The organism is Yoonia sp. SDW83-1 (assembly GCF_046762885.1).
GTDB lineage: Bacteria > Pseudomonadota > Alphaproteobacteria > Rhodobacterales > Rhodobacteraceae > Yoonia.
This window is the reverse complement of the sequence record NZ_JBKQXO010000008.1, coordinates 172871-226617: the sequence shown is the minus strand read 5'-3', so window position 1 is coordinate 226617 and position 53747 is coordinate 172871. Positions and strand designations below refer to the sequence as shown.

68 protein-coding genes (2 of these 68 running past the window's edge) are annotated in these 53747 nt (G+C 58.8%); 42 read left to right on the top strand and 26 right to left on the bottom strand.

Annotation, left to right across the window (positions count from 1 at the left end; all coding sequences use genetic code 11):
* Nucleotides 1–231, top strand: the 3' end of a protein-coding gene (locus ACFWW4_RS12635) for a hypothetical protein (RefSeq protein ID WP_411891179.1). It extends 927 nt beyond the left edge of the window; 231 of the gene's 1158 nt are visible here — the last part of the coding sequence; its start codon lies beyond the left edge, outside the window; the stop codon is at nt 229–231.
* A gap of 14 nt (nt 232–245) precedes the next feature.
* Here the strand turns inward: ACFWW4_RS12635 and ACFWW4_RS12630 are convergent, their stop codons facing one another.
* Together ACFWW4_RS12630 and ACFWW4_RS12625 are read right to left on the bottom strand one after the other, a co-directional pair.
* Nucleotides 246–584, bottom strand: coding sequence for a hypothetical protein (locus tag ACFWW4_RS12630; protein ID WP_411891178.1), 339 nt, complete (start codon nt 582–584; stop codon nt 246–248).
* Nucleotides 581–1279 (bottom strand): DUF599 domain-containing protein, encoded by a 699-nt coding sequence (locus ACFWW4_RS12625; protein WP_411891177.1) that lies wholly within the window; start codon nt 1277–1279, stop codon nt 581–583. The genes ACFWW4_RS12630 and ACFWW4_RS12625 overlap by 4 nt, the downstream gene beginning before the upstream one ends.
* Nucleotides 1280–1370: 91 nt before the next feature.
* Between ACFWW4_RS12625 and ACFWW4_RS12620 the strand changes: the two genes are divergently transcribed.
* From ACFWW4_RS12620 to ACFWW4_RS12595, 6 genes are all read left to right on the top strand, one after another.
* Nucleotides 1371–2804, top strand: a complete 1434-nt coding sequence (locus tag ACFWW4_RS12620; RefSeq protein ID WP_411891176.1) for an FAD-linked oxidase C-terminal domain-containing protein — start codon at nt 1371–1373, stop codon at nt 2802–2804.
* 9 nt (nt 2805–2813) lie between these two features.
* Entirely contained in the window at nt 2814–3959 is a 1146-nt protein-coding gene (locus ACFWW4_RS12615; RefSeq protein WP_411891175.1) for an FAD-binding protein, read from the top strand.
* An 8-nt stretch (nt 3960–3967) separates the two neighbouring features.
* The gene (locus tag ACFWW4_RS12610; protein ID WP_411891174.1) at nt 3968–4312 is read left to right on the top strand and encodes a hypothetical protein; all 345 of its coding nucleotides are present in this window, start codon (nt 3968–3970) and stop codon (nt 4310–4312) included.
* A gap of 10 nt (nt 4313–4322) precedes the next feature.
* On the top strand, nt 4323–5723 hold the full coding sequence (glcF, locus tag ACFWW4_RS12605; protein WP_411891173.1) for a glycolate oxidase subunit GlcF: 1401 nt from the start codon (nt 4323–4325) through the stop codon (nt 5721–5723).
* A gap of 57 nt (nt 5724–5780) precedes the next feature.
* Nucleotides 5781–6593 carry a trypsin-like serine peptidase gene (locus ACFWW4_RS12600; RefSeq protein WP_411891172.1) on the top strand — a complete coding sequence of 271 codons (813 nt, stop codon included), beginning with the start codon at nt 5781–5783 and terminating at the stop codon, nt 6591–6593.
* Nucleotides 6594–6741: 148 nt separating this feature from the next.
* Nucleotides 6742–7209, top strand: a complete 468-nt coding sequence (locus ACFWW4_RS12595) for an Hsp20 family protein (RefSeq protein ID WP_411891171.1) — start codon at nt 6742–6744, stop codon at nt 7207–7209.
* 50 nt (nt 7210–7259) lie between these two features.
* On the opposite strand, the gene ACFWW4_RS12590 is transcribed toward ACFWW4_RS12595, so the two are convergent.
* Nucleotides 7260–7619: a hypothetical protein gene (locus ACFWW4_RS12590; protein ID WP_411891170.1), complete on the bottom strand. Its 360-nt coding sequence runs from the start codon at nt 7617–7619 to the stop codon at nt 7260–7262.
* A gap of 11 nt (nt 7620–7630) precedes the next feature.
* Nucleotides 7631–10447: a DNA polymerase I gene (gene polA / locus ACFWW4_RS12585; protein ID WP_411891169.1), complete on the bottom strand. Its 2817-nt coding sequence runs from the start codon at nt 10445–10447 to the stop codon at nt 7631–7633.
* 36 nt (nt 10448–10483) lie between these two features.
* On the opposite strand from polA, the gene ACFWW4_RS12580 reads away from it, so the two are divergent.
* The gene (locus ACFWW4_RS12580) at nt 10484–10945 is read left to right on the top strand and encodes a hypothetical protein (RefSeq protein ID WP_411891168.1); all 462 of its coding nucleotides are present in this window, start codon (nt 10484–10486) and stop codon (nt 10943–10945) included.
* Here the strand turns inward: ACFWW4_RS12580 and ACFWW4_RS12575 are convergent.
* Nucleotides 10942–11439 (bottom strand): hypothetical protein, encoded by a 498-nt coding sequence (locus tag ACFWW4_RS12575; RefSeq protein ID WP_411891167.1) that lies wholly within the window; start codon nt 11437–11439, stop codon nt 10942–10944. The genes ACFWW4_RS12580 and ACFWW4_RS12575 overlap by 4 nt on opposite strands.
* Entirely contained in the window at nt 11440–11619 is a 180-nt protein-coding gene (locus ACFWW4_RS12570) for a zinc-finger domain-containing protein (protein ID WP_393931805.1), read from the bottom strand. It abuts the gene before it with no gap.
* 87 nt (nt 11620–11706) lie between these two features.
* On the opposite strand from ACFWW4_RS12570, the gene ACFWW4_RS12565 reads away from it, so the two are divergent.
* Nucleotides 11707–12639, top strand: a complete 933-nt coding sequence (locus ACFWW4_RS12565; RefSeq protein WP_411891166.1) for an ABC transporter ATP-binding protein — start codon at nt 11707–11709, stop codon at nt 12637–12639.
* Between the two features lie 58 nt (nt 12640–12697).
* On the opposite strand, the gene ACFWW4_RS12560 is transcribed toward ACFWW4_RS12565, so the two are convergent.
* Nucleotides 12698–13060 (bottom strand): HIT domain-containing protein, encoded by a 363-nt coding sequence (locus tag ACFWW4_RS12560; protein WP_411891165.1) that lies wholly within the window; start codon nt 13058–13060, stop codon nt 12698–12700.
* A gap of 8 nt (nt 13061–13068) precedes the next feature.
* Nucleotides 13069–14646, bottom strand: a complete 1578-nt coding sequence (locus ACFWW4_RS12555; RefSeq protein ID WP_411891164.1) for a DUF5928 domain-containing protein — start codon at nt 14644–14646, stop codon at nt 13069–13071.
* 121 nt (nt 14647–14767) lie between these two features.
* On the opposite strand from ACFWW4_RS12555, the gene ACFWW4_RS12550 reads away from it, so the two are divergent.
* Both ACFWW4_RS12550 and ACFWW4_RS12545 read left to right on the top strand, forming a co-directional pair.
* The gene (locus ACFWW4_RS12550) at nt 14768–15586 is read left to right on the top strand and encodes a sulfotransferase family protein (protein WP_411891163.1); all 819 of its coding nucleotides are present in this window, start codon (nt 14768–14770) and stop codon (nt 15584–15586) included.
* A 325-nt stretch (nt 15587–15911) separates the two neighbouring features.
* Nucleotides 15912–16631 carry a hypothetical protein gene (locus tag ACFWW4_RS12545; RefSeq protein ID WP_411891162.1) on the top strand — a complete coding sequence of 240 codons (720 nt, stop codon included), beginning with the start codon at nt 15912–15914 and terminating at the stop codon, nt 16629–16631.
* On the opposite strand, the gene ACFWW4_RS12540 is transcribed toward ACFWW4_RS12545, so the two are convergent.
* Nucleotides 16597–17586, bottom strand: coding sequence for an adenosine kinase (locus ACFWW4_RS12540; protein ID WP_411891161.1), 990 nt, complete (start codon nt 17584–17586; stop codon nt 16597–16599). The two genes, ACFWW4_RS12545 and ACFWW4_RS12540, sit on opposite strands and share 35 nt — an antisense overlap.
* Entirely contained in the window at nt 17583–18227 is a 645-nt protein-coding gene (nth, locus tag ACFWW4_RS12535; RefSeq protein WP_411891160.1) for an endonuclease III, read from the bottom strand. The genes ACFWW4_RS12540 and nth overlap by 4 nt, the downstream gene beginning before the upstream one ends.
* 95 nt (nt 18228–18322) lie before the next feature.
* Between nth and ACFWW4_RS12530 the strand changes: the two genes are divergently transcribed.
* From ACFWW4_RS12530 to ACFWW4_RS12520, 3 genes are all read left to right on the top strand, one after another.
* Nucleotides 18323–19165 (top strand): bifunctional helix-turn-helix domain-containing protein/methylated-DNA--[protein]-cysteine S-methyltransferase, encoded by an 843-nt coding sequence (locus ACFWW4_RS12530; protein WP_411891159.1) that lies wholly within the window; start codon nt 18323–18325, stop codon nt 19163–19165.
* 121 nt (nt 19166–19286) lie between these two features.
* Nucleotides 19287–19943 (top strand): OmpA family protein, encoded by a 657-nt coding sequence (locus ACFWW4_RS12525; protein ID WP_393931787.1) that lies wholly within the window; start codon nt 19287–19289, stop codon nt 19941–19943.
* Between the two features lie 104 nt (nt 19944–20047).
* Complete coding sequence (locus tag ACFWW4_RS12520; RefSeq protein ID WP_411891158.1) at nt 20048–20815, top strand: FadR/GntR family transcriptional regulator; 768 nt, start codon at nt 20048–20050, stop codon at nt 20813–20815.
* On the opposite strand, the gene ACFWW4_RS12515 is transcribed toward ACFWW4_RS12520, so the two are convergent.
* From ACFWW4_RS12515 to ACFWW4_RS12490, 6 genes are all read right to left on the bottom strand, one after another.
* Nucleotides 20812–21543 carry a CPBP family intramembrane glutamic endopeptidase gene (locus ACFWW4_RS12515; RefSeq protein ID WP_411891157.1) on the bottom strand — a complete coding sequence of 244 codons (732 nt, stop codon included), beginning with the start codon at nt 21541–21543 and terminating at the stop codon, nt 20812–20814. The two genes, ACFWW4_RS12520 and ACFWW4_RS12515, sit on opposite strands and share 4 nt — an antisense overlap.
* Nucleotides 21544–21673: 130 nt before the next feature.
* Complete coding sequence (locus ACFWW4_RS12510; RefSeq protein WP_411891156.1) at nt 21674–22231, bottom strand: F0F1 ATP synthase subunit B; 558 nt, start codon at nt 22229–22231, stop codon at nt 21674–21676.
* Between the two features lie 3 nt (nt 22232–22234).
* Nucleotides 22235–22780, bottom strand: a complete 546-nt coding sequence (locus ACFWW4_RS12505; protein ID WP_411891155.1) for a F0F1 ATP synthase subunit B' — start codon at nt 22778–22780, stop codon at nt 22235–22237.
* A 79-nt stretch (nt 22781–22859) separates the two neighbouring features.
* Entirely contained in the window at nt 22860–23084 is a 225-nt protein-coding gene (locus tag ACFWW4_RS12500; protein WP_008233394.1) for a F0F1 ATP synthase subunit C, read from the bottom strand.
* A 58-nt stretch (nt 23085–23142) separates the two neighbouring features.
* Nucleotides 23143–23895 carry a F0F1 ATP synthase subunit A gene (locus tag ACFWW4_RS12495; RefSeq protein ID WP_393931775.1) on the bottom strand — a complete coding sequence of 251 codons (753 nt, stop codon included), beginning with the start codon at nt 23893–23895 and terminating at the stop codon, nt 23143–23145.
* Nucleotides 23885–24220, bottom strand: coding sequence for an AtpZ/AtpI family protein (locus ACFWW4_RS12490; protein ID WP_411891154.1), 336 nt, complete (start codon nt 24218–24220; stop codon nt 23885–23887). The genes ACFWW4_RS12495 and ACFWW4_RS12490 overlap by 11 nt, the downstream gene beginning before the upstream one ends.
* Nucleotides 24221–24417: 197 nt before the next feature.
* Between ACFWW4_RS12490 and ACFWW4_RS12485 the strand changes: the two genes are divergently transcribed.
* The 3 genes from ACFWW4_RS12485 to ACFWW4_RS12475 all read left to right on the top strand — a co-directional run bounded on the left by ACFWW4_RS12485 (nt 24418) and on the right by ACFWW4_RS12475 (nt 26732).
* On the top strand, nt 24418–24738 hold the full coding sequence (locus ACFWW4_RS12485) for an ArsR/SmtB family transcription factor (protein WP_411891186.1): 321 nt from the start codon (nt 24418–24420) through the stop codon (nt 24736–24738).
* A gap of 208 nt (nt 24739–24946) precedes the next feature.
* Nucleotides 24947–25483 carry an AAA family ATPase gene (locus tag ACFWW4_RS12480; protein ID WP_411891153.1) on the top strand — a complete coding sequence of 179 codons (537 nt, stop codon included), beginning with the start codon at nt 24947–24949 and terminating at the stop codon, nt 25481–25483.
* 166 nt (nt 25484–25649) lie between these two features.
* On the top strand, nt 25650–26732 hold the full coding sequence (locus ACFWW4_RS12475; protein ID WP_411891152.1) for a phosphotransferase: 1083 nt from the start codon (nt 25650–25652) through the stop codon (nt 26730–26732).
* Nucleotides 26733–26818: 86 nt separating this feature from the next.
* On the opposite strand, the gene ACFWW4_RS12470 is transcribed toward ACFWW4_RS12475, so the two are convergent.
* The gene (locus ACFWW4_RS12470; protein ID WP_411891151.1) at nt 26819–27694 is read right to left on the bottom strand and encodes a DMT family transporter; all 876 of its coding nucleotides are present in this window, start codon (nt 27692–27694) and stop codon (nt 26819–26821) included.
* Entirely contained in the window at nt 27694–28572 is an 879-nt protein-coding gene (locus ACFWW4_RS12465; protein ID WP_393931872.1) for a LysR family transcriptional regulator, read from the bottom strand. The genes ACFWW4_RS12470 and ACFWW4_RS12465 overlap by 1 nt, the downstream gene beginning before the upstream one ends.
* Before the next feature lie 113 nt (nt 28573–28685).
* Between ACFWW4_RS12465 and ACFWW4_RS12460 the strand changes: the two genes are divergently transcribed.
* The 17 genes from ACFWW4_RS12460 (at nt 28686) to rimM (ending at nt 38904) form a co-directional block, all read left to right on the top strand.
* Nucleotides 28686–29228: an FMN-dependent NADH-azoreductase gene (locus ACFWW4_RS12460; protein ID WP_411891150.1), complete on the top strand. Its 543-nt coding sequence runs from the start codon at nt 28686–28688 to the stop codon at nt 29226–29228.
* Nucleotides 29229–29830: 602 nt separating this feature from the next.
* Entirely contained in the window at nt 29831–30754 is a 924-nt protein-coding gene (locus tag ACFWW4_RS12455) for an alpha/beta hydrolase (protein ID WP_411891149.1), read from the top strand.
* A 9-nt stretch (nt 30755–30763) separates the two neighbouring features.
* The gene (locus ACFWW4_RS12450; protein ID WP_411891148.1) at nt 30764–31120 is read left to right on the top strand and encodes a hypothetical protein; all 357 of its coding nucleotides are present in this window, start codon (nt 30764–30766) and stop codon (nt 31118–31120) included.
* A gap of 23 nt (nt 31121–31143) precedes the next feature.
* Nucleotides 31144–31638, top strand: a complete 495-nt coding sequence (locus ACFWW4_RS12445) for a hypothetical protein (protein ID WP_411891147.1) — start codon at nt 31144–31146, stop codon at nt 31636–31638.
* A gap of 6 nt (nt 31639–31644) precedes the next feature.
* Nucleotides 31645–32142, top strand: a complete 498-nt coding sequence (locus ACFWW4_RS12440) for a hypothetical protein (protein ID WP_411891146.1) — start codon at nt 31645–31647, stop codon at nt 32140–32142.
* A gap of 154 nt (nt 32143–32296) precedes the next feature.
* Complete coding sequence (ffh, locus tag ACFWW4_RS12435) at nt 32297–33787, top strand: signal recognition particle protein (protein ID WP_411891145.1); 1491 nt, start codon at nt 32297–32299, stop codon at nt 33785–33787.
* 3 nt (nt 33788–33790) lie between these two features.
* On the top strand, nt 33791–34339 hold the full coding sequence (locus ACFWW4_RS12430; RefSeq protein WP_411891144.1) for a GNAT family N-acetyltransferase: 549 nt from the start codon (nt 33791–33793) through the stop codon (nt 34337–34339).
* Nucleotides 34336–34845, top strand: coding sequence for a GNAT family N-acetyltransferase (locus tag ACFWW4_RS12425; RefSeq protein ID WP_411891143.1), 510 nt, complete (start codon nt 34336–34338; stop codon nt 34843–34845). The genes ACFWW4_RS12430 and ACFWW4_RS12425 overlap by 4 nt, the downstream gene beginning before the upstream one ends.
* The gene (locus ACFWW4_RS12420) at nt 34842–35351 is read left to right on the top strand and encodes a GNAT family N-acetyltransferase (protein WP_411891142.1); all 510 of its coding nucleotides are present in this window, start codon (nt 34842–34844) and stop codon (nt 35349–35351) included. Before ACFWW4_RS12425 ends, ACFWW4_RS12420 begins: the two co-directional genes overlap by 4 nt.
* Nucleotides 35348–35866 (top strand): GNAT family N-acetyltransferase, encoded by a 519-nt coding sequence (locus ACFWW4_RS12415; protein ID WP_411891141.1) that lies wholly within the window; start codon nt 35348–35350, stop codon nt 35864–35866. The genes ACFWW4_RS12420 and ACFWW4_RS12415 overlap by 4 nt, the downstream gene beginning before the upstream one ends.
* Nucleotides 35863–36375: a GNAT family N-acetyltransferase gene (locus ACFWW4_RS12410; protein ID WP_393931725.1), complete on the top strand. Its 513-nt coding sequence runs from the start codon at nt 35863–35865 to the stop codon at nt 36373–36375. Before ACFWW4_RS12415 ends, ACFWW4_RS12410 begins: the two co-directional genes overlap by 4 nt.
* Nucleotides 36372–36872, top strand: coding sequence for a GNAT family N-acetyltransferase (locus ACFWW4_RS12405; protein WP_411891140.1), 501 nt, complete (start codon nt 36372–36374; stop codon nt 36870–36872). The genes ACFWW4_RS12410 and ACFWW4_RS12405 overlap by 4 nt, the downstream gene beginning before the upstream one ends.
* Nucleotides 36869–37435, top strand: a complete 567-nt coding sequence (locus ACFWW4_RS12400) for a GNAT family N-acetyltransferase (RefSeq protein WP_411891139.1) — start codon at nt 36869–36871, stop codon at nt 37433–37435. The genes ACFWW4_RS12405 and ACFWW4_RS12400 overlap by 4 nt, the downstream gene beginning before the upstream one ends.
* Nucleotides 37428–37724, top strand: coding sequence for a chorismate mutase (locus ACFWW4_RS12395; protein ID WP_411891138.1), 297 nt, complete (start codon nt 37428–37430; stop codon nt 37722–37724). Before ACFWW4_RS12400 ends, ACFWW4_RS12395 begins: the two co-directional genes overlap by 8 nt.
* 40 nt (nt 37725–37764) lie before the next feature.
* On the top strand, nt 37765–38184 hold the full coding sequence (rpsP, locus tag ACFWW4_RS12390; protein ID WP_393931717.1) for a 30S ribosomal protein S16: 420 nt from the start codon (nt 37765–37767) through the stop codon (nt 38182–38184).
* Nucleotides 38185–38249: 65 nt separating this feature from the next.
* Complete coding sequence (locus tag ACFWW4_RS12385; RefSeq protein ID WP_411891137.1) at nt 38250–38402, top strand: hypothetical protein; 153 nt, start codon at nt 38250–38252, stop codon at nt 38400–38402.
* Complete coding sequence (gene rimM, locus ACFWW4_RS12380; RefSeq protein ID WP_411891136.1) at nt 38395–38904, top strand: ribosome maturation factor RimM; 510 nt, start codon at nt 38395–38397, stop codon at nt 38902–38904. Before ACFWW4_RS12385 ends, rimM begins: the two co-directional genes overlap by 8 nt.
* A gap of 55 nt (nt 38905–38959) precedes the next feature.
* On the opposite strand, the gene ACFWW4_RS12375 is transcribed toward rimM, so the two are convergent.
* Nucleotides 38960–40762, bottom strand: coding sequence for a substrate-binding domain-containing protein (locus ACFWW4_RS12375; protein WP_411891135.1), 1803 nt, complete (start codon nt 40760–40762; stop codon nt 38960–38962).
* Between the two features lie 396 nt (nt 40763–41158).
* Here ACFWW4_RS12375 and trmD point away from each other — a divergent pair, with 396 nt between their 5' ends.
* The gene (trmD, locus tag ACFWW4_RS12370; RefSeq protein ID WP_411891134.1) at nt 41159–41962 is read left to right on the top strand and encodes a tRNA (guanosine(37)-N1)-methyltransferase TrmD; all 804 of its coding nucleotides are present in this window, start codon (nt 41159–41161) and stop codon (nt 41960–41962) included.
* Here trmD and ACFWW4_RS12365 read toward each other — a convergent pair.
* Nucleotides 41938–42576 (bottom strand): VPLPA-CTERM sorting domain-containing protein, encoded by a 639-nt coding sequence (locus ACFWW4_RS12365; protein WP_411891133.1) that lies wholly within the window; start codon nt 42574–42576, stop codon nt 41938–41940. The genes trmD and ACFWW4_RS12365 overlap by 25 nt on opposite strands.
* Before the next feature lie 200 nt (nt 42577–42776).
* Here ACFWW4_RS12365 and ACFWW4_RS12360 point away from each other — a divergent pair, with 200 nt between their 5' ends.
* The 3 genes from ACFWW4_RS12360 (at nt 42777) to rpmE (ending at nt 44263) form a co-directional block, all read left to right on the top strand.
* Nucleotides 42777–43358, top strand: a complete 582-nt coding sequence (locus ACFWW4_RS12360; RefSeq protein WP_411891132.1) for a YceI family protein — start codon at nt 42777–42779, stop codon at nt 43356–43358.
* A 288-nt stretch (nt 43359–43646) separates the two neighbouring features.
* Nucleotides 43647–44030 (top strand): 50S ribosomal protein L19, encoded by a 384-nt coding sequence (rplS, locus tag ACFWW4_RS12355; RefSeq protein ID WP_411891131.1) that lies wholly within the window; start codon nt 43647–43649, stop codon nt 44028–44030.
* A gap of 11 nt (nt 44031–44041) precedes the next feature.
* Nucleotides 44042–44263: a 50S ribosomal protein L31 gene (gene rpmE / locus ACFWW4_RS12350; protein WP_320238226.1), complete on the top strand. Its 222-nt coding sequence runs from the start codon at nt 44042–44044 to the stop codon at nt 44261–44263.
* An 82-nt stretch (nt 44264–44345) separates the two neighbouring features.
* On the opposite strand, the gene ACFWW4_RS12345 is transcribed toward rpmE, so the two are convergent.
* The gene (locus tag ACFWW4_RS12345) at nt 44346–44738 is read right to left on the bottom strand and encodes a four-helix bundle copper-binding protein (protein ID WP_411891130.1); all 393 of its coding nucleotides are present in this window, start codon (nt 44736–44738) and stop codon (nt 44346–44348) included.
* A 190-nt stretch (nt 44739–44928) separates the two neighbouring features.
* Here ACFWW4_RS12345 and ACFWW4_RS12340 point away from each other — a divergent pair, with 190 nt between their 5' ends.
* Nucleotides 44929–45603 carry a lysophospholipid acyltransferase family protein gene (locus tag ACFWW4_RS12340; protein WP_411891129.1) on the top strand — a complete coding sequence of 225 codons (675 nt, stop codon included), beginning with the start codon at nt 44929–44931 and terminating at the stop codon, nt 45601–45603.
* 56 nt (nt 45604–45659) lie between these two features.
* Here ACFWW4_RS12340 and ACFWW4_RS12335 read toward each other — a convergent pair whose 3' ends face one another.
* Nucleotides 45660–46943 (bottom strand): DEAD/DEAH box helicase, encoded by a 1284-nt coding sequence (locus ACFWW4_RS12335; RefSeq protein ID WP_411891128.1) that lies wholly within the window; start codon nt 46941–46943, stop codon nt 45660–45662.
* Nucleotides 46944–47320: 377 nt separating this feature from the next.
* Between ACFWW4_RS12335 and ACFWW4_RS12330 the strand changes: the two genes are divergently transcribed.
* The 3 genes from ACFWW4_RS12330 to ACFWW4_RS12320 all read left to right on the top strand — a co-directional run bounded on the left by ACFWW4_RS12330 (nt 47321) and on the right by ACFWW4_RS12320 (nt 50430).
* Nucleotides 47321–47833, top strand: coding sequence for a DUF4329 domain-containing protein (locus ACFWW4_RS12330; protein ID WP_411891127.1), 513 nt, complete (start codon nt 47321–47323; stop codon nt 47831–47833).
* Nucleotides 47834–47943: 110 nt separating this feature from the next.
* Nucleotides 47944–48753 (top strand): division plane positioning ATPase MipZ, encoded by an 810-nt coding sequence (locus ACFWW4_RS12325; RefSeq protein ID WP_411891126.1) that lies wholly within the window; start codon nt 47944–47946, stop codon nt 48751–48753.
* A 57-nt stretch (nt 48754–48810) separates the two neighbouring features.
* Nucleotides 48811–50430 (top strand): FMN-binding glutamate synthase family protein, encoded by a 1620-nt coding sequence (locus ACFWW4_RS12320; protein WP_411891125.1) that lies wholly within the window; start codon nt 48811–48813, stop codon nt 50428–50430.
* Between the two features lie 51 nt (nt 50431–50481).
* Here ACFWW4_RS12320 and ACFWW4_RS12315 read toward each other — a convergent pair whose 3' ends face one another.
* The 4 genes from ACFWW4_RS12315 to ACFWW4_RS12300 form a co-directional block, all read right to left on the bottom strand.
* On the bottom strand, nt 50482–51447 hold the full coding sequence (locus tag ACFWW4_RS12315) for a DMT family transporter (protein ID WP_393931690.1): 966 nt from the start codon (nt 51445–51447) through the stop codon (nt 50482–50484).
* A 107-nt stretch (nt 51448–51554) separates the two neighbouring features.
* Nucleotides 51555–52223 (bottom strand): VPLPA-CTERM sorting domain-containing protein, encoded by a 669-nt coding sequence (locus ACFWW4_RS12310; RefSeq protein ID WP_411891124.1) that lies wholly within the window; start codon nt 52221–52223, stop codon nt 51555–51557.
* 188 nt (nt 52224–52411) lie between these two features.
* A complete protein-coding gene (gene leuB, locus ACFWW4_RS12305) occupies nt 52412–53518 on the bottom strand; it encodes a 3-isopropylmalate dehydrogenase (protein WP_411891123.1) in 1107 nt (368 codons plus the stop codon).
* A gap of 204 nt (nt 53519–53722) precedes the next feature.
* On the bottom strand, nt 53723–53747 hold the final stretch of the coding sequence (locus tag ACFWW4_RS12300) for a hypothetical protein (protein WP_411891122.1). The gene runs 320 nt beyond the window's last position; only the last 25 of its 345 coding nucleotides appear in the window; its start codon lies off the right edge, out of view; the stop codon is at nt 53723–53725.

The following is a 53747-nucleotide window of genomic DNA, read 5'->3' as shown; positions in this document are numbered from 1 at the left end:
TTTCTGGACAGCGCCAATATCGACCGTCAAAGCGAAATCGAGGCTGTGCTGACCCTGCTGACAAAGCGCCATCAAGAGGTCGAGGCGATGCCGACATGGCCGATTGACCGCAACCTCTGGCGCAAGTTCACCTTTCGCAACGTATTTCTATTGGCGCCAATTCTGGTCGATTTCACACTGGGTGCGACGAACTGGAAATCGGTCCTGTCAGCCTTCATGGGGTTGAGCTGAAAGGAAAAACCGGCCTATTCCGTCAGCTTGACCTCGTAAAGGTTATCCGACCACCCATCGACATTGCAGCGGGCACGGACAAAGACTGATGTGGCCCCACCAGGGATCTGAACGCCACCCAGCGACCGGGTAAAGGGCTGTTCTTCAACATGCGGGTGAAAAAGTTCGCGAAACCCAAGGCTGTTGCCATCGGCATCCAGAACCTCCCAGCCATCAGCGTAATGGTCCCATCCGGTATCCGGATGCGACAAGGTCACATTGACCCGATCACCACTAATGGTCACGTCTTCGATCACCGGTCCATCGGCAAAGGCCGGGCCAGCGAACAGACCAAGAATAACAGCGTATTTCATACGTCTTTCTCTATCAGAATACGGCGTGGGATCGATGCAAATTCGCGTGACCAGACGATCCAGACCACAATGGCGGTCGCAGCGATCAACGCCCAGCCCCCCAGCAGCCAGGCCAGCGCACCAAGCGCGAAATACATGCTCCGCAATCCGCGGTTAAAATTGATGGCGGCCCGGATGTTCAGCTCTGCCGCCTGTGCCGCGCGCGGATAAGCCTTTGGATCGTCTGGATCATTCGGGACAGAGGCCATGATCACCGCACAATAGCCAAAGACTCGGTTCGCCCAGACGAATTTCAGGAAAGCATTGGTCAGAAACAGCACCACCAGCCCCAGTTTCAACTGCCAGATCAACACCGGGACCGGCATTTCGGATACTTCGGCGGCAACCCCCTGCAGCGGTGCCGTGTTACCCACCAGCGCCAGAACACCGCCGATGGCCAACAGGCAGGTCGACGCAAAAAACGATGTCCCCTGTCGCAGGCTGGCCAGGATCTGACTGTCGAAAATACGGGGATCGCGGGTGACAAAGACGCGCATCCATTCACGCCTGCGTTCCCCCATGAGTACGGTCACGGAGGGGTGCTTAGCCCCCGGATGCTCGATCCACCAACCAATTGTAAACCAAGACAGAATAATCAGGCCCGCAGCACACCAGTCCAGCGGCGTCAGCAGGGCCATATGATCCACCAATCGCATAAGCCATTGTGTAGCCTTTAGAGTTCAGACTTGCCATATCTTGAAATTGGTAATATATTTTTACCAATCATACGGATCAGGGAGTCGACCGATGGAAATGCCAGCCCCCAGCGCCAGCGTCCTGTCGCGCAAGGACAAGATCGTTGAACGGCTGCGGAGCGTGTTGCCCCGCGATGCTGTTATTTCCGACATCTCGGAAACCCGCGCCTATGAATGCGACGCCCTGACCGCTTATAAATGCCCGCCCCTCTGCGCCGTGCTGCCAGCCAATACCGAAGAAGTCGCTGCGGTTCTGAAAATCTGCCATGAGATGGGCGTGCCTGTCGTTCCGCGCGGGTCCGGCACCTCGCTCGCCGGTGGGGCGCTGCCCACGGCAGACTCGGTCATCCTTGGCGTCGCCAAAATGAACGCCGTGATCGAAACCAATTACGACGACCGCTATATCCGCGTACAGACCGGGCGCACCAACCTGTCGGTCACCGGGGCCGTCGAACAGAACGGTTTTTTCTACGCCCCCGACCCGTCAAGTCAGCTGGCCTGCGCCATCGCCGGCAACATCGCGATGAATTCAGGCGGGGCGCATTGCCTGAAATACGGGGTGACGACCAACAACCTGATGGGCGTCACTATGGTGATGATGGACGGCACCGTGGTCAAAATCGGCGGCGCGCATCTGGACGCGGGCGGGCTGGACCTGCTGGGCCTGATCTGCGGGTCCGAAGGGCAGTTGGGCGTGGTGACCGAAGCGACGCTGCGCATCCTGCACAAACCCGAAGGCGCGCGGCCGGTTCTGATGGGCTATGACAGTTCCGAAGTGGCCGGTCAGGTCGTGACCGACATCATCAAGGCTGGCGTTTTGCCTGTCGCCATCGAATTCATGGATCGCCCTTGCATTGAGGCGACAGAAGCCTTTGCCAAAGCAGGCTATCCCATGTGCGAGGCGCTATTGATCGTGGAGGTTGAAGGATCTGACGAAGAAATCGACTATCAGCTTGACCTGATCATGAAAATCGCCGCCAGCCATAATCCGGTGGAACTGCGCCAGGCCAAGGATGCAGACGAGGCTGGGCGCATCTGGTTGGGCCGCAAATCGGCCTTTGGCGCGATGGGCCAGATCAACGACTATATGTGCCTGGATGGGACGATCCCGGTGTCCTCCCTGCCCTTCGTGCTGAAACGGATTGGCGAGATGTCCAAGGAATTCGGCCTTGATGTGGGCAACGTGTTCCACGCAGGCGACGGCAACATGCACCCGCTGATCCTGTTCGACGCCAACAAGCCCGGCGATCTGGAACTGTGCGAAGAATTCGGCGCCGAAATCCTGAAGCTCTGTGTTGAGGTCGGCGGCTGCCTGACCGGCGAACATGGTGTCGGCATTGAAAAACGCGACCTGATGAATGTGCAGTTCGATCCCCCGGATCTAGAGGCGCAGATGGCCATCAAGGACGTGTTTGATCCCGCATGGCTGCTGAACGCCGCCAAGGTCTTTCCGCTCGCAACCTCGCAATCGCGCCGCGCTGCCTAAGGAACTGAAATGACACCACAATCCGAAGCCGAGCTTGCGGAAATCATCGCAGGCACGAACGGCCCCTTGCACATTACCGGCGGCGGCACGCGACCTATCGGTCAGACCGAAGGCACGGGGCTCAGCACATCCAAGATGTCAGGTATCACGCTCTATGAACCCGGCGCGCTCACCATCGTGGCCAAGGCAGGCACGCCTGTGGCAGAAATCGAAGCAGAACTCGCCAAAGAAAATCAACGCCTTGCATTCGAACCAATGGATCATCGCGGCCTGCTGGGCACGAAGGGCGAACCAACCATTGGTGGCGTCGTTGCGGCCAACGTGTCAGGGCCTCGCCGGATTGCCGTCGGCGCCTGCCGCGATTTCGCGCTGGGGGTTCGGTTCGTCGACGGGTCCGGCACGATCATCAAGAATGGCGGGCGCGTGATGAAAAACGTCACCGGCTACGATCTGGTCAAGCTGATGTGCGGCTCCTACGGCACGCTTGGGGTGCTGACAGAGGTTTCGCTGAAGGTGCTGCCAGATGTGGAAACAACAGGCTGCGTCCTGTTACACGGGCTGGACGATGCCACTGCGATAAGGGCAATGTCCGCCGCCCTCGGCTCACCATTCGAGGCGACAGGGGTGGCCCATTTCCCCAAAAGCATGCACGGCGACCCGGTCACCATGATCCGCATCGAAGGTTTCGAAAAATCAGTGACTTACAGGGCCGACAAGCTGCGCGATCTGCTGAGTTCCTTTGGTGAGATCAGCATTCAGATCGGCGATACAGACGATGGATATGGCAGCAAAAGGGGCTGGGCGTGGGTCCGCGATGTCAGCGCCTTCGCGGGTCAGCCGGGCGATGTCTGGCGTATCTCGGCCAAACCGTCTGAGGCCGCGGCACTGACCGCCAGGCTGGGCGCAAATGCGGTGCAATATGACTGGGGTGGCGGGTTAATCTGGGCGTTGATGCCGGAAGGCACCGAATTGCGCACCAAGCTCGGGCCGTTCGATGGTCACGCAACACTGATCCGAGGCAAGGTCAACACGCCGACGTTCCATCCCGAACCCGCACCGTTGGCCGCCATCACCGCAGGCCTGCGGGCAAAATTCGACCCGCGCGGCATCCTTAACCCGGGCCTGATGCAGGCAAAGCCTGCTGTTGTCGCCTGATGATGTATATGCTGCTTATCGCCGGCTGTCTGCTGCTTTTGTTTCGCGGCCCGAAGCTGCGCAAACAGGCACGGCTAGTTCTGGGCCTTCTTTTTGTCGGGCTCTTGTTCCTTTGGGGATCCTATTTCGCATGGAGCAATCCCAGCGGCGACCCGCAAGGCAGCATGTTCCGCGGCATTGACCTGATGGCGCTTCTGATGATCACTGCGCTTTTTGGGCTGACCTGCCTGACCCAGATCCGCCGCGGCGGCGGGTCTGCCGACACCGCGCAATCCCGCCCAGTCCTGCCGCTTGCCGCCATGGTTATCCTAGGCGCTGCATGTGTCTACTTCACCCTGGCCTATTTCCTCTAGGACGTTACCGATGCAAACCACTTTCACGCCCGAACAACTCAAGGACCCCGGCACCGCCCGCTCGAACGAGATTCTGCGGTCCTGCGTGCATTGCGGGTTCTGCACCGCCACCTGCCCCACCTATCAGGTGCTGGGCGACGAATTGGACAGCCCGCGTGGCCGCATCTACCTGATCAAGGACATGCTGGAAAACGAGCGTAAGCCGGATGAGAAAACCGTCAAACATATCGACCGCTGCCTGTCCTGCCTTGCCTGCATGACGACCTGTCCGTCTGGCATACATTACATGCATCTCGTCGATCATGCGCGCGCCTATATCGAGAAAAATTACGATCGCCCCTGGTCCGACCGCGCCCTGCGCTGGCTGTTGGCGCGTATCCTGCCCTACCCAATGCGGTTCCGTGTGGCCCTTCTGGGTGCCAAGATCGGGCGGCCTTTTGCTCGGCTGATGCCCGATGCACGGCTGCGCGCCATGCTGGAAATGGCACCCAAGACGATCCCACCGGTCAGCCGCAATGACGATCCACAGACCTTCCCGGCGCAGAACAAGAAGATGCGTGTCGCCCTGATGACCGGCTGCGCGCAAAAGGCGCTGAACACGGATATCAACGATGCGACGATCCGGCTTCTGACCCGTCTGGGGGCCGAAGTGGTCGTCGCCGAAGGGGCCGGTTGCTGCGGCGCCCTGACCCACCACATGGGCAAGGAAGATGAAAGCCACGCGACGGCAGCCAGAAATATCAAGGCATGGGCGCGCGAGATGGATGGTGAGGGGCTGGATGCCATTGTCATCAACACTTCCGGCTGCGGCACGACTGTCAAGGATTATGGACATATGTTCCGCAATGACCCGCTTGCCGATGACGCGGCGCGGATATCGGCCATCGCAAAAGATGTCAGCGAAGTATTGATTGATCTTCTGCCGGACGACGCTCCACAGTTACAGCCCAATGTCGCAAAGACCGCTATCGCTGGCACGGATGCAGACACCTCACCATCGCAACCGACGCAGACAGGCGATGGAACACTCAAGGTCGCCTATCACGCTGCCTGTTCGCTGCAGCATGGACAACAGATCAAGACGTATCCAAAGGATCTGCTGAAGAAGGCCGGGTTTACCGTGCTCGAACCCGCCGACAGCCATTTATGCTGTGGTTCAGCCGGCACGTATAACCTGATGCAGCCCGAGATTTCCAAGCAGCTCAAAGATCGCAAGGTGCAGACATTAGAGGCTTTGACACCGGATATCATCGCGGCTGGGAATATCGGCTGCATGATGCAGATCGGCGGCGGTACGGATGTACCGATTGTCCATACGGTCGAATTACTCGACTGGGCCACAGGCGGTCCTCAGCCGCCTGCGCTGACCGCTGAAGGCAAACAGCATCCGCAGGTGCCAATGCTAAAATGACGCCATAATCCTGCCGTAACTCTCTCTCATGCTCGTATCAACCAACGGGATGAAACGATGCGGCACCTCTTCTTTTCGGTTGTTCTTTTACTGGCCTCTGCCGGTGGACTTCAGGCGCAAGACGCAGAGCTTGTCACGCTGCAAACCCGTCAGGACAGCCAGGGCTGGGAAGGCGTCGGTCGCCTGGATATTCGCGATAAGGGGTTTTGCACCGCCGCCCTTATCCGTGATCGGCTGATTCTGACTGCAGCCCATTGCCTCTATGATACTGACGGGTCCCTGATTTCACCTGAAAGGTTCGAATTCCGGGCAGGCTTGCGCGATGGGCGGGCTGCCGCGACCCGGCGGATTTCACGCGCCTTTGCCCATCCCGACTATAATCACGACGGTGACCAAGGCGCTGACCCGGCAGAGGTCGCCCTTGATATCGCCGTGCTGGAACTGGCCCAACCGATCCGGTCAACACGCATCCGGCCCTATCTGATTGCGCCGCGTCCCTTGACGGGGGATCAGGTCGGCGTGGTGTCCTATGGGCGTGGACGTGAGGCTGCGGCCAGCCTGCAAGAGGTCTGCAGCGTGCTGGGCCGGCAAACCGGCGTGATCGTCATGACATGCGATGTGGAATATGGTTCCAGCGGTTCACCCGTTTTCATCATGCAGGATGGTGAAACGCGGATCGCCTCGGTCATTTCGGCCATGGCGCAGGTGGATGGCGAAAAGGTGTCACTTGGCACCTCCTTGAACGGCCCGTTGTCAGAACTGCTTGCGCATTTTGCGGCGTTTGGTCCCGCCAGACCGGGTGGCACCCAGCGACTGATGGGTTTCGGCGAACGCAATGATACTGGCGCAAAGTTCGTACGCTCTAACTGAAAAACGGCTCTTTGAAGGGTCTTGAAACCCGTCTTTCCCTTTCCCAAATATATGCTGTCGGATCGCCAATGATGGGGTCCGATGCAAACTGCCTGTCCCGTGACGGGAAGGCCAAACCACTGTTATCGCTTCATAAAGGATGACCACTATGCGTAGTTTTGATCTCACCCCACTGTATCGTGCCACCGTTGGTTTCGACCAGATTGCCGATCTGATGGATCGCGCGCTTGCCAGCGATGTCAGCCAGAACAGCTATCCCCCTTACAACATCGAAAAGACCGCGGATGACGCCTGGCGCATTTCGATTGCCGTCGCCGGCTTTTCCGAAGACGACCTTGCCATCGAAGTAAAGGACCGCTCACTGCATGTGACCGCGCGCAAAGCCGAAGACAACGCCGAACGGACATATTTGCACCGGGGCATCGCCACGCGGGCCTTTGAGCGCCGGTTCCATCTGGCAGATCATGTGCGCGTCACCGGCGCGAGCCACGAAAACGGCATGCTGCATATTGATCTGGTGCGCGAAGTGCCAGAAGCACTCAAGCCACGCCGGATCGAAATCGCATCGTCTGGCAAGACCGATGCCAACCTGGTTGAAGCCAAATCCGTAAACTAAGAGACGCCACATTGTAAGATGGGTTTAAACCCATCTTACCGGTGGCAACGTCACATCCGGCAGCGATCGCCGGATGTGATATCCATGTCCTGACCCGGAAACGCGAGCCGAACAGGGCCGAACTCCACCAGCACCCCATCCTCTGTCGCGTTCCATGTGCCATCCCCGAATTGGCGGGTGAATGCGTCACAGGACCGTCCCAGATACAACACCTCGCCCGGCCTAAATCGCGGGGTGGCACCGGCACCCGCAAAGACGGATTGCGACTGCGGTTCAACAGATGTCAGCACAGCACCATGGCGGTTTTTTTCGAACTCAAACTCGCTACCGTCTGCCGACAGGAAAGTACCCCCCTGCGCCGCACCGGGTCCTGCCAAGGCAAGACCCATAACAACCGTCAAATAGCGCATTCTTTCCCCCTTTAATGGGCCTCGGCCCAGTTCGATCCTTGTCCCGCGTCGACAGCGAGCTTCACATCCAGCTTCACAGCCGGGTCGCTGGCATTTTCCATGACTTGCCGCGCCGCATCAATGAGCGCGTCTGTCGCACCGGCCTCAACTTCGAACAACAATTCGTCATGTACCTGCAAAAGCATCTTTGCAGGCAGGTCTGCTGTAGCTGCAGGCATCCTGATCATTGCCCGCCGGATCACATCCGCCGCCGTGCCCTGAATAGGCGCGTTGATGGCAGCACGTTTAGCGAAACCGGCATGTGGTCCCTTTGCGTTGATTTCCGGTGTGTTGATTCTACGGCCAAACAGCGTCTGGACGTAACCTGTCTCTTTGGCAAAGGCGATCGTGTCGTCCATGTATTTGCGGATGCCCGGGAAGCGTTCGAAATAGCGGTCGATAAAGCCCTGCGCCTCGCCTCTGGGGATGCGCAAGTTGCGCGCCAGACCAAAGCCCGAGATGCCATAGATCACCCCGAAATTGATCGCCTTCGCCTGCCGTCTGATTTCCGGCGTCATGTCCTCCAGCGGAACATCGAACATTTCCGACGCGGTCATGGCATGAATGTCGATCCCATCCAGAAATGCCTGCTTCAGCGCATCAATACCAGCAATATGCGCCAGAATCCGCAGCTCGATCTGGCTGTAATCCAGACTGACGATAACCTTGCCCGGCTCTGCGACAAACGCCTCGCGGATACGCCGCCCTTCCTCGGTGCGCACCGGAATATTCTGAAGGTTCGGATCGGTCGAGGCGAGCCGCCCGGTATTGGCCCCCGCGATGGAATAGGACGTATGCACGCGCCCGGTTTCGGCATTGATATGTTCCTGCAGCGCATCGGTATAGGTCGATTTCAGCTTGCTCAACTGCCGCCAGTCCAGAATGCGGCGCGGCAGATCGTGGATTGTGGCAAGATCCTCCAACACATCGGCCCCGGTGGAATAGGCCCCGGTCTTGCCTTTGGACGGCGTTTTCCCGTCAGGCAATGTCAGCCCCATTTCATCAAACATGATCTCGCCCAGTTGCTTGGGTGAGCCCACATTGAAAGGACGCCCGGCCATCTGCTGGATTTCATCCTCCAGCCCAGCCATCTTCTGGGCAAAGGCATTCGACATCCGCGACAGCGTATCGCGATCCACCTTGATCCCGTGCATTTCCATCTGCGCCAGCACCGGCACCAGCGGACGCTCCAGCGTTTCATAAACTGTGGTGACCCGTTTGACATGCAGTTGCGGCTTGAACTGCTGCCACAGGCGCAGGGTGATATCGGCGTCCTCCGCTGCATATTTCACCGCATCGTCTATCGGCACGCGGTCAAAGGTGATCGCCGATTTTCCTGTGCCCAACAGCGGCTTGATCGGGATCGGCGTATGGCCCAGATAGCGTTCCGACAACGTGTCCATGCCGTGATTATGCTCACCAGCATGCATCGCATAGGACATCAGCATCGTATCGTCGATGGGGGCGACCGCGATGCCAAGACGGGCAAAGATTTTGGCATCGTATTTCATATTCTGCCCGATCTTGAGGATTGCATCATCCTCAAGCACCGGCTTGAGCAGCGCCAGACACTGTTCAAAATCCATCTGGCCTTCGGCCACGTCATCGGACCCGAACAAATCATCGGACGATGCAGCCTTATGCGTCAGCGGGATGTAGCAGGCCTTACCGGCATCGACGGATAAGGAAATGCCAACCAGATCGGCGATCATTTCATTCAGACCGGTCGTTTCGGTGTCAACAGCCACATAACCCCGTTCCCGAATACGGTCGATCCACTGCTGCAGCGCGGCTTCGTCACGGACGCAGTCATAGGCGTCAGGATCAAAATCCACGACCTCCGGTGCCGCGACATCCTCGGACGGGGCGGACTTGACCTCGATCACCGGCGGCTCAACCCCCAGCTTTTCGGCAATCCGTTTGGTGACCGTCCGAAACTCCATCTCGGCCAGAAAACCCATCAGCACATCGGCGTCCGGTTCTTTCACCTCCAGATCATCAAGGCTGAATTCAAGCGTCATGCCGCAATCAAGCTGCACCAGCTTCTTGGACAACTCGATCTGCTCGCGGTTGTCGATCAGCGTCTGACGGCGCTTGGGCTGTTTGATCTCTTCGGCGCGGTCCAGCAGGCTCTCCAGATCGCCATATTCATTGATCAGCAAAGCCGCGGTCTTGATCCCGATGCCCGGCGCACCCGGCACGTTATCCACGCTGTCACCGGCAAGAGCCTGCACATCGACCACCCGCTCTGGCCCCACCCCGAATTTCTCCATCACACCGTCACGGTCGATCCGCTTGCTCTTCATCGGGTCCAGCATCTCGACCCCGTCACCGACAAGTTGCATCAGGTCCTTGTCAGACGACACAATCGTCACCCGCCCCCCCGCATCACGCGCCTGATGGGCCAGGGTCGCGATGATATCATCCGCCTCGAACCCTTCCATCTCCTCGCAGGCGATGTTGAAGGCCTTGGTCGCGGTCCGGGTCAGCGGGATCTGCGGGCGCAGATCCTGTGGCATCTCGTCCCGGTTCGCCTTGTACTGGTCGTACATGTCATTGCGGAATGTATGACTGCCCTTGTCAAAAATCACCGCCACATGGGTCGCCGCATCGTCGCCGGTATTTCCATCGACATAGCGCTGCAGCATGTTCACGAAACCGCTGACAGCCCCCACCGGCAGCCCGTCCGACTTGCGTGTCAGCGGCGGAAGCGCATGATAGGCACGAAAGATAAAGGCCGAACCATCAATCAGATGCAGATGACAGCCTTTGCCAAATTTCGTTGTCATAGTGTCACCCCTGATTTGCTTGATTTAGGTTTTGCCATGATCCGCCTCATCCTTCCAGTGACCATCTGCATCGCCCTTCCCTGGGGCGCCAGTGCGGACACCACCTGCGAAAACATCCCCAACAGCAGCGACAACTGTGTCCGGACGGTGGCCTGTGTCGGCGATCAGGGCCTCTATTTCGACGGACAGGCACGCGGCTGGAACGAAGGTGCGGTCACCGGTCAGATATCGGACGGAGTCACTTGCACCGGCACATGGACATCCGATGGCCCCATGGGGGCCGGCATTGCCAAGATGACCTGCGAAGACGGCACCGATATCCGCGTCCTCTATCACACGCAGGACAACGAAACCGGCACGGTCATCGGGCGCGGCACCGACACACGCGGGCGCAACATTCAGGTCTGGTCTGGCACCAATGTCCTGGCCTTCCTGACCAAAGACGGCGCGGTCGGCCCCGCACTTCCCTGCACCAGCGGCCCGATCCCGATGAGCTAGACCTGACCTTCGCTTGGCGGCAAGCCTTCCCAATCCCAATAGGCCCGGCCACCGTAATCGTCGTGACCAAAGTCGTCGCCAAAGTAGAAATCAAAATCCAAATTCAATCGATAGTATGCCGCAGTTGCAAAGTGCCCGCCGGAAACACTCAGCGGCTCGTCAAAGCGATCAAAATAGCCAACCGCAACCAACCAGCGTTCGAATTCGGGCGGCGCGGAGACGACTTGTTCACGAATACTCTGCATCCGGCCCCAAAGCGACCGCAGATGTTCTTCAATCGAGATCGACTCGTCCGCTTCGTCCAGACCGCTTGCCATGGACCAACGCGAGAAGGAGTAGGGTTTGAGCCCGGGCCGTTTTCGCGGCTCACCAATCGAGAAACTCTTTCTATCGGGCGCGCGACCAAGATGGTCGGTTATGGCCTGAAGTGGCAGTTTCGACGTTATCGACAGGTAGGCAAAGCCACCCTGCCTTGGGCCGTGGGCTTCGGTCACCTAGACCTTACCCTCAAATTCCTTGTGGATCAGCTTTGCATCGCAATAGGGGCATTCGACCCAGCCATGCTCCTGCGGGATCTGCAGCCAGACGCGGGGATGGCCCAGCGCCCCCTCGCCACCGTCACAGGCGACACGCCAGTCATGCACGATACGGATTTCCGGGGCGGGAGTTGTCATGAAACGTCCTGTCTGGTTGCCGCGGGGCAACGCCCGCCTTAGATCGGGTGATACATACCGCAGCCGCGGCCAAGGGAAAAGACCAGCATGACAGACAATGCCATAGAAATTTCAGGCCTGAAAAAGACCTACGCCGCCACCGGCCGCAGCCCGGCCAAGGAGGCGTTGAAAGGCATTGACCTGAACATCCCGCGCGGATCCATCTTTGGCCTGCTTGGGCCTAACGGGGCGGGCAAATCAACGCTGATCAACATTCTGGCCGGACTGGTCGTCAAATCCGCCGGATCGGTGAAAATCTGGGGGTTCGATCAGGACAAGAACCCACGCCAGTCACGGGCTGCCATCGGGATCATGCCGCAGGAGCCGCATCTGGATCCGTTCTTTACCCCCGCTGGATCGCTGGACGTGCAGGCGGGGCTTTACGGCGTGCCCAAGGCCCAGCGCAAGACAGCCGAAATCCTCGACCTGATCGGACTGACCGACAAGGCCGACGCCTATGCGCGATCACTCTCCGGGGGCATGCGGCGCAGGCTCTTGCTGGGCAAGGCACTAGTCCATTCGCCACAAATCCTCGTGCTCGACGAACCGACCGCCGGGGTCGATATCGAGTTGCGCAACATGCTCTGGCAGAACGTGCGCAAGCTGAATGATGAAGGGATGACGATCATCCTGACCACCCATTACCTGGAAGAGGCCGAAGCGATGTGCGACGACATCGCCATCATCAACCACGGCAAACTGATCATCCGCGACAGCACTGCCAACCTGCTGGGACGGCTGGACAGCAAGACACTGGTGATCACGCCGGAAACCGCCTGCGACCTGCCCCCCTTGCCGGATACGATCACCGGGCAGGCGCTGGCCGATGGCACAATGACATTCACCTATCACAGCAGCCACACGCCCGCCGATGTCATCCTCAACATCGTCCGCGAGGCCGGGGTCACCATCAAGGATGTCAAAACGCAGCAGGCCGACCTCGAAGATGTCTTTTTGTCACTGACATCGGCCAAGGGCTGATCTTCTTTCTTCCCGAAATACTCCCGCCGGAGGCGTGATCAAAATTCCGGAATTTTGATCAATCCTGCAACATCCGGCCCAGCTGTCGGCCACCGATGATATGCATGTGATAATGCGGCACATCCTGCACCCCGTGGGTGCGGGTATTGCTGATGGCCCGGAAGCCATGATCCACATTCGTCAACCGGCACACCTCGGCCACCGCCTGCATGAACCCGGCCTGTTCGGCAGGTGACGCATCGCGGGCGAAATGATCCAGGCTGACATAAGGACCCTTGGGGATGATCAGCACATGCACCGGTGCCTGCGGCTGAATATCGTGAAAGGCCAGCGCGTGATCGTTTTCGTACACCGTCTTGTTCGGGATTTCACCGCGCAGGATCTTGGCAAAGATATTCTGATCGTCATAGGCGTAGTCCATCGGGATCCTCAATCAACAAAAAGATAGGGGGTTTCAGCCAGCGTGCGGGCTGTATCGGCATTCACACTCAGAAACTGGGCCAGGGCCGCGGCATTTTCATCCGTGCTGGCGCGTTCGCGTATGCGGGTCGTGTTGGGAAAATTCGCATCACGGATCGCATCCCGCTGATAAATCATGTCATGGCGGATCGTGGGCAGCAGGCGGGCCATCGTCTCATCACTGGTTTCCTGCCCGGCCAGACCGATCCGTCTGGCATGACCGGCCAGATAGCCATCATCAAAACTGCATTCGATTTCCAGCAGCCGGGTAATCGACCGGTCCGAAAAGAAATCACGCATCAGATCGATATTGGCCGTATCCAGACAGATCACCAGCCGGTCGCTTTCGTAATGATCAAACAGCAGACGCATCAAGGCGCGGCGGTGACGCGCGCGTTTTTCCAGCGTGTTTTCGATCCCGCCCAGATCAGGCAGCGGCGTGTCATCTTCGTTGAACAGATATTCCATGGCCGGCACATTCGTATGATGACGGATCGCGGCAACCAGCCGTTTCGCCACATGCCACTTCTTGCACACCACAATCAGCAATTCGCGGTCACGGCCAAGCGACGCACCATCTTCCCAGAACCGCGGGGCATAGCGGCGCCCGATCCGGCCCCGCCCGGTCAGAAAGGCAAACAGGTTGCGGCCTTCATTGGAAATCACGAAATCCTTCTGATCGCTGGCATAAAGCTGGCCTAGCCGGTCGCGCAGTTCCTGCGCCTCGCCACTGATCTTGCGGGCGAACAGCGCATCCTGCCCCAGGAGCAAGTGGTAATGGTCATTATAAAACGTCACCGGCATCCCATAATCGGTAAACATCAGGAATGTCAGGGTGCGGTTTTCAATCTCACGCCCCGGAACAAGATGACGGGTCAGGGTCTGGAAAAACGTCTCATCCGGGATCCAGGTGGTGCGAAAGAACCGCATCACATCGCGGCGAGACGCGGCAAACTCAAGGATCATCTCGATCGTGCGGCGGCGCAGACACCACCATTGGCTGCCGATCATCATCTGCAGATCGTCCGGCACACTGCGGGTGATGCGGAACTGGCGCTGCAACTCGAAACTTTTGTAAAACAACCATTTCTGGGTACGTTCATTGAACAGATGGCGATAGATCAGCCGCTCTTCCTTGAAGCCGGTCTTGATCCAATTGCTGTCGAAATAATCATAGCTTTCGATGAAATCGCTATCGTGGTCGTCCAGAAACCGATGCGTATACTCGGCGGATTTGATTGCCATGCAATCGCCGGACACCATGTAGAAATGGCTGGCGCGGGGAAAGGCATCCACCGCAGCCTCGACCGCGTGCAGGGTGGCTTGCACAAGGCTCCATTCACCCCAACCGCATTTCACTCGTTTCCTCGCAAAAACAACATTCGGATTGTCCGCCAGCGCCGTCTGGATCGTGGTGAAATCAGCCGACGACGATGAGGCATCGAAATGAATCGCGATATAATCACCAACGGCCGTCAACTGCTGGGCCTGCTGCACGATGGCTTCAGGGTTCTTATGGCAGAGAAGGATAAAGGCGATTCTGGCCATTGATCGTGGTTCTGTCCCGGTGGTTCATCGCGTTTTACCTGTCATAACGTGAAGACCCGTTGAATATACAGGGTTTCTTTGCTCTTTAGTGGCATGAAGGCCGAGCACAAGGTGGATCAAGATGGGTTTTCCCGGCACATGGATGACGACAAGCGAAAGCGTGGTGTACCGCGTGGTGCCCAAATGCGCCTGCTCAACCATTGGCCAGATCATGTATTACTCTGACCACGGCACATTTTTCGACGGCGATATTCACGACGCCAAATCGGGGATCCACAAATGGGCGCTGGAAGACAGCCAGAGCGCGATCAGCCAGAATGTCAAAGACCACAAAAGCTATGCGTTCACCTGTGTGCGCAACCCATACACCCGCATCCTGTCGTCCTTCTTTGACAAAATCTGCGGCATCCAGCGCAACGGCAAACGCTACCGGGGCAATCTTGTGCCCCTGCTGATCCAGAAATACGGGATCGAGGTCGGTGATCCTGATACCGGCTTCGAGTTCGACCAGATCAAAAGCTTCCGGCGCTTCCTTCTGTTCGCCCGCGACACGATCCGCTGGCGCCGCCCGATGGAACCCGACATTCACTGGTCGGCAATGTCCGGCCATATCAGCACGTTCATCGTGAATGGCGGGCGCTATGACAAGATTTTCTGGACGGAAAAGTTCAACGACGGAATGCAGGATGTCCTGAACGGCATCGAAACAGCGCATCCCATCACCCTGTCCGATATTCCCCGTTTCAACGAAAGCGAAGGGCACGGCCCCAAACGCGCTCACCCGGTTGAGGATTACTTCGACGATCTATCGATGCATCTGGTCTATGAAATCTACAAGAAGGATTTCCAGATCTTCAAATACGATTTCGAAAACCCCGCCAACAAGATGCCCATTGGCGAGATTGACCTGGACGAGGTGCACGCGAAACTGGGCCAGTAGTTGCGGCTTTGCCGCCACGAAAAGGGGGCTGTCTGCCCCCTCGGCCTACGGCCTCACCCCCGAGGATATTTATGCTCGGAAGAAGAGCAGATTTACCGAAAATTAGCAGAGTCCACTTCTTATCGTCATACGGTACAGGCAGGGATGCCGATGGCCGCCGACGAAGAAGCCGCTGTTGTGCCTTCGAGTGACAACAGCGGTGGATTCCCTCTTCTTCCGAGCGTAAATATCCCCGCCGGAGGCTTGAAAGTTTGTCGCGTCCGCCTCGACAGCCGCCAAGCCTGCATTAAGTACCTGAGCGCGTAGCTGGAGGGAGAAAACCGGGGTGACTGTCGTTCTGATTCTGGGCAGTGGCCCCAACGTGGTGAATTGCCGATCCTGGCCCAAGGCGCCCTTTGACCGCATCGTGGCGATCAACAATGCCTGGGCGGTTCGCCCGGATTGGGATGATCTGATCCATCCCGATGATTTCCCGCCGGAACGTCAGCCCGCTGATCTGGCCGCCCATCAAAGTATCATCCGCGCCTCGGACTACGTCCCATTGCAAAATGACTATGGCGGCTTTGTCTATGCGGGCGGCACCATGGCCTTTACCGCATCCTACTGGGCGTTGGCAGCGCTCAAGCCGACGGTCATCGCCCTGCTGGGCTGCGATATGGTTTATGCGCAAACGTCCAACACCCATTTCTACGGCACTGGCACTGCCGACCCGCTGCGCGAGGATGTCACCCTGCGGTCGCTTGAGGCGAAATCAGCCCGGCTGATGGTCATGGCCGCCCGGCAGGGATGTGCCATGGTCAACCTGTCAATGGACCAAAGCCGGCTGGTTTTTCCCCGCAGCACGCCGGACGCGGCAGCCAGCGCTTTGCCATTGGCCTATGACAACGGCGTCGCACGGGCCGCCCTGACCGAGGAGGAACGTCTGGGCTATTACGTACCCTCCGGCAAATACTGGAAAGAAGAGGACAGGTTCGACCCTGCCGCCATCGACGCGCTCGACGCGCTCTGGCTCAGATCAGTCCCTGCGCCGCAAACATCGCCTTGAGGTCGGCCTTGGGGCGCGGGCCGACATGGCCGATCACCTCAGCCGCCGCTGTCACACCCATCCGTCCGCAAATCTCTAGCGACTGGCCTGTGGCATAGCCATAGAGGAACCCGGCGGCAAACTGGTCACCCGCACCGGTCGCATCGACCGGCACGACCTTTTTCACCGGCACCTCGACCCGTTCATCACCGCGCCGCAGTAGCACCGGGTCACCAGAACAGGTGCAGACCACCGTTTCGCAATGGCCAATCGCCTGATCCAAGGCGGCGTTGAGGTCATCGGTCTGATAAAGCGTTGTCCATTCATCGATATTACCAATCACGAAATCCATCTCTTCGGCAATCAGCCGCTGGAAATCGGCGCGATGCCTGTCCGCGCAAAAGGGATCGCTGAGCGTAATGCCTGATTTGCCGCCAACAGTTTTCATCTGCTGTGCGGCCTCGGCAAAGGCCGTTTTGCCGTCGGGCTTGTCGAACAAATACCCTTCCAGAAACAGGATTTTGCCGCCCGCGAACATATCATGCGGCACGTCGCCCTGCCCCAGATCGGCCCCTGCCCCCAGATAGGTATTCATCGACCGTTCGCCGTCAGGTGAGACAAAGATCATCGACCGCGATGTCGGTGCATCCGCCGCTGGTGCTGGCGGGTTGGGAAAGGCCGTACCCGCATCTTCCATGCCCTTGGCATAGAACCGGCCCAACGCGTCATCCTTGACCTTGCCGATGAACGCCGTCGACAGGCCAAGGCTGCCCAGTCCCGCAATCGTATTGGCCACCGATCCGCCCGGTGTTTCGGTCCGGTCGCGCATCGCGGCATAAAGCACCTCGGCCCGGTCCCGTTCGACCAGCTGCATGATCCCTTTCTCGATCCCCATATGATCAAGAAACGTATCCTCTGCATGGCTGATCACATCGACAATCGCGTTGCCGATACCAATCACATCGTAATTGCTCATAAATTCTTGTCCTCGAATTGACATAAGTCGCGGATCAGGCACGCCGCGCATTTGGGTTTGCGCGCCACACAGACATAGCGCCCGTGCAATATCATCCAATGGTGTGCATGAAGTTGATAATCGGCGGGAATATGATCCTCGATGGCCCGTTCCACCGCGTTCACATCCTTGCCCACGGCCACGCCGCTGCGATTTCCGAACCGAAAGATATGGGTATCGACCGCCTGCGCGGGCTGTTTCCACCACATATTCAGCACCACATTGGCCGTCTTGCGGCCCACGCCCGGCAGCGATTGCAGGGCAGCGCGTGAATTGGGGACCTCGCCATCATAGTCATCGACCAGAATCTGGCTCATCTTGATGACGTTCTTGGCCTTTTGACGAAACAGCCCGATGGTCTTGATATGCTCAGTCAGGCCTTCAATCCCCAGATCCAGCATCTTTTGCGGCGTATCGGCGATCTGGAACAGCTTGCGCGTGGCCTTGTTCACCCCTGCATCGGTGGCCTGCGCCGACAGGGCAACGGCCACCACCAGCGTATAGACATTCACATGCTCCAGCTCGCCCTTGGGCTCAGGCTCGGCATAGTGGAACCGTTCAAAGATCTCGCGGATCGTGTGATAATCAAGCTGTTTAGGCATTCCGCCCCATATGCCTGCAGGGACCGGGACGAGCAAGCAAAAGATGCGCAATTTCCGGGTCGCAAGACGCGGGCCACATCCCTAGTTTGGACAGTATGGAACAGACAGACACATATCATTATCAGGTCATGCGCCGCGCCATCGAAGCCATCGATGCGGCGGGCGACCAGCCCCTGTCACTGGCCGATCTGGCATCGGACATGAACATGAGCCCGGCCCATTTCCAGCGACTCTTTTCCACATGGGTCGGCGTATCGCCCAAGCGCTATCAGCAGTACCTGACGCTGGCGCACGCGAAATCCCTGCTCAAGGAACGGTTCACAACGCTGGAAACCGCCCATGCGGTGGGCCTGTCCGGGTCGGGCCGCCTGCACGACCTTTTTGTGCGGTGGGAGGCGATGAGCCCCGGCGACTACGCCCGGGACGGGGCCGACCTGACAATCTATTGGGGCTGGTTTGAAAGCCCATTCGGGCCTGCGCTGGTCATGGGCACCGACCGCGGAATTTGCGGGCTGGCCTTTGCCGCTGAAGCAGGGCCGGAACCGGCCATGGCCGATCTTAAATCGCGCTGGCCCAAAGCCAAATTCGTCGAAGACCCCACGTTCCTGCGGCCATGGGCGACAGCCGCCCTCGGCATGACCGGAGAAACCAAGCTGCATATGATCGGCGCCCCCTTTCAGTTGAAAGTGTGGGAGGCATTGCTGGCGATCCCATCGGGACATGTCACCACCTATTCCGAGATTGCCCAATCCATCGGCAATCCAAAGGCGGTGCGCGCCGTCGGCACAGCGGTAGGGCGCAACCCGGTCAGCTGGCTGATTCCCTGTCACAGAGCACTGCGCAAATCGGGTGGTCTGGGTGGATATCACTGGGGATTGCCAGTCAAGCGCGCCATGCTGGCCTGGGAATCCGCGCGGGCAGATGTTTCAGCCGCGTGATCACAAACCGGCAAAATCCGGCCAATTGCGTCTGCGTTATTGGATATCATCTGAAAGATGGGCATAAGCTCACATATTCACCCGCGCTTTTCAGCGCACCCATTCAGATGGAACAAAGACAATGATGTTTTCAAAACTCCCACTCGTATTTGCCGCCTCAGCGATGACGCTGGTCGCCGCATGTGATCCAACAGGTCCAAACGCCAACCAGAACACGCAGCAAGGCGCAGCAATTGGCGCACTTGGCGGTGCTGTTGTCGGCGCGTTGGCCAATAACGATGGCACCGTCCGCGAACGCAACCAATCCGCCCTGATCGGGGCCGCGCTTGGTGCAGGTGTGGGTGCTGCCGTGGGCAACAACCTTGACCGCCAGGCAGAAGAACTGCGCCGCCAGTTGCGCAATGATGTGGGCGTGTCCAACAACGGCCGCAACCTTGTGGTTGTCCTGTCTCAGGATCTGCTGTTCGCCACCAACAGCACTTCAGTTTCGGCCGTCTCGCAACGCGAATTGCGGATCGTTGCCAACTCTCTGAACAAATATCCCAACACGACCGTCAACGTGATCGGCCACACCGACAACACCGGTTCGGCTGAGTTCAACCAAGATCTGTCGCAGCGCCGCGCGCAGGCTGTGTCCGCCGTGCTGCTGAACGGTGGTGTTTCCGCCACGCGCATCCGATCGCTTGGCGCTGGTGAAAACCAACCCGTTGCGTCCAACCTCAATGCAGCCGGTCGTCAGCAGAACCGCCGGGTTGAGATCATCATCACACCGAACTGATCCGGCCTCGCAGGATTACGAAGGGGTCGCCAATGGCGGCCCCTTTTTTGTTGTGAAACCTCCGCAATCGGTCATATAATCTGACCAATAGCAGGGGTATGCAGATGCCGTTCGAACCCGTTCTTCAGGAAAAACTATCCCATGGCGTCATCCGCCAGATCGAAGGATTGATCCTGCGTGGTATTCTGCGCCCCGGCGAACGCCTGCCATCGGAACGCGAGCTGAGCGAACGGATGGGCGTATCGCGGCCTTCCCTGCGTGAGGCGCTGGCGGATCTTCAGGATCGCGGCCTGTTATCATCGAAGGCCGGTGCAGGGGTCTATGTGGCAGACGTTCTGGGATCGGCTTTTGCCCCTGCCTTGATCAAGCTGTTTGCCACCCATGACGAGGCGGTGTTTGACTACCTCAGTTTCCGCCGCGACATGGAAGGTTTGGCGGCAGAACGCGCGGCCCGGCTGGCCAGCGATACTGACCTCAAGGTCATCGACACGATCTTTCAAAAGATGGAAACCGCGCATCAAAAGCGCAATCCGGCGGACGAGGCGAACCTGGACGCTGACTTCCACCTGTCCATCATCGAGGCGAGCCACAACATCATCATGCTGCACATGATGCGGTCAATGTATGAATTGCTGCGCGAAGGCGTGTTCTACAACCGGTCCATCATGTTCAAACAACGGACGACACGGGACACATTGCTGGACCAGCACCGGGCCATCAACACCGCCCTGCAGGCGCGCGACCCACACGCCGCCCGGGGCGCGATCGAGGCGCATCTGGATTTTGTGGAAACCGCCCTGTCAGATCAGCAAAAGGCCGATCGGAACGAGGTGTTCGCCCAGAAACGCTATGAACACGAAGCACGGCGCTAACTATTCTGCATCACTTCGCGCCATAGCCAAAGGCTGATCACCGCCTGAAACAGCAGGCCCAGAAACGCAAAAGGCTGGAACCCCCCCAGCACATCGGTGGAAAACAGCACCAGATCCCACAACCAGTGCCAGATGATCAGCGGCCAAAGGTTGCCGATCTTCAGCGCAATCGGGGCCAGAAAGAACCCGACCAGAAATGTGAACGCCAGCTGTTGGACCGTGTTCTCAAACGGTTGTCCGGCCAGCACATTCACTGCATGCATCAGCGCGAACAAAGCGGCGCTAAGCACCATGGCCTGCACCACCGAGAGCCGGGTCAGCGCCCCACGCAACAGGATACCGCGAAACATCACCTCTTCGGAAAATCCGATCATGAATGTGGTCAGGGTCAACCAGCCCAGCAAAGACCACTCTACTGCGGTCAGGCTGCCGTCCATCAGCTTGGGCACCTGCACCAGTAACATCGCGCCCAAAACCATATAAGCAGGCAGCATCCACACCGTGGCGCGCCAGTTGATTCGTCCAAAACCGACCCCCGACCAGCCAAAATAGCGGATGATGTAGTACAGGACGATCCCGCAAAGGATCAGTTCGACCACCCAGAAATGGCTGACCATCAGCGCCGTGCCATAGGGTTCTGCCCGGATCACATAGACATAGATCATGCCAAGCGCCACAACCGCGATATAGATGGCGGTTGCCTGCAATCCGATCTTCAGGCTTGGCATGCGGCGCTCCCCGGCAAAGCCCCCGACAGCACCGTCCTCGGGCGCCACGGCACTGTCAACGAAAAAGCCCGAACGCTTACGCAGCGTCCGGGCCTGATCATGAACATGGGGTGGGGGAAACCCACGCGGCTTAGTGCAGCTTCTCAGCCACTGTCGCGATGGCGTCGTCAATCAGCGCCCCGGCTGATTTCGCGTCCATCTGCTTGGCCATGACATCCTTGGCGGCACCCACGGCAACCACGATGGCTTCATCGCGGACCGCTTTGATAGCACCAGCCTGCGCACTGGCAATCTGCTCCTCTGCGGCAGCCAGACGGCGGGTGATTGACTTGGCGATATCATCCTTGGCGGTGGCAGCGGCGTTGGTCGCCTCTTCCTTGGCAGAGGCTACGATACGGTTCGCCTGCTCCTGCACCTCCTTTTGCTTGCGCTCGTAAGATGCCAGCAGAGACTGGGCTTCTTCGCGCAGGGCCTTAGCCTGATCCAGCTCGGCCTTGATCCCTTCGGCACGCTTGTCCAGCATACCGCCGACCAGGGCAGGAACCTTGTAGTACAGCAGGATCCCGATAAAGATAAGGAACGCGATCGATACGACAAAGTCGGTATTCGACAGCGAAAAGAACGGGCCTTTGGCTGCGAAGGCTGGCGTCGCGCTCAGGGCGAATAGCGATGTGATCATCAAACGCATGATTTACCCTTTCATCCGTGCATTCACGGCGGCGGTGATCGTCTTGGCATCGGCAGAACCACCCATGACGGCGACCAGTTCCTTGGCGGTGTCCTTGGCCACTTCGGCTACGCTTTTGACAGCACCGTCGCGAATTTCTGCAATCGCCTTTTCGCTTTCGGCCGTCTTGGCTGCGATTTCGGCATCTGCCTTCTGAAGTTCGACATCAAGCTCGGCCTGAATTTCGGCTTTTGCCTCCGCCACGATCTTCTGGGCTTCGGCGCGCGCATCGACAAGGGCTTTTTCATAGGCCGCTTCGGCCTCTGCCGCTTTGTTCTTCAGCTCTTCGGCTGCAGCGATGTCGTTGGTGATCGTGCCTGACCGCTCTGCCAGAACCGCACCGATGCGGGGCAATGCGATACGTGACATCACGAAATAAATCGCTGCCAGCGTGATGATCAGCCAGAAAATCTGGTTGGGCATCCAATCCGCACAAAGCTGCGGCATGCCAAGGGCGCTGCCCCCTGCATCAACGCAAACACCTGCGGCTTCTGTTGTTTCTGTTGCCATGATTGGCCCCCGAATACCTTGAAAGTTTATCTGGTGGTCACAAAAGCGACCACCAGACCGTAAGGATATGGGTGTGTTCTTAAACGGCGAACATCAGCAGAAGCGACACGAGGAACGCAAAGATCCCCAGGGCTTCGGCAAAGGCCAGACCGATGAACAGTGTTGCTGTTTGACCAGCAGCAGCAGATGGGTTGCGCAGGGCGCCTGCCAGGTAGTTACCAGCCACGGTGCCAACACCGATAGCAGCGGCACCAGAACCGATTGCAGCCAGACCAGCGCCGATATGTGCGAGTTCGCCTTCCATGTGAATTCTCCTTACGATTGGAAGTTGAGATGTAGGGTGGGGTTCGACCCCACCAACATTAGTGATGAGGGTGCAATGCGTCTTTCAGATAGACACATGTCAGAATAGTGAAAACATAAGCCTGAATACCGGCCACAAGGACCTCCAGACCGTAGATGGCGACAATGCCAAAGATCGCGACCGGGCTGACCAGCGTCAGGGCAGCAAAGCCTGCAAACACCTTCAGAACAGCGTGACCCGCCATAATGTTACCGGCCAGACGAATGGAATGGCTGACAGGGCGGACAAAGTAGGAAATCACTTCGATCACCGCGATGATGGGGCGCAGGATTGCCGGGGCGTCCGACATCCAGAACAGGCTCAGGAACGATGCGCCATTCTTCACGAAGCCAAGGATCGTCACGCAGATGAAAACGCCGAAACCCAGAACCGCCGTAACCGCAATCATCGATGTCGGGCTATAAGACATCGGGATCAAGGCGAGGTAGTTGGCAAACAGGATGAACAGGAACAGCGTCATGATATAGGGGAAGTATTTGACCCCATCCTTGCCGGTCACATCCTCTACCATCTTGTAAATAAAGCCATAAATCAGCTCACCGATGGATTGGATACGGCTTGGCACGATGGCGCGCCCACGGCTGCCCAGAACGAAAACCCCGACGATCGCCAACAAGGAAATGCCCATCCAGATTGTCACATTGGTGACGGTGTACCACTGCACAGGACCGTCGCCGAAAAACGGTTTGACGATAAACTGGTCCAGCGGATGGAAAACCAGACCACCTTCGGCTTTGTCTTCAGTCGCCACGTGCGTCACCCTCTTCGTTCGCAGACTTTTGCTGCTTCATCTGCACCTCTTTGGCGGATCGCATCATGGTCAGAACACCGGCTGCGAGGCCAAAGAATATAAACAGCACCAAAAAAATCGGCATGGTCCCAAACAGGGTATCCAGCCCGTATCCGATGCCAAAGCCAATCGCGAGACCGGCCACAAGCTCTATCACCATCCGCCAGGCCAACTGTGCCTGAGAATAATGTTCTTCCGCGTGGTCCTTGACCGTTTCCGGCTCTTTGAGCTGCGCAATCTTCGCCTCTAGCGCCTTGAGGCGGTCAGCGTCGTCGCGTTCAGACATTGGTCCCAAACCCTTCGAAAGGTTGTGCACGGTCTAGGGTGGGGGTGCGGTAGAGTCAAGCGGGTGCAGATACTGATTAACCTTCTGTTTTTGTGGTGAATTTCCGGAGCGATAATACTTGGATCGCGCCCTTTGGATGGCATTTGATATTCAACCGAATGGTTGACGTTTTGCCTAGATACCCCTTAATCGCGGTCATGGCCCAACCGCTCGACATCATCTTTTCGGCCCTTGCCGACCCGACCCGCCGCGCGATCCTTGCCATGCTGCTAGAGGATGACATGGCCGTCACCGATGTGGCGGAACCGTTTGCGATGTCACTCGCGGCAATATCCAAGCATCTGGGGGTTCTGACGGCGGCCGGCCTGATTTCACAGGAAAAGCGTGGCCGGGTAAAATGGTGCAAATTGGAACCCGACGCGCTGCGCGAAGCGTCGGTCTGGATGCAGGCGTTTGGACAGATGGAAGCGATTGATCTGGACGCGTTCGAGGCGTTTCTGGAGCGCGAGCTAGACTGACCCCGCGCAACGCACGGTGGGGTGTGCAACAGGCACCGCGCGGTCGAAATCGATTCGACCAGTTAACAAAGGCGTTCTGGCCAAAATGAGCGGTCGGCAACCCGTCGGATTTGCGTCGGCAAAGCGTCGGACCCCTTGCGCCTTTTTGGGTGGTTTAACCGGGCGCACGGTGCAAATGTAAACGCGGCATTAACCATTGGAGCCGCCCTTGCTGATCGTCCTGAACGGATATCCCGGCGTCGGAAAACTGACCATCGGACGGGCGCTGGCTGACAGGCTGGGCGGGCGGCTTTTGGATATTCACAGCGTTTACAACGTGGCCTTTGCCCTGACAGAATTCCGGTCACCCGATTTCTATTATGCCACCAATGCGGTCGAGGATCTGGCGGATGAATTGATCCGCAGGCTGCCGGTCACGGTGCCGCTGGTTTTCACAACTGTCCTGACCGAAAATGCGGCACGCGGCGCAGAGGCCGACATGGCCCGGTTCGCCCGTCGGGCCCAAGGCCGCGGGCCATTACGAATGGTGCATCTGCACTGCGATCTGGAAGAGAACAAGCGCCGCATCATGTCGGAGGGACGGGACAGCCTGCGCAAGCCGCGCGACCCTGCCATGGTCGAGCGCAATCACAACGGGGCCGCCTTGCTCAGCGGGTGCGACCTTCCGCATCTGTTGAATCTGGATGTGACAGATTTGTCGGCAGAGGCTGCCGCCGCAAAGATCGCAAGCTGGGTTGAGGGCTAGGCAGCACTGACAAAATTGTGCCCAGTGGTGTTATAGTCAGACGGCTGGTTTGAGCCCCTTTGACCGATGCTGCGCGGTGCTCGAAGGGCGGCTATTGCGTCGTTTTTGAAATCGAATTGGCTTAGCTTTAGTGGAAACTGGAATACTGCTGTCAGGAGAGAGCCATTTGAACCAGAGCCTCATACCACAAAGTCTCAAAGAGATAAGTCAAAGCTGGTTGGAGCGCGTGCTGCATGATGGTTTGCAACTGCCTGCGTTCGAGCTTCAGCCAATTGATGCGAATAATAGCAGCACTGCCCGTTTGAACTTCGCGGATGATCCGCCAACTGAACGCGTTCCGCGCACTTGCATTTTCAAGCTATGCCCACCCGGTCACACGTTTTTGGGGGCGTCCGAAGTTCACTACTACAATCGCGATTATCTGGGGCTCGCCGATGCTCCGATCCCGCAGTGTTATCACGCTCTCTGGAACAATCTCGCGACGTCGCAAAGTATCGGTCAAGGCTACGTTTTGTTTCTGGAAGACTTGGGAAATGACTATAACGATCACAAGCTGATCAAACCGGATGCAGAACACGCAGCCGCCCTTGGCCGTGCACTGGGAAAACTACATGCGCACCATTGGGGCCTTCACGCAGATCCTGAGGGGTCGCATGATCTGGCGTCTGATTTCGCGCGCTTTATTACACATGTTTCCAAAGGCTTAGAGCCAATATTTGATGAATTGGGAGATACGCTAGACGCATCATCACGCGCGAGATTGATCAAGGTATTCGACGCCGACGGGGGCCGCATGTTGCAACGCGCGGTGGCCGGCAACGGGCTTACGCTTGTCCATGGGGATCCAAACCCTACCAACGTCTTAACCAGCACATCACGGATCAAAGGTCGTCCGCCGCTCTACTTAATCGACCGCCAACCCTTCGAATGGTCCTTGCGGCTTTGGCTCGGTGCATCCGATCTCGTTTATGCTGCCGTGCCCTTTTGGCGTGAAGAAGATAGGAGGTCGCTTCAGAAATCGCTGCTTTTGAATTATCACCAAGAGCTTTTGGCAAATGGCGTGCTGACCTATTCATTGGCCGACTTGCAAGAGGACTGGCGAATTTGTGCCTGTATCGCCGCATTTACTGCGATTGAATGGGGCAGCGACCCCAGTTCAATCAAAGAAATGAAGTGGTTGTGGGAGGCTCAACTTCGAAGAGCTTTGATCTTACTTGAAGATTGCGATGCAGGTGCCGACTTGTTTTGATAATCTCAGTAAGGCTTAACAGCGGACCTCCATTCACGGATCACGAATGTCGGCTAAGTCCCGCATCACAGACCATCCAGAAACCACTACTCTCGCAACAACATCACCAGCGCCACCACCGTCAGGACCAGCCCGGCCAGCACCAGTGCGGGCGGTGCCGTGCCGCCCAGTGCGAGATCCCAGATGATGACCCAGCTTGGCGTCAGGTATGTGTAGGCCATCACCTTGGAGCTTGGCAGTCGCAGGGTGGCAAATTGCAGCAGGGTGAACGTGGCCGCACTGGCAAAGATCGCGGTGTAGCCGATCGTCACCCAGACGATAGGCGGCAAGCCTGTCCAGTCTGTCGCCCGGATGTCGCCCCATCCCCATGCCGTCAGCATCACCGCCCCGGCCAGCAAGGTGCCGAAGGTGAAGACCACTGCGGGCTCTCCCCGGTTCAGTTTGCGCACCAGCGGCGTATAGACCGCGTGGGCCATGCAGCCCCAGAAATAGATGACTTCACCCTGCCCGACCTCGAACCGCAGGATCGCCTGAATATCCGCCCGGAAAATCACCCAGAGCGCGCCCAGCGCCCCGATGGTCAACGCCAACGCCATGCGCAGGGTCAGAACCTGCCGCAGAAGGATATAGCCGAACCCGGCTGACAGGATCGGCGTCAGGGTGAACACCGCCGCCGCACTGACCGGGGCTGCGGTTTTCAGCCCTTCGAACATCAGCACGAAATAGGTGGCAAAGAACCCCGCCAGCACCACATAGCGCCAAGGGGCCGCAGCCGCACTGCGCGGCAGCCCTGTCGTGGCCAGCGCCGCGACCCCGATGATCACCACGGCAATCCAGAACCGCACTGCGTTCAGTGCTGTCGGACTGATCTGGTTGGCCGCCAGCGCCCCCAGCGCAAAGGATCCCGCCACAAGAAGCGAGAACAGCAGCATGGCCAGATGGCCCGCACGGGCCGGGGCCATCAGGTTTCCATGCTTTTCATGCGGGCCTTGAGGAATTTCAGGAAGGCCTGCACCTTGGTCGTCCGGTGCAGATCCACATGGGTCACCAGCCAGAGTGGGGCCGCCCATTCCTCTTGCTGGGGGATCACCTCGGTCAGGTCGGGATGCCGCGCCAGTTCCTGGGCCAAAACAAAGCCGACCCCTGCCCCGGCCAGAATCGCATCCAGCATGTTGCGGTTATCAGTGGCGCGATAGGTAAACCTATCATCCGACACCATCCCGCGCAGCCAGCGGGCAAAGGGGGCCCGGCTGTTATCATTGTCGTGGACCACGAAATGATGGTTCTTGAAATCGTCGATCCCGTCAGGCAGCCCGTGCCGCGCCACATAGGCGTCAGAGGCGACCAGCGCCATCTGCTGGTGCATGAAAGGCTGAACCACATTGTCCGGTTCTTCCGGCATTGTTCCGGCCCGGATCGCCACATGCGCCTCTCCATATTCCAGCCGGAACACCCGGTCGCCAGTCCGGTAGCGGATCCGCACCTCGGGGTGTTCGGCCTGAAAATCGACCAGGATCGGCGTCAGCATACGCGATGCCATGCCAAGGGAAGTGACCACCAGATCGCCTGATACCCCTTCGCCCTGCCCTTTGATCCGGCCTGCCAGCTGGGTGAACTGATCATCGGTGGCCTGCGCCACCTGCAACAGGTCCTGGCCGGCCTCGGTGGCGGTGTAACCCCGTGCGTGCCGCTGGAATAGTTTGACCCCCAGCCGCTGTTCCAGCGCATCGATATGGCGGATCACGGTGGCGTGGTGGACCCCCAATTGCTCGGCCGCGCCGCTGACGGTGCCTTTGCGCGCGACCTGAAAGGCGGTCCTGATTTCATCCCAATTGTCCATTTGCGTATCCTGTGCGCTGGCAAACATGTGATGTTAGAAATCAGGCATTTCGTTCGTGAGCACAAGAAGTAAATAAAGGATCACAGAGTATTTACACGCTCAAGGAGCATTCGATGACCCAGACTATCCTGCATATCAACGCCTCTGGCACCACTGACGGTTCGGTGTCCCGCGCCGCCACGGCCCAGCTGATTGCCGACATGAACCCGGCCACGGTGATGACGCGCGATCTGGCCGCAACCCCGCTGCCGCAGGTGGACGGCACATGGATCACTGCGCGCCTCGTGCCTGAAGAAGACCGCACCGATGCCGACCGCGCGGCCCTGGCCCTGTCGGACGCGTTGATTGCTGAATTGAAGGCCGCTGACACCGTTGTCATCGGGATGCCGATGTATAATTTCGGCATGCCCGCCGCCCTGAAAGCCTGGATTGATCTGATCGCGCGTCCAAAAGTCACCTTTGCCTATTCCGAGGATGGTCCGGTTGGCCTGCTGGAGGGGAAAAGGGCGGTGGTCGCCGTTGCCTCCGGCGGCGTGCCGGTGGACAGCCCCGTGGATTTCGCCACCCCGCATCTGCGGCAGGTGCTGCGGTTCATCGGGATCGAGGATATCACCGTGCATGTGGCCAAGGATGTGATTGCAGCGCAGGCCGCCTAAGGTTTGCGCCACTCCGTCATCATCAGATAAGGCATGTTCTGGTAGGCCGCGATCCGGTCTGCAGGGCCGGTGGCGGGTCGCTCAAGCCGGACAGGATTGAATGATCCAAACCGTGAGACCTAACGGCAACAGGATAGTCAACGCATGCAAAGCGTTGATCGCAAGAGTTCAGTCAAACTTTTTCATGCCGACCGCCGCCAAGATAGCATCCTTAAGGCCAAAGCGATTGTGGCGGGACACAATGTAAGTCAGCAGGATCACCATTGGCCAAAAAACCAAATGAACCCAAACAAAGTCTTCACTGCACGGCAAAAAAGAAACCTCCTGCTCTGAACACTTCTACAGAATTCGTCATCAAAGCGTGGCGCGCAAGGCTTTTCAGTTCTGCGATAACTGAGGTCTCCGGGCCGCTAAGCCTTGCTACCATCCCACCTGTTAGTGATATTTCTGCTTGGTTGCAGCAATTTCGGCGAAGCCTCCGACATAGGTGCCGCCGGGGTGTTCTGCGCACGCCGCATCAATCGAAGCAATGTCTTAGCAACCCGGCGCGCCGCTGTCAGCCACCGCTTGACCGCATTGCCCATCACCGCAAGAGTGCGCCCATGCTGTCCCGTCACCAGACATTCTGGAACCTATATGCGCGGCTGGTCCAGAAACCGGCTCTTGCCCTGATCGGATATCAGCCGCTGGCCCGTAAGGTGGCTGATCTGAACGCTGTTCTGACGCTGAAAGCCCCTGCCGATCTGCGGCTGACCGACCGGACGCTGACCCATGCGGATCAAACGGTGAAGGTGACGCTTTGCCAGACGGGCCTGGAGCCTGCCGGGGGCACGATGCTTTATCTCCACGGCGGGGCGTTCATGATCGGCAACTTGCGCATGTACCGGCATCTGGTCGCCCGCTTGGGTGACGCCGCCGGGCAGCGGGCGTATTTCCTGCATTACGGGCTGGCCCCGGAACACCCCTATCCCATCGCCTTGGATCAGGCGACTGTCGCTTATCAGGCCCTTTGCGCTGATCCGGACGCGGGGCCGATCAGCATTGCCGGGGACAGTGCGGGCGGCAATCTGGTTTTTGCCTTGCTGCACCGCATTTGCAGCCGTGACCTGCCCCGGCCTGCCGCAGTGGTGGCCCTGTCGCCGCTGACCGATATGCGGATGACCGGCGCGTCCCTGCGCACAAATGCAAAGTCCGACCACCTCGTCGCCCCCAGTTGGGCGCGACGCGGGAAGGAGTCCTATCGCGCAGGCCACGATCCGGCAGACCCGGAATTGTCGCCAGTGCTGGGCGATTTCACCGGCGCGCCGCCCTGCCTGATCCATGCAGACGACACGGAAATACTGCTCGATGATGCGCGCGCCATCGCCGATGCCCTGCGCGCCCAAGGGGTTTCGGTAGAGGTGAATATCAGCCACGGCCGCACCCATGTCTGGCATCTGAATGTCGGGCGCAGCCCCGAAGCGGACGCGTCCGTCGCCGAGATCGGGCAGTTCATTCAGCGCGTGACTTCGCCAAAATCGCCCTAACTGAGGGGGATGAACCGGACCACTGCCCTGACCCTTCTCAAAGCTGCGCTGACCGTGGCCTTCCTTTATTTCGGGCTGCGCAAGCTGCTGAGCTATCACGTCGATGTCGCGATTTACGAGGCGATCGGGTTTGGCCAGTTCCCCCGCTACATCACCGGATCGGTCGAGGTTCTGGGGGCCGCCCTTTTGTGGAGGCGTGGTGCGGAAGGTTTCGCCGGCTTGCTACTGTTGGCCACGATGATCATTGGACTAAGCGCGCTGTTGATCTGGGTTGGCCCGCCTTACTGGCATATGCTGCTGCTGATGGCCGGGTCGGCCACCGTGGCCATGGCGCATCGCGAACAGGTCGTGCGCTTGATCCGCTAGGGCCGTCGGCTTACCTATTACACATGAAGATTGTACGCAATCAGCCGGATATCCTGATCCTGCAATCGGCCCCATGGGTGCTGGGCGGGGTTCTGGTGGCCGCCATCATTCTGCTGACCGGTCTGGGTTTGTACCTGATGGCCGGAGGCAATAGCGGCGCGGCATTTCTGTGTTTTGCCTTCGGGCCCGGATTTACCGGTCTTTTCTTTGTCATGTTTGTCCGGCGTGACGATCTGGTGCTGGATCGGCGGCGCAATCTGGTCGAGCTTTATCACGCAAGTGTTCTGGGCCATCAGACAACGCAGCATTGCCTGCATCATCTGCGCCGCGCTATCGTGCAAAGCCGCCGGACACGCCACGGCGATCCGGCATATCGCGCCGCTCTTGAGCTGGATAACGGCGTGCATCGTGACACCGCGCCGGTGACCGAAATATTCGTTGACGGCCCGGATGCGGAACGGGACGCAGCCGCGATCAACCGCTGGCTGGGCGTGTCTGGCCTGCGTGTTGCGGGATAGGCGGACATGACGATTGTCCGCAATACCCCTCAACAGTTGATCCTTCGATCAGTCCCCTGGGTGCTGGGGGTCATCTTTGCTGCGACGATCCTTGGCCTTTCGGCGGCGGGACTGAAAAACCTGGCCGCAGGGCAATACGATACCGCCGCCATGATGTTTCTGTTTGGGCCGGTTTTTATGGGTATCTTTTTTGCCGTCTTCGTGCGCCGCGATGACCTCATCCTTGACCGCAGCCGCAATCTGCTGGAGTTGCGCCATGCGACGGTACGGGGCCGCCGCAAGATCAGGCATGACTTGCATCATCTGAGCCACGCCATGGTGCAGACCAACCATTCCAATGATGGCGAGACATATCGGGTCGCCCTCGTACTGGACGGCGGCATGGACGCAGGGATTCACCCGGTGACCGAGGTTTATACAGGCGGGACCGGGGCGCAGCGAACGGTTGACGTGATTAACGCCTGGCTGGCCATGGATGTTGACTCAGGCCAAAGGCAGGCGTAAACGCCGCACAACACCCGGATAGCGTCAGCTTTCCGGTCCCCGATATCAGGGGATCGCCCTCCGTCAGCGCGTTGCGCCCACGGGGGCGCTACTGCATTTAGCCGCGCGTTCTTATATATGCGTGGCAACCGAAACGACATGAGGGCCTTGGCCGATGTTTGAAAATCTCTCCGAACGCCTGTCTGGTGTTTTCGACAAGCTGACCAAGCAGGGTGCGCTGTCAGAGGATGATGTCAAAACCGCCCTGCGCGAGGTGCGGGTGGCCTTGCTGGAGGCTGACGTGTCCCTGCCCGTCGCCCGCGATTTCGTGAAGGCCGTGCAGGACAAGGCGACCGGTCAGGCAGTGACCAAGTCGATCACCCCAGGCCAGCAGGTCGTCAAGATCGTCCATGATGAGCTGAAGCATGTGCTGACCGGGGATGATGATCCCGGCGCGCTGAAGATCGACAATCCCCCTGCCCCGATCCTGATAGTCGGTCTGCAAGGCTCGGGTAAGACGACGACAACCGCGAAGCTTGCCAAGCGGCTGAAAGAGCGTGAGGGCAAGCGGGTGCTGATGGCCTCGCTCGACACCAACCGGCCTGCCGCGATGGAGCAGCTGGCGATCCTGGGTGGGCAGATCGGTGTGGATACCCTGCCGATTGTCCCCGGTGAAACTCCGGTGCAGATCGCCAAGCGGGCCAAGACGCAGGCCAGCCTTGGTGGGTATGATGTCTATATGCTCGACACTGCGGGCCGCCTGCATATCGATCAGGAACTGATCGCGCAGGCCGCCGAGGTGCGTGATGTCGCCAACCCGCGCGAGACGCTGCTGGTGGTTGACGGTCTGACCGGTCAGGACGCGGTGAATGTCGCGCAGGAGTTCGACGACAAGATCGGGGTGACCGGCGTGGTCCTGACCCGGATGGATGGTGACGGGCGCGGTGGTGCCGCCCTGTCGATGCGGGCGATCACAGGCAAGCCGATCCGCTTTGTCGGTCTTGGCGAAAAGATGGACGCGATCGAAACGTTCGAGCCGGAGCGGATCGCGGGTCGCATCCTGGGCATGGGCGATATCGTAGCGCTTGTCGAAAAGGCGCAGGAAACGATCGAGGCCGAACAGGCTGAACGCATGATGAAGCGGTTCCAGAAGGGCCGGTTCAACATGAATGACCTGAAAATGCAGCTTGAACAGATGATGAAGATGGGCGGCATGGAAGGGATGATGGGCATGATGCCCGGGGCCGCGAAAATGGCCAAGCAGATGGATCAGGCAGGGTTCGATGACAGCATCCTGAAACGCCAGATCGCCCTGATCAATTCCATGACCAAGGCAGAACGGGCGAACCCCGATCTGCTCGCCGCCAGCCGTAAGAAGCGTATTGCCAAAGGCGCCGGTCTGGAAGTGTCCGAACTCAACCGCCTTGTGAAACAGCACAAGCAGATGGCGGGCATGATGAAGAAGATGGGCAAAGGCGGCATGCTGAAACAGGCCATGAAAGGCATGTTCGACAAGGGTGGCGGCATGCCCGACATGAACGACCCCGAGGCGATGGCGAAAGCCGCGAAGGAACTGCAAGGCAAGATGCCCGGCGGTCTGCCCGGACTGGGCGGCGGCGGCATGCAACTGCCCCCCGGCCTGTCGGGTTTCGGAAAGAAGAAGTAACCGATGACCCCCGCCCCCACCCTCCATACGGCGCGGCTGATCCTGCGCGGCCCGGAAAAGCGCGATCTCGCGGCGTTTACCGCGTGGCTCACGCGATCCGAACGCATGGTGCATGTGGGCGGCAATGATACCGAGGGCAATGCATGGCGCGGGTTTCTGGCCGGGATCGGCCATTGGAATTGGCATGGTTACGGTTTTTTCACCGTGGTCGAAAAGGACTCCGGGATTGCGGCCGGCCGCGTCGGCATTCTCAACCATATCGAATGGCCGCAGCCGGAACTGGCCTGGCATATGTATGACGGGTTCGAAGGCAAATCCTACGCGTTCGAGGCGGCCTGCGCCATCCGCGAATGGGCCGGCAAGGAACTGGGTCTGGAGCCGCTGATTTCGCTGATTGCCCCCACCAATTTCCGCTCGATCAAATTGGCCACTCGGCTGGGCTGCAAGGAAGAACGCCGCGCCACGGTACAGGACGAGAAGGTCATCGTATTCCGCCACCTGCGCTATGACGACACCCGCGCCAAGGTCCAACTGGACAAGGTGCGCGCATGATTCCGACACTTACAACAGATCGGCTGACGCTGCGGGTGCCAATGCTGGAGGATTTCCCGGTATTCGAAGCCTATCTGCGCAGTGACCGGTCGCAATATGTTGGCGGTCCGATCACAGATCGCGCAACCATCTCACATGCATTGGGTCATGTGACCGGCCTGTGGATTTTACGCGGTTATTCTTCATTCACCGCCTGCCTGCATGATGGCACCGTAATCGGTATGTTTGGGCCATGGTATCCGATGACCTGGCCGGAACCGGAGTTTGGATGGAGCCTTTGGGACCAACGGTTTGAAGGTGAGGGATATGTTACCGAAGCGATGCGCGTCCTGATCCCGTGGACCTGGCAAAGAACTGATCTAAAGACCGTCGTCGCCCATATCCACCCCGACAACGCCGCCTCGATGCGCGTTGCTGAACGCCTCGGCGCTACGGTTGATCCGGCAGCCCAACCGCCCAATGACAAACCAACCGTCACCTATCGTTTCATGGCGGACGCGTCATGATCCCCACCCTCACCACATCTCGGCTGACGCTGGGCCCGTTCAGCATGGCGCATTACGAGGCGTTTCATGCATTTTGCGCCACGGATCGCTCCAGGTTTCTGGGCGGCCCGACGGATGACCCTCGCGACAGTTGGGACAGTTGCATGCAGGGTCTCGGTCAGTGGATCGCCCGCGGGTACGGTGCGTTCTTCATGACCGAAACAGCCACCGGCACGCCGGTCGGACGCACGCAACTGCGCCATCCGATTGATCTGGACGAACCGGAACTGGCTTGGGCAGTGTACGAGCGTTTTGAAGGCAAGGGCCTTGCCCATGAGGCAGTTCTGGCGGTGCGCGAGTATGCCTATCGGACACTTGGCTTTGCCCCGCTGATGTCGCTGATTGCCTCGGAAAACACCCGCTCCGTCGCGCTGGCCGAAAAGCTGGGCTGTGTGCCGGATGGTGAAAAGGCATATGACAGCGATGTCAGTGTCACAATCTACCGGCATCCGGGGGTTGGCGCATGACCGCGACCTTGCAGACCCCGCGCCTGATCCTGCGCCGCCCCACACCTGCCGACTGGCCGGCATTCCGTGATTTCTATATTTCGGAACGCGCGGCCTCATTGGGTGGTCCTGCCACGCTGGGCAAAAGCTGGCGCCATTTCGCTTCAGAGCTGGGCCATTGGGAGATCCATGGCTATGGCATGTGGACCGTCACCTTGCGCGGCGATGACACGGCGGTTGGTCTGATCGGCCCGTGGACCCCGGTGGATTGGCCCGAGACCGAGATTGGCTGGATCATCCTTTCAGGTGATCTGGAAGGCAAAGGCGTGGCGGCTGAGGCGGCCGCCGCAGCCGTGAAACATGCCTATGAGGTGCTGGGCTGGCACACGGCTGTCAGCTATATCGCGTCAGAGAATACACGTTCGATCCGTTTGGCGGAGAAGCTGGGGGCGGTGCGTGACGATAATGCTCCCAAGCCAGAGGCTTACCCGGATACGCTGGTCTATCGGCATCCTGTACCGGAGGTGTCGGCATGATCCCCGTGCTTCAGACAGAACGCCTGACGCTGCGCGCGCCCTGTTGGGACGATTTTGATGCTTACGCCGCGTTCCGCGCATCGGACCGGGCCAAGCTGCTTGGCGGGCCCTACACCCGCGCCCAAGCCTTTGACCAATTGGCCGAGATCATCGGGCATTGGACCTTGCGCGGCTATGGCCGCTGGATGGTGGCGGATCGCGAGACCGACCAACCGCTGGGCATTGTCGGGTTGTTCTATCCCGAGGATTGGCCGGAACCAGAAATCGCATGGTCTGTCTTTGAAGCGGGAGAAGGGCGCGGGATCGCCTATGAGGCCGCAATGGCGTCGCGCGCTTACGCCTATGACACGCTGGGTTGGACCACTGCGGTCAGCCTGATTGATCCATCCAATACGCGCTCCGTCGCACTGGCCCGGCGCATGGGGTGCATGGACGGCGAAACCTATGATCATCCGACCTATGGCACCCTGCATATCTGGCGGCATCCGGCACCGGGGGATTGCGCATGATCCCGACCCTGCACACCGAACGGCTGACCCTGCGCCCCTACCGGCGCGATGATTTCGCTGCCTATGCGGGTTTCATGGCCTCAGAGCGTGCCTGTTACATGGGTGGGCCTTTTGACCGCGATAAGGCCTGGGCGTGGTTCACAAATGATGTTGCCACATGGGCACTTTATGGGTTTGGAACCTTGGCGATGGTTTATGGCGACAAGCTTGCCGGTGGCGTCGGCCTTGTGCATCCGCCCCATTTTCCTGAGCCTGAATGCGGCTGGTTCGTCTTTGATGGTTTCGACGGCCTTGGGCTGGCGACCGAGGCCGGACGGGCCATTCTGGATCACACCTTCGCCACCACGGACCTGCCGAGCATTGTCAGCTATATCGGTGAACGCAATGATGCTTCGATCCGCGTGGCGCAAAAGCTGGGCGGCGTTCTGGACCCCGATGCTAAGGCCCCCGAAGATGAAGGCACGCTGGTCTATCGTCATATGAGGGGTGCAGCATGACACCCTGGACGAACCGCCCCATAAACGCGCTGGACCAGATCAAGGCCCTTCAGAACGCCGTGCCCGTGATTGAAACCGACCGGTTGATCCTGCGCCTGCCCCTAATCGACGACTGGGCGGTGCTGGAACCGATCTGGACCACCGATCGCTCAATCCATATCGGCGGGCCTTTCACGCCGGAAGCGGCCTGGCTGGATTTCAACCAGCTTGTCGCAGGATGGGTTCTGCGCGGGCATGGCGCGCTGACGATCTGTACCCGGGATGGGGCCGTGCAGGGCATGGTTCTGCTGGGGCATGAGTTTGGCGATCCAGACCCGGAACTGGGCTGGCTTCTGACCGAAGCCGCCGAGGGGCATGGCTATGCGACCGAGGCAGCATCGGCGCTGCTCCCGTTGTGCCGCGATATCTATGGCGACGCATTCGTCAGCTACATCGCAGAGGCGAACACGCCATCAATCCGCATCGCCGAAAAGCTGGGGGCCGTGAAAGGCACCCCGCATCCACGCCGCACCGATGATGTGGTCGCCTATCGTTATACCAGTAAAGGAGGCAGCAATGACTGATGCCGTCACCCGTGCCGCAGAGGTCCTGAAAGGCCACCGCGAAAGCATCGACCGGCTTGATGCCATCCTCGTCTACACATTGGGCGAGCGGTTCAAGCACACACAGGCTGTGGGTCGGCTCAAGGCCGAACACGCCCTGCCCCCGTCCGACCCCGCGCGCGAAGAACAGCAGATCGCGCGGCTGACCGATCTTGCAAACCGGGCCGATCTTGACCCGGAATTTGCCAAGAAATTCCTGAACTTCATCATTCAGGAAGTGATCCAACACCACAAACAACACCAATCCTGAGGGGCATCCCCCTCAAACCCATCTTAAAGGAGAAAACCAGATGGCAATGAAGATCAGACTGGCCCGTGGCGGCTCAAAGAAACGTCCGTTTTATGCGATTGTCGCCGCTGACAGCCGTATGCCTCGCGACGGCCGTTTCATCGAGAAACTGGGCACATACAACCCGATGCTGCCAAAAGACAGCGAAGAGCGCGTCAAGATGAACATGGAGCGCGTGAAATACTGGCTGGGCGAAGGCGCACAGCCAACCGACCGTGTGTCGCGCATGCTGGAAGCTGCTGGCGAGCTGCCCAAGAAAGACCGCAGCAACCCCAAGAAGGGCACACCTGGCAAAGCCGCACAGGCCCGCGCCGAGGAGAAGGCAGAAAAGGCCAAAGCCGCTGAAGAAGCCGCCAACGCGCCTGCGGAAGAGGCCCCTGCAGAGGACGCCCCAGCCGAAGAGGCTGCGGCTGAAGAGTAAGACCCCTTGCCTTGCCCCGAGCGTTCAGGCTTGGGGCGGGCCCATCCTTGGCTTTATGAGGCCGCATGTTCCGCCTGCTGCGTTTGATCATCCTCACAGGTTTCGCTTTCGTTGCGGGCATCCTGTTTGAACGAAACAATGCACAGGATACATGCACCAGTGGCGGTGGTCTTTGGATCGATGATATCTGTGTAGGAGTGGACCTGACCAATGACTGACCGCGTAATCGTTGGGGCCATCGGCGGCGCATTTGGCGTCAAGGGCGAGGTGCGCTTAAAATCCTATTGCGCCGATCCTGCCGCCATTGCCGACTACACCCCGCTTTATACCGAAGACGGGCGCGCCTTTGCCCAGATCGTCCTGACCGGTCAAATGAAGAACGGTTTCGCCGCTCGGCTGGATGGCGTGATCACCAAGGAGGACGCAGACGCGCTGCGCAATGTCAGCCTTTATGCCGACCGGGCGCAGATGCCGTCCCTGCCGGATGACGAATATTACTATGCCGACCTGATCGGCCTGACCGTACTGGACACAGGCGGCGCCACGCTGGGTACGGTCAAGAACGTGATGGACCACGGCGCTGGCGATCTGCTTGAAATCGCCGTACCGGGCCAGGCCGAAACCGTGCTGCTGCCGTTTACCCAGGCCAACGTGCCAACCGTCGATCTGAGTGCAGGCCGGATCATCGTGGACCCGCCCGAAGGGCTATTCACTGCCTAACCAAATAGGCGGTCCTGCTCGGACCGCCTATTTCAGTTGGTTTTACTTGGGCGCTTTACTTGCGCACCCACAGTTCCACGCGGCGGTTGATCGTCCGGCCGTTTGCTTCCGTGTTGCAGACCGATGGTGCCAATTCGCCATAGGCCCGCCGTTCAAAGCTGATCCCCGACAAGCGGTCGCCGCCAATACTGCTAATCGTCTGCGCCACAGAAAGGGCACGCCGTCCAGACAGGCGAACGTTGTTTTCAAAGCCACCCACACTGTCAGCAAAACCCACGATAGCCACCCGCGTACCGTTTGGCAGATCCTCCAGATAGGCAATCAGGCGATCGATGTCGTTCAGTTCCTTCTTGCCCAGCGCAGATGAGCCGGTGGGAAAACGGATCGTCGTGGACAGGCGATCCCAGTCGCGCAGGTCGTCACGCAACTGGCTGGCCAGACGGAACTCCGACTGATCCACCAAATCGCGAAACAGGTTGTCAATACGCGATCGTGGTTGCACCGTCCGTTCAACCGCGAAATTCACAAAGCTGGATTGTGCAATGGCATCATCGGCTTCGGGTGACAGTGCATATTGCAGGAACCGCCGGGCGTCCGATGGCAGGTTGTCGGGCCGGTTATAAAGATAAAGACGACGACCCAGCGGGTATTCCTCTGTCTTCACTGCGAACGATGTGGCCGTTGATGTAATTCCGCATTCGCTGGTCAGGTCCAGCCGGTTCAGGCCCTCGGAATAGGCAAACCCGACATAGCCAATGGCGTAGGGATCGTTGCGCACTGCTGCGGCCATTTCAGGGTTGTCCCCGCCAGGATAGGTGACGCGCGCGGCAAGCGGTGGCTCTTCACCCGAAAACACAGCTTTTTCAAAGACGCCACGGGTGCTGGACCCGTCTTCGCGTGACAGGACGGTGATCGGGGCATTCGGCCCGCCAACCTGCGACCAATTGGTGATCTGGCCCAGATAGATCGCACCAATCTCGCCCATGCTCAGGTCCCGCACCGGGTTGCTGGGGTGGGTGATTACGGCAAGGCTGTCCACTGCGATGACAGTTTCATTTTCGGTGTTGCGCACTTCGCCAGCACCGGCGGCGATCAGGCGTGCAGCCTCGCTGTCTTTGGCAGGTCGTGATGCCATGCCAAATTCGGCGCCGCGTACTTCAAGCGCGTCAAACGCGTCGCCAGACCCGGTAGAGTTGGCAAACAGGCTTGTGACCTCAACTCCTGATGCGTTGACATAACGCATGTAGGTTTCAGTTTCCGAAAGATCGGTTTTCTGCGCTGTCGCGCCCAGAAAATCGGCATAGTCCTCCATCAGATAGGGCAGCAGACCCAAACCCACGGTATCGGAACCCGCGAAACGGACCCGCGCGCTGGCCGGATTGACACGTGGCGCTGCGGGCGAAGGTGCCGTCGCCGACGCTTTTAATATCAAGCCGCTTGGACATCCCGGACCACTGCACGTGACCCCTTCTGTCCTGATCTGCATCATGCCCAGGCCTTCGGTCTGAATGATATAGTGGTCGCCTTCCACTGCATCTATTTTGCCCGCGATGTTCATCGAACTGTCAGGCGCTGTCAGCATGACCGCTCCACCGCGCTGAAAGACAGGTTCAACCGTCGGACAGGCATTGCCGAAACAGGTCACACCGTCGGGGGAAATTGTCATTTCCCCGGCAGCAGTGCTGAGATGATAGCTGTTGTTATCGATGCCCAACAACTCGCCTGAAATGGCCATCCCGCCATCTGAGGCCTGAAGGATCACTGTCCTGTCAGACTGCGCGGCGGCCATTGTGGCCAACACACCGAATGACGTCGTTGCCAGCAGGACACGGATTCCGGTTGCTCGCTTTGTAACCATTTCAAAAAACTCCAACTCGCTAATTAACCAGCCTGCAAGTCATTGCATGCTTATGCAAATAGTTGCCTATAATTTAGGCAAACCTATGACGAGCCGCCAGTTTGTTAAAGGAACGTTTAAGTTGGTGGCGGTGGTAGGTTTCCCGGCAGCCCGCCAGCCTGATTTGCACAACAATATCTTGTGTTTGCCGCGAACATTCAGGACAGTCCACAGACCGCTGATAGGTGTGGAACGCCACAGCGTGCCGTCGGTGATGTGGTCGAATTATGGCGAGTATCGAAGGCTGTCTATCGCATAACGCCACCTCAGCGAGGGCAAATCCATGGTATCGATGACAAAGACACCCGGCCCCGTCAGGTCATTTCCTTGGCCCGCGGAATCCCCTAAGACAGCGCCATGACAGACAAGACCCCGAAATCGGCTGGCCGCCTCAAGGTCCGCCCAACCCTGCAGCCGCGTGAGCTGATGACCGATACTCCGGCCCTTGCGGGCGCGTGGACTGCGCAGATCATCACCCTGTTTCCGCAGGCCTTTCCGGGCGTGCTGGGCGAAAGCCTGACTGGCAAGGCACTGCAGGACGGGTTGTGGCAGCTGGAAACATTCGATCTACGCCAATACGGGATTGGCAAGCACCGCAATGTCGATGACACGCCTGCCGGTGGCGGGGCGGGTATGGTCCTGCGCGCCGATGTATTGGAGGCCGCGATCACCGATGCCCGTGCAGGCGCGCGCGGGATCATGCCGCTGGTCTATCTGTCACCACGCGGATGCCGGTTTGATCAGGCGATGGCACGCAACTGGGCGCGCGGTGACGGGGTGACCATGCTTTGCGGCCGGTTCGAAGGGGTGGACGAACGGGTCCTGACGCATTTCGGTATTCAGGAGGTTAGCCTTGGTGATTTTGTCTTGACCGGCGGAGAGATCGCAGCACAGGCCATGATCGACGCCACCGTGCGCCTGCTGCCCGGCGTACTGGGCAATGCCGACAGCGCAGTCGAGGAAAGCTTTGCCACCGGACTTCTGGAACATCCGCAATACACCAAACCCGCCGAATGGCAGGGCCACGCGATCCCGGACGTGCTGCTGTCAGGCAATCACGCCAAGATTGCTGAATGGCGGCAGGCCATGGCCGAAGAGATCACAAAGGTCCGGCGGCCCGACCTGTGGGCCGCCTATCAGGCGCGCAAGGGCAATAACTGACGGCCGCGTATCAGACCCAGCGCACCAAGGCCGGACAACAGTAGAACCATCCCCGCAGGCAGCGGGATCGGCGCGGTGGAACCTTCGAAACTGACGGTCTGGTTGAAGCCGATATTGTCATCGGCCAGTGACACGAACGCCCCGCTGAAAAAGCCTGACATACTGGCCCCTGACAGGAACATGGTCAGATCGGCGGCTGATGTGATGGGCAGGAACCCGGGCGTGCTGGTGTAGACGAACTCATACGCCCCGGCAGAGATGAAAAAGCCGGGGAAAGTCCCCGTCAGCCCGCCCAACTGGCCGCTGATTGTCACCGTTCCGGTGCTGCTGTCCTGCGCAAAGGTCTTTTGAAAGAACGATCCGGCGATGCCGCCGCCGATCTGGGCGCTGAAAAACGCGTCCTGCAGGGCAAAGTTGAAATCGGTCTCGGTTTCGTCGATGATAACGCCGCCAGTGCCCATTTCACCCACCGTGGCAGAGCCGAAAAAGCCGACCCCTTGCGGGCCGCCGTCACCTGTCACGGATGTCAGGATCAGGTCATAACTGAAGGTGGCAGCGCTGGCAGAAGCGGTGAATGTAAACAGCACACAAAAAATGCAGATGATCTTATGCATCACAAAATCCTTTCCTTAAATGCGGATAGCATAGTCGAAAAACGTGTTTCTGACAATTGTTGGCGCAAACCCGAACCGCGGCCGCAGTGGTTGCATGCCGTTCACAATCTCGCGCCCATGGGCTGAAAACCGACAGTGTATGCGCTAAGGCTGAGAAGGCAGGACGCACTGGACCTGCTTTCATCGAATGGAGCGACCTCATGCTGACGATCTTCAAGACCGCCACACTTGCCCTTACCCTGATGTCTACCGCCGCCTTGGCTGACACCTGGACGCTGGACAGCGACCGATCAGTTCTGGGTTTCGGATCGATCAAGAACGACGACACCGGCGAGGCGCATGTATTCCAGCGATTGTCGGGCAGTGTGAACGATGACGGACAGGCGGTGATCGACATCGACCTGACATCGGTCGAAACCAACATCGATATCCGTAATGAACGGATGCAGGAACACGTCTTTGGTCCGGCAACCACCGCGACCCTGACGGCCAATGTCGACATGGACCAGATCGCAGCGCTACGTGTCGGCGACAGCACCGTGACCGAGATCGAGGGTGATGTAGGCTTTCTGGGGCAGGACATTCCGGTGTTTCTGGATGTGTTCATCATGCGCATGAGCGAAGATCAGGTGCTGGTGACAACCAACAGCATGCTTTTCGTCAGTACCGAAGAGGCCGGGATCAATGCCGGGATCGATATGCTGATGGAGATTGCAGGGCTGGACGGGATCACCCGGACATTCCCGGTCACATTGCGGCTGATCTTCGACGCGACAGCCTGAAAACAGGCACTTTTGAAGGTATGACCCCTTGATCCGATGCACACGGGCTCGTATACGGGCGCATCTTCGGATCGGGTAACCGATTCCGGGGGTTGATCTATGGAACCACTGGAGCGCTGGACGACCCTTCGTTGGGTCATGATCCACCAGACAGGCCGGACGATCACAAAAAACAAACGATGACGGCACCCTGCGGCGGGCGGCATGACCGGACCCGGAAACGACACGCAGCTCTGACGCCACGAAGACACGTCACGGGACAACCCGTGCTAGATTTAGGAGCGGATCATGGATTTGATCGCACAACTCGAAGCCGAGCAGATTGCTCAGCTGGGGAAAAAGATCCCCGATTTCAAAGCGGGTGATACCATCCGCGTCGGTTACAAAGTGACCGAAGGCACACGCACCCGTGTGCAGAACTACGAAGGCGTCTGCATTGCCCGCAAGAACGGCAAAGGCATCGCCGGGTCGTTCACAGTTCGCAAGATTTCCTTTGGTGAAGGTGTGGAACGTGTGTTCCCACTCTATTCCACCAATATCGACAGCATCGAGGTCGTCCGCCGTGGTCGCGTGCGCCGCGCCAAGCTGTATTACCTGCGTTCGCGCCGTGGTAAATCCGCACGGATCGCAGAGGTCGCAAACTACAAGGCCCCCAAGGGCGCTGAAGCGTAAGGACGTCAGCTATGAAAAAAGATATTCACCCCGATTATCACATCATCGACGTCAAGATGACCGATGGCACCGTGGTGCAAATGAAATCGACCTGGGGCAAGGAAGGTGACACCATGTCGCTGGATATCGACCCCTCTGTTCACCCGGCCTGGACCGGTGGCGGCACCCGCCTGATGGATGCCGGCGGTCGCGTGTCGAAGTTCAAGAACAAATACGCCGGTCTGGGTTTCTAAGATCGAGATGGGTCAAGACCCATCTTACGCTGTTGCAACGCCGCTCCGTTTTGGGGCGGCGTTTGTTTTTGAGCAGCAACGATCAAAGGTTCTGCGCAGCCTTCCGACAATCCGCCGCACATTCCCGGCACATGCGTGCGCAACGAACGCAATGCGCGTCGTCATGCATCTCGCACATCTCGGCGCAGGTATCGCAGGCCTTGGCGCACATCTCCAGCATCGCCTTCAGTACCTCTTCGTTCGCGCCGGTCCGCCGGCTGGCCACCCGGAAGGTCGCGTTGCAGATATCGGCGCAATCCATGCATTTGCGGATGCAGTCCGCGCGATCCGCAGCGTCTGGTTCTGCCGCGCAGGCGTCAGCGCAAGAATTGCAGATGGCTGCGCAATACATGGCGTGCCGCACCGCTTCGGTCAGGATGTCGTTGTCATGACCCGCCACATCGGGGTGTTCGGCAATCATTTCCTTGATGGACATGGGATTTCCTTTTTCTTTACAACAAGAAAACATCTTGGCCACAGATTGGTTCCGCGTGGCTGATGCGGGAATGCGACAAGATGATCCGAAAACCACCCTTTCGGGATTACATTCAGACGCAGGTTGATAAGGTGACCTCAAAGCGCAGAAGAGTTTTCATGTTCCGATCAAACCAACCCGAACGTCCCAAATGCTAGCTTTCCTTGACGCGACCGTCGGCAAGTGGCTGCGGCATTTCTTTTTTGTACTGGTCCGCACCTATTATGCGCTGTTCTATAATGTCAGCTGTGCCAACAAGCACCTGTTACAAGACCAGCATGGTACGCTGATCCTCGCCACGCATGTCAGCCGCCACGACGGGCCGCTGATCTCGGCGCTGCTTTATTCGACGATGCGGATCAGGCCGACGGTGCATTACCACGAATATTACAACTGGGTTCAGTGGTTTCCCATGATGGTCGCAGGGGCCATCCCGATGAGCTCGCCCAAAAGCTGGCCCGAGGAGAAGCGCAAAGCCCGCAAGACGCAGACGCTGCAGACCATCCGGGACAGCCTGGCCCGCGGAGATTCCCTTCTGCTGTTTCCGGCAGGTCGTGTTCGCCGCCAGGAAAGAGAGATCGTCGAGCCCTACCTGTCAGGCGTACATGACATTATCCGAGCACAACCCGACACCCCGCTGATGCTGCTCAAGATTGATGGGCTGGGGCAGTTTCAGTACGCCAAGCACGACCTGTTCTGGAGCTTTCTGGGCATCACCAAAGGGCGCAGGCATGTCAGCGTAACGATCACACCTATCGAAAAGCTTGATGCCTCAATGGAGCGTGAAGCGTTCAACGCCCATCTGGCAGCACTTCTGAACGACTGAATGGATCGCCGGCACCGGCGAGGTCCCGGACCAGCTCCGGGACCGGTTTTCCAATATCAGGCCGCCGATTTTCCGCGTGACCGGTTGCCGCCACTGCGCCGCCGCTGTCCGCCGGGCTTGCCACCGGCCGGTTTACCCTGCCGCTGACCGCCACCGCCGCCACGCCGTCCGCCGCCACCACCATTGGGTCGCTTTTTCTGGCCTGGCTGGATTTCCCACCGGCGACCAGAGGCGACGGGGATCGTTTCCTTCATCGCCTTCTCAATGTCCTGCAACTCGATCATCTCGTCCGGAGCGACCAACGCAATCGCGGCCCCGTCGGCCCCGGCCCTTGCGGTCCGCCCGATCCGGTGAACATAGTTTTCCGCCACATTGGGCAGATCATAGTTATAGACATGGCGCACATCAGGGATGTCGATGCCACGGGCGGCCACATCCGTGGCTACAAGCACCCGTACCTTGCCTGCCTTGAAGGCGGCAAGCGCGCGTTCGCGCTGACCCTGGGATTTGTTGCCGTGGATGGATGCGGCGGCAAAGCCCTTTTTCTCAAGCACTTTATACAGCTTCTCGCAGCCATGTTTGGTGCGGCCAAAGACCAGCGCCAATTCGTCCCGATGAGCGTCGAGCAATTCGACCAGCAGGTCCATCTTGGCGGCTTGCGCCACGAAATGCACCGATTGGTTGATCTTCTTGACCGCCTGACCCGGCGGGTTCACCTGCACGCGCACCGCGTCCTTCAGATACGTATCGGCCAGTTCGTTCATCAGCTTCGGCATGGTGGCCGAAAACATCATGGTCTGGCGATCCTTGGCCAGCAGGGGTGCGATCCGGCGCAGCGCATGGATGAACCCCATGTCGAGCATCTGGTCGGCCTCGTCCAGCACCAGATAGATCGTTTCGTCCAGCCGCACCGCGCGGCGGTCCAGCAGGTCGATCAGACGACCGGGGGTAGCGACCAGCAGGTCAACACCGTTTGCGAGCCGCTTGGTCTGGGCAACAATGCCGGCACCACCGACCACTAGCGCCACTTTCAGGTGGCTACCCTTGGTATAGGCGGTCAGGTTGTCGGCAATCTGCTTGGCCAGTTCGCGAGTGGGCGCAAGGATCAGACCGCGCACCGTCTTGGGGTTCGGCTTGACCCCGGCCTTCATCAGGGCGTGGATCATCGGCAGGCCAAAGGCCGCCGTCTTGCCCGTGCCGGTCTGGGCCAGACCCATCACGTCGCGCCCGTTCATGGCGTGCGGAATAGCCTGTTTCTGGATCGGGGTGGGATCGGTGATCCCCTGTTCTTTCAGTATGTTAATCAATCGGGGCGCAAGGCCCAGCATGTCAAAATCCATGGAATGGATATCCTATTTTTTGCAGGGCGTGGCCCCGCGCATATATGTCGGCCCATGACCGGATGTCATGAACGCGTGCAAGGTTGCGCCATATGCTGACAGCCTGAACCGCATTGTCCGGGCGCCGATCTGGCGCGGGACCCCTGCGTGATGTGGGAACCGGGAGGTTTGGTCGATGCCTTGCGATGGACATTTGTCCCGCTCTGCTCACGCGGCAGCTTGCATCGGTTGACTGGCACATGAGGGTTTGCAGTGCCGCTGTCAAGGTCAGCGTACATCCGGGATCCGGAAAACCCTGCGTCGTGGCGCAATCCTCATTTCGCGATCGACCCAAATCCAATAGGTGAAGGATGATAAAGATTTCGAGGTTGCCAATGATGAGACACCTAATCCCGCTGTTGCTTTTGCCTGTCGGCGCGCTGGCCCAGCCTGCCGGTGAACAAAGCCTTGTCATGGATGTGTTCGCATCGCTGCAACCCGTTTCAATCGGTGAAAATGTCGAATATTGCGGCTATGTCGGGTTTGATGCCGCCGGCGTGCTTGTCGCCTCGCCACCAACGCGCGGGGATGAAGCATCCTGCCTGTCCGATGATCCGCAGGACATCGCGGTCATCACTGCCTCTTATCACACGCATGGTGCCTTCGCCCCCGACTACTTCAACGAAGTTCCCAGCGGCGACGATATGGAAGGTGATGAGGAGGAAGGGATCGACGGCTGGGTCGCCACCCCCGGCGGGCGTCTGTGGTATATCGACACCACGGATATGGTGGCTTTTCAGGTCTGTGGGCTGGGCTGTTTGCCCAGCGATCCGGGTTTTGTCGCCGGTGACATGGGTACCATCGCCGACAGCTACGCCTATGATGATCTGGTCAAGCGACTGGAAGAGTAGCCCACCTATCGCAACGACCAAAAAACTGGCCCCTGACCTGATGTAGCGCTTTCCCTGCGCGCACCCCCATCATAATGTGCGTCAAATCACCAAAGACCGGGGCAGACTGCGTGGCGCATATCATCGTTGTGGGCAATGAAAAGGGTGGCGCGGGCAAGTCCACCGTGTCCATGCATGTGGCCACCGCGCTTTCACGCATGGGCCACAAGGTCGGCACGTTGGACCTTGACCTGCGCCAGCAGACGCTGGGCCGCTATATCGCCAACCGGCAGACGTTCCTGGCAAAGGAAGGGTTGAACCTGCCCACGCCTGACTATGCCGAACTGCCAGATATTGACCCCGCCAGTCTTCAACCGGGCCAGAATGCGCAGGACCAGGCCCTGTCGCAGGCGGTCGAGGCGATGCACGATGTCTGCGATTTCATCCTGATCGACTGCCCCGGCTCCCATACAAGGCTCAGCCAGTTGGCGCATGCCATGTCAGACACGTTGATCACACCGCTCAATGACAGCTTTGTCGATTTCGATCTTCTGGCCCATGTGGATGGCGAGGGTGAAGAGATTATCGGCCCTTCGGTCTATTCCGAAATGGTCTGGAACGCGCGGCAGATGCGGGCGCAGGCGGGTATGAACCCCATCGATTGGGTGGTGGTGCGCAACCGGTTGGGGACCACCGCGATGATCAACAAGGAAAAGATGCAGCGCGCGATTGCCAAGCTGGCCAAGCGGATCGGGTTTCGGGCCGCCCCCGGCTTTAGCGAACGGGTGGTGTTTCGCGAACTCTTTCCCCGCGGTCTGACCTTGCTGGATCTGCGCGATATCGGCGTGACCAGCCTGAGCATGTCCAACATCGCCGCACGGCAGGAACTGCGCGAGTTGATCAAAGCGCTTGATCTGCCGGGTGTCGCACCGGATTTCTAGCCTTCCGCTTCCCGTTGTGCCCACCTAACATCCATTCGAAATCTGGGAGGATCCATTTTGCGAAATCTGTGGGAATTGGAACGGTTTACGACGCTGGCATTGGTTTGTGCCCTGACAGTGATTTGCTTTGTTGTGGGTTTCTGGTTTCCGTGGGTGTTCATCCTGTGCCTTGGCTTTGGTGCCCTTTCGGTGCTGGGCTTTCGTGACCTGCAACAGCCGCGCCATTCGATCCTGCGCAACTATCCTGTGCTGGGCCATATGCGGTTTCTGTTCGAAGGGATCCGTCCCGAGATCCGGCAGTACCTGATCGAAAGCGATCAGGACGAACAGCCTTTCAGCCGCGAACAACGCTCACTGGTCTATCAGCGCGCAAAGGGCGAAGAGGACAAACGCCCCTTCGGCACGCAGGAAGCGGTGTATGAGGCCGGATATTCCTGGCTCACCCATTCGGTGCAGCCGACCCATTTCGACGATAACGATTTCCGGGTGATGATCGGCGGGCCGGATTGCAAGCAACCCTACTCCGCCTCGCTCTATAACATCTCCGCGATGAGCTTTGGGTCGCTGTCGGCCAATGCCATTCTGGCGCTGAATACCGGGGCGAAGAAGGGCGGGTTCGCCCATGACACCGGCGAAGGCGGGATCAGCCGCTATCACCGCGAACCAGGGGGCGATCTGATCTATGAAATCGGATCCGGCTATTTCGGTTGCCGCAATGATGATGGCAGCTTCAGCCCGGACAAATTCGCCGAACAGGCCGCCAGCGATCAGGTCAAGATGATCGAGGTGAAGCTGAGCCAGGGGGCCAAACCGGGCCATGGCGGGATGCTGCCCGCCTCCAAGATCACGCCGGAAATCGCAGAGGCGCGCGGCGTGCCCATGGGCGTTGATTGCGTGTCACCCGCAGCCCACAGCGCCTTCTCCAACCCGATTGAATTGATGGAGTTTCTGGGGCTCCTGCGCGAAAAATCCAGGGGCAAACCGATCGGTTTCAAGCTTTGCATCGGGCACCGGCGCGAATTCATGTGCATGGTCAAGGCGATGCTGGAAACCGGGATCGTGCCGGATTTCATTGTGGTGGACGGCACCGAAGGGGGCACAGGTGCGGCCCCGCTGGAATTCGCCAACCATGTCGGCATGCCCATGGTTGAAGGACTGACATTCGTGCACAACACGTTGCGCGGCGCCGGCATCCGCGATCAGGTCAAAATCGGGGCAGCGGGCAAGCTTGTCAGCGCCTTTGACATCGCCCGGGCGCTGTCGCTTGGGGCGGATTGGTGCAATTCGGCCCGCGGTTACATGTTCGCCATCGGCTGCATTCAGGCCCAAGCCTGCCATACCAATCACTGCCCTGTGGGCGTGGCCACGCAGGACCCGCTGCGCGCACGTGCGCTGGATGTGGGCAATAAAAGCCAGCGGGTGGCGCGGTTTCATGACAACACGCTGAAAGCGCTGGGTGAAATGGCTGGGGCCGCAGGGCTGAAAAACCCCTGCGAATTCCTGCCCTATCACTTCATGGCGCGGCGCAGTGACGGACAAATGACCGAAGCGGCAGATGTCTATACCTACATGCCTGAGGGCTTTCTGCTGGACGACAGCCCGGATGAACACGGCTACAAGGAACGTTGGGCCCGCGCAAACGCCCATAGTTTCGCGCCACCTGAGGCCGCGCGCTGACAATTTACTTACAAAGGGAAATTGCCAAGAATTTTCGAAAATTCTTGTGGCTCACTCCTGCCGGGGCGGTGTCTTGCCAGCTAGACGCATGACCATGCTGACGCGCGGCGTCGTACCGGTCTCTGACCGCGACCGTGTGCGCAGGACCGGCGTATTTTCAGACGTACCGCTGCGGCTTTCGCGCAGGACAATATACAGACCACTGCAGATGATAATCCCTGCGCCAATCATGGTGGCCTGATCAACCACCTCGTCAAAGAACAGCAGACCAAACCCGGTCGCCCAGATGATCTGGCTATATTGCATCGGTGCGATGATCGCCGCCTCCCCTACCTGATAGGCAGCGATGACAAAGCGGCTGGCGATCCAGGCAAAGACGGCAGTGATCCCCAACATGCCCAGATGCTCAATCGGCATCGGCTGATAAACGAATGGCAGGGCGCAGGCCATGACCACAAAGTTCACCACCATGGGATAAAGCAGCATGACCACGGGCCGTTCTTCTGACCCGATCTTGCGCACAACGATGGACGCCACAGACCCGCAAATCGCAGCAGACAGGGCTGCCAAATGGCCCAGCGACAATTCGGTTTGTCCGGGGCGCAGTACCACCAGCACGCCCGCGAGTCCCACCAGTACCGCCAGCCAGCGGCGCAGGCGCACCTTTTCGCCCAGCACCGGAATGGCCAGCACCGTAATCAACAAGGGCGAGGCGAACAGGATCGCATAGGTCTGCGCCAGCGGCAGAACCGAAAACGCATAGAATGCCGACACACCCGTCACTACCGCCGCCCCGGTCCGCAAGGCCAGCCACCAGGGATGCACCGGCACCAATGTGCCAGGTGTCGCATCGCGCATCAGCATGACGGTCGCCAGCGGAAAGCTGAGCAACACACTGAAAAACACGATCTGAATGGGTGAATAGATGCCGCCCAGGAATTTGACGAACACATCATGGGTGGAAAACACGCCAAAGGCGATCAATGCGAACAAGGCACCTTTGACATTTGGGGACATGGGTCAATCCTTTGTGCAGTTACCGCTAACTGACAAAGGAATGACCATAGGTCAACGCAAAGGGGCGGCCCAATGGACCGCCCCTGCAAAATTCTATCAGACTGTGATCAGGCTGCGCGACGGCGCAGGAACCCAAGACCAAACAGACCGGTCAGCAATAGAAGTGCACCGGCAGGCAGCGGTATGGCCGCGGTATCAACGTCGATACGCCCAATCCGGAAGTTGTCAAACCGACCATCAGCACCAAAGCTGATCGACTGGCCAGAGGCCACGGTCAGCGATGCCAGGCTGAACGGATTGCTGTTCGAGATATTGATTTCCTCACGCACTAGCGCGCCATCAACGAAAACGTCAAAGTCATCATTCCAGTCCACACCAGTGAACAGGATCGAGGTGAAATCAACAACGCGGTCGAATGCAAAGGTGATCAGATCGTTGCCGTGGTTGCCATCAATCGAGCTGCCGTCCCAGAAGCCGTCAATCCCAAGGCCCGCGCTTGTCTGGCGCACATAACGATGCCCCCAGAAACCGCAACCGCCGTCGGAACAGTCGCTATCGATGATCGTGTCATTGGGCTGACCTGCGGGCGCACGGTAGCGTCCTGCGGTTACATCAACGCTGAGCCCGTCAACTGTTGCAGAATAGCTGCCATAGCCCGAGGAACTGTTGGCTGGCCCGCCATTCATAAAGTCGAAACTGATGGTAGCTGCCATTGCTGGCATCGCGATCAGTGTAGCCGCTGCGGCTGCCGCGATTCTCTTAACGATATAATTCATTGTTTTTCCAATAATTTTTATAACCGATTATCGAACTCGTGTTTACCTTCTGTTAACACTACCTTTTTTTGGCCTCAATTGCCAGCGTTACACCCGAAAAACACCACATTCCGGACACTTTCAACCGGGCCGTGCAGGGCACTCTGCCAGTCGCCCACGGCGAGCACGGCCCTTGGTTGATTTCGATGCTATAGACTCGCGTCCAGTGCGCCGATGATCACATCGCCCATCTGTGTGGTGGACAGTGGCGTTCCACCATCCGGCCCCATCAGATCACCTGTGCGCGCGCCATCCGCCAGAACCTTTTCGATTGCGGCCTCCAGACGATCCGCCTCGGCCCCTTCGTCAAAGGAATAACGCAGCGCCATGGCAAAGCTCAGGATACAGGCGATCGGGTTGGCTTTGCCCTGCCCGGCAATATCCGGTGCTGAACCGTGGACAGGTTCATACATCGCCTTGGGCCGCCCATTGGCCATCGGCAGACCCAGTGACGCGGACGGCAGCATACCCAGTGACCCGGTCAGCATCGCCGCACAATCCGACAGGATATCGCCAAACAGGTTATCGGTCAGGATCACGTCGAACTGCTTGGGCGCGCGGACCAGCTGCATCGCACCGTTATCGGCATACATATGGCTCAGCTCAACATCGGCATAATCGGTCTGATGGACCTCAGTGACCACATCGCGCCACAGGATGCCGCTTTCCATGACATTGGCCTTTTCCATCGAACAGACCTTGTTCGACCGTTTGCGCGCCAGATCAAATGCGGCACGGGCAACCCGTTCAATCTCGGCCTCAGTATAACGCTGGGTATTGATGCCCACGCGCATGTTGTCCTCGGTATGGATGCCGCGCGGCTCGCCGAAATAGACGCCCGAGGTCAGTTCGCGGACGATCATGATATCAAGGCCTGCAACCACATCCTTTTTCAGCGAAGAAAAGTCAGCCAGCGCATCGAAACACTGGGCCGGACGCAGATTGGCAAACAGGTCCATTTCCTTGCGCAGGCGCAACAGCCCGCGCTCGGGCTTCAGGCTAAAATCCAGATTGTCATATTGCGGGCCGCCCACAGCGCCCAGCAGCACCGCGTCAACCTCTTGCGCCTTGGCCATCGTTGCGTCCGTCAAAGGCACGCTATGGGCATCATAGGCGCAGCCCCCCACCAGATCCTCTGACACGTCAAATGTCAGGTCACGCTTGTCGCCAAACCAATCAATGATCCGCTTCACCTCTGCCATGACTTCGGGGCCGATGCCGTCACCGGCGAGGATCAAGAGGGATGGGTTTGGCATGAGGCACCTTTTGTCACAATTATGGTTCGCCTCGACCTAGCGTGACCGCTGCAAAGGTGCAAGCAAACGGCGACATATGGCTGCCCCGAAAGGGGGACGCGCGGCATCATTACCGACCGGCATGGCGGGTCGCAGCCAATACGACCTGCTCAAATGAACGCAATCAAATGCGCGCTGGCGTCGTAAGATGAATGGGTCCTGACCCTAGTTGGTTCCATCACCGCTGGCA

Bases quoted from the DNA above. Each gene is read 5' to 3' on its own strand.
- rpmE (WP_320238226.1), top strand. From the start codon at position 44,042: ATGAAAAAAGATATTCACCCCGATTATCACATCATCGACGTCAAGATG.
- trmD (WP_411891134.1), top strand. From the start codon at position 41,159: ATGACAGACAAGACCCCGAAATCGGCTGGCCGCCTCAAGGTCCGCCCA.
- ffh (WP_411891145.1), top strand. From the start codon at position 32,297: ATGTTTGAAAATCTCTCCGAACGCCTGTCTGGTGTTTTCGACAAGCTG.
- ACFWW4_RS12445 (WP_411891147.1), top strand. From the start codon at position 31,144: ATGAAGATTGTACGCAATCAGCCGGATATCCTGATCCTGCAATCGGCC.
- ACFWW4_RS12365 (WP_411891133.1), bottom strand. From the start codon at position 42,576: ATGCATAAGATCATCTGCATTTTTTGTGTGCTGTTTACATTCACCGCT.
- ACFWW4_RS12595 (WP_411891171.1), top strand. From the start codon at position 6,742: ATGCGTAGTTTTGATCTCACCCCACTGTATCGTGCCACCGTTGGTTTC.
- ACFWW4_RS12500 (WP_008233394.1), bottom strand. From the start codon at position 23,084: ATGGAAGGCGAACTCGCACATATCGGCGCTGGTCTGGCTGCAATCGGT.
- ACFWW4_RS12615 (WP_411891175.1), top strand. From the start codon at position 2,814: ATGACACCACAATCCGAAGCCGAGCTTGCGGAAATCATCGCAGGCACG.
- ACFWW4_RS12465 (WP_393931872.1), bottom strand. From the start codon at position 28,572: ATGGACAATTGGGATGAAATCAGGACCGCCTTTCAGGTCGCGCGCAAA.
- ACFWW4_RS12550 (WP_411891163.1), top strand. From the start codon at position 14,768: ATGGGTTTTCCCGGCACATGGATGACGACAAGCGAAAGCGTGGTGTAC.
- ACFWW4_RS12560 (WP_411891165.1), bottom strand. From the start codon at position 13,060: ATGGACTACGCCTATGACGATCAGAATATCTTTGCCAAGATCCTGCGC.
- ACFWW4_RS12580 (WP_411891168.1), top strand. From the start codon at position 10,484: ATGATCCGCCTCATCCTTCCAGTGACCATCTGCATCGCCCTTCCCTGG.
- ACFWW4_RS12565 (WP_411891166.1), top strand. From the start codon at position 11,707: ATGACAGACAATGCCATAGAAATTTCAGGCCTGAAAAAGACCTACGCC.
- ACFWW4_RS12520 (WP_411891158.1), top strand. From the start codon at position 20,048: ATGCCGTTCGAACCCGTTCTTCAGGAAAAACTATCCCATGGCGTCATC.
- glcF (WP_411891173.1), top strand. From the start codon at position 4,323: ATGCAAACCACTTTCACGCCCGAACAACTCAAGGACCCCGGCACCGCC.
- ACFWW4_RS12555 (WP_411891164.1), bottom strand. From the start codon at position 14,646: ATGGCCAGAATCGCCTTTATCCTTCTCTGCCATAAGAACCCTGAAGCC.
- ACFWW4_RS12570 (WP_393931805.1), bottom strand. From the start codon at position 11,619: ATGACAACTCCCGCCCCGGAAATCCGTATCGTGCATGACTGGCGTGTC.
- ACFWW4_RS12515 (WP_411891157.1), bottom strand. From the start codon at position 21,543: ATGCCAAGCCTGAAGATCGGATTGCAGGCAACCGCCATCTATATCGCG.
- polA (WP_411891169.1), bottom strand. From the start codon at position 10,447: ATGACAACGAAATTTGGCAAAGGCTGTCATCTGCATCTGATTGATGGT.
- ACFWW4_RS12625 (WP_411891177.1), bottom strand. From the start codon at position 1,279: ATGCGATTGGTGGATCATATGGCCCTGCTGACGCCGCTGGACTGGTGT.
- ACFWW4_RS12505 (WP_411891155.1), bottom strand. From the start codon at position 22,780: ATGGCAACAGAAACAACAGAAGCCGCAGGTGTTTGCGTTGATGCAGGG.
- rpsP (WP_393931717.1), top strand. From the start codon at position 37,765: ATGGCAATGAAGATCAGACTGGCCCGTGGCGGCTCAAAGAAACGTCCG.
- ACFWW4_RS12430 (WP_411891144.1), top strand. From the start codon at position 33,791: ATGACCCCCGCCCCCACCCTCCATACGGCGCGGCTGATCCTGCGCGGC.
- ACFWW4_RS12345 (WP_411891130.1), bottom strand. From the start codon at position 44,738: ATGTCCATCAAGGAAATGATTGCCGAACACCCCGATGTGGCGGGTCAT.
- ACFWW4_RS12525 (WP_393931787.1), top strand. From the start codon at position 19,287: ATGATGTTTTCAAAACTCCCACTCGTATTTGCCGCCTCAGCGATGACG.
- ACFWW4_RS12420 (WP_411891142.1), top strand. From the start codon at position 34,842: ATGATCCCCACCCTCACCACATCTCGGCTGACGCTGGGCCCGTTCAGC.
- ACFWW4_RS12600 (WP_411891172.1), top strand. From the start codon at position 5,781: ATGCGGCACCTCTTCTTTTCGGTTGTTCTTTTACTGGCCTCTGCCGGT.
- ACFWW4_RS12385 (WP_411891137.1), top strand. From the start codon at position 38,250: ATGTTCCGCCTGCTGCGTTTGATCATCCTCACAGGTTTCGCTTTCGTT.
- ACFWW4_RS12590 (WP_411891170.1), bottom strand. From the start codon at position 7,619: ATGCGCTATTTGACGGTTGTTATGGGTCTTGCCTTGGCAGGACCCGGT.
- ACFWW4_RS12375 (WP_411891135.1), bottom strand. From the start codon at position 40,762: ATGGTTACAAAGCGAGCAACCGGAATCCGTGTCCTGCTGGCAACGACG.
- ACFWW4_RS12360 (WP_411891132.1), top strand. From the start codon at position 42,777: ATGCTGACGATCTTCAAGACCGCCACACTTGCCCTTACCCTGATGTCT.
- ACFWW4_RS12410 (WP_393931725.1), top strand. From the start codon at position 35,863: ATGATCCCCGTGCTTCAGACAGAACGCCTGACGCTGCGCGCGCCCTGT.
- ACFWW4_RS12450 (WP_411891148.1), top strand. From the start codon at position 30,764: ATGAACCGGACCACTGCCCTGACCCTTCTCAAAGCTGCGCTGACCGTG.
- ACFWW4_RS12490 (WP_411891154.1), bottom strand. From the start codon at position 24,220: ATGTCTGAACGCGACGACGCTGACCGCCTCAAGGCGCTAGAGGCGAAG.
- ACFWW4_RS12400 (WP_411891139.1), top strand. From the start codon at position 36,869: ATGACACCCTGGACGAACCGCCCCATAAACGCGCTGGACCAGATCAAG.
- ACFWW4_RS12620 (WP_411891176.1), top strand. From the start codon at position 1,371: ATGGAAATGCCAGCCCCCAGCGCCAGCGTCCTGTCGCGCAAGGACAAG.
- ACFWW4_RS12395 (WP_411891138.1), top strand. From the start codon at position 37,428: ATGACTGATGCCGTCACCCGTGCCGCAGAGGTCCTGAAAGGCCACCGC.
- ACFWW4_RS12455 (WP_411891149.1), top strand. From the start codon at position 29,831: ATGCTGTCCCGTCACCAGACATTCTGGAACCTATATGCGCGGCTGGTC.
- ACFWW4_RS12460 (WP_411891150.1), top strand. From the start codon at position 28,686: ATGACCCAGACTATCCTGCATATCAACGCCTCTGGCACCACTGACGGT.
- leuB (WP_411891123.1), bottom strand. From the start codon at position 53,518: ATGCCAAACCCATCCCTCTTGATCCTCGCCGGTGACGGCATCGGCCCC.
- rimM (WP_411891136.1), top strand. From the start codon at position 38,395: ATGACTGACCGCGTAATCGTTGGGGCCATCGGCGGCGCATTTGGCGTC.
- ACFWW4_RS12335 (WP_411891128.1), bottom strand. From the start codon at position 46,943: ATGGATTTTGACATGCTGGGCCTTGCGCCCCGATTGATTAACATACTG.
- ACFWW4_RS12610 (WP_411891174.1), top strand. From the start codon at position 3,968: ATGCTGCTTATCGCCGGCTGTCTGCTGCTTTTGTTTCGCGGCCCGAAG.
- ACFWW4_RS12415 (WP_411891141.1), top strand. From the start codon at position 35,348: ATGACCGCGACCTTGCAGACCCCGCGCCTGATCCTGCGCCGCCCCACA.
- rplS (WP_411891131.1), top strand. From the start codon at position 43,647: ATGGATTTGATCGCACAACTCGAAGCCGAGCAGATTGCTCAGCTGGGG.
- ACFWW4_RS12630 (WP_411891178.1), bottom strand. From the start codon at position 584: ATGAAATACGCTGTTATTCTTGGTCTGTTCGCTGGCCCGGCCTTTGCC.
- ACFWW4_RS12485 (WP_411891186.1), top strand. From the start codon at position 24,418: ATGGCCCAACCGCTCGACATCATCTTTTCGGCCCTTGCCGACCCGACC.
- ACFWW4_RS12330 (WP_411891127.1), top strand. From the start codon at position 47,321: ATGAGACACCTAATCCCGCTGTTGCTTTTGCCTGTCGGCGCGCTGGCC.
- ACFWW4_RS12405 (WP_411891140.1), top strand. From the start codon at position 36,372: ATGATCCCGACCCTGCACACCGAACGGCTGACCCTGCGCCCCTACCGG.
- ACFWW4_RS12310 (WP_411891124.1), bottom strand. From the start codon at position 52,223: ATGAATTATATCGTTAAGAGAATCGCGGCAGCCGCAGCGGCTACACTG.
- ACFWW4_RS12425 (WP_411891143.1), top strand. From the start codon at position 34,336: ATGATTCCGACACTTACAACAGATCGGCTGACGCTGCGGGTGCCAATG.
- nth (WP_411891160.1), bottom strand. From the start codon at position 18,227: ATGCCTAAACAGCTTGATTATCACACGATCCGCGAGATCTTTGAACGG.
- ACFWW4_RS12510 (WP_411891156.1), bottom strand. From the start codon at position 22,231: ATGCGTTTGATGATCACATCGCTATTCGCCCTGAGCGCGACGCCAGCC.
- ACFWW4_RS12315 (WP_393931690.1), bottom strand. From the start codon at position 51,447: ATGTCCCCAAATGTCAAAGGTGCCTTGTTCGCATTGATCGCCTTTGGC.
- ACFWW4_RS12340 (WP_411891129.1), top strand. From the start codon at position 44,929: ATGCTAGCTTTCCTTGACGCGACCGTCGGCAAGTGGCTGCGGCATTTC.
- ACFWW4_RS12440 (WP_411891146.1), top strand. From the start codon at position 31,645: ATGACGATTGTCCGCAATACCCCTCAACAGTTGATCCTTCGATCAGTC.
- ACFWW4_RS12540 (WP_411891161.1), bottom strand. From the start codon at position 17,586: ATGAGCAATTACGATGTGATTGGTATCGGCAACGCGATTGTCGATGTG.
- ACFWW4_RS12530 (WP_411891159.1), top strand. From the start codon at position 18,323: ATGGAACAGACAGACACATATCATTATCAGGTCATGCGCCGCGCCATC.
- ACFWW4_RS12470 (WP_411891151.1), bottom strand. From the start codon at position 27,694: ATGGCCCCGGCCCGTGCGGGCCATCTGGCCATGCTGCTGTTCTCGCTT.